53 protein-coding genes and 1 pseudogene (1 of these 54 cut by a window edge) are annotated in these 56006 nt (G+C 71.4%); 30 read left to right on the forward strand and 24 right to left on the reverse strand.

Going from position 1 to position 56006, the window contains the following annotated elements:
* The 4 genes from DEJ51_RS21285 to DEJ51_RS21300 form a co-directional block, all read left to right on the forward strand.
* Positions 1 to 848, forward strand: the 3' portion of a protein-coding gene (locus DEJ51_RS21285) for a PhoH family protein (protein WP_150259002.1). 469 nt of this gene lie to the left of the window's left edge; 848 of the gene's 1317 nt are visible here — the last part of the coding sequence; the start codon falls outside the window, past its left edge; the stop codon is at positions 846 to 848.
* Between the two features lie 414 nt (positions 849 to 1262).
* Positions 1263 to 1967, forward strand: a complete 705-nt coding sequence (locus DEJ51_RS21290) for a transglycosylase SLT domain-containing protein (protein WP_150259003.1) — start codon at positions 1263 to 1265, stop codon at positions 1965 to 1967.
* A gap of 126 nt (positions 1968 to 2093) precedes the next feature.
* Positions 2094 to 3497 carry an AI-2E family transporter gene (locus DEJ51_RS21295; protein ID WP_150259004.1) on the forward strand — a complete coding sequence of 468 codons (1404 nt, stop codon included), beginning with the start codon at positions 2094 to 2096 and terminating at the stop codon, positions 3495 to 3497.
* A gap of 102 nt (positions 3498 to 3599) precedes the next feature.
* The gene (locus DEJ51_RS21300; protein WP_150259005.1) at positions 3600 to 4301 is read left to right on the forward strand and encodes a hypothetical protein; all 702 of its coding nucleotides are present in this window, start codon (positions 3600 to 3602) and stop codon (positions 4299 to 4301) included.
* 61 nt (positions 4302 to 4362) lie between these two features.
* On the opposite strand, the gene DEJ51_RS21305 is transcribed toward DEJ51_RS21300, so the two are convergent.
* Together DEJ51_RS21305 and DEJ51_RS21310 are read right to left on the reverse strand one after the other, a co-directional pair.
* A complete protein-coding gene (locus DEJ51_RS21305) occupies positions 4363 to 4899 on the reverse strand; it encodes an alkyl hydroperoxide reductase (RefSeq protein ID WP_150259007.1) in 537 nt (178 codons plus the stop codon).
* Between the two features lie 3 nt (positions 4900 to 4902).
* Positions 4903 to 5457: a peroxiredoxin gene (locus tag DEJ51_RS21310; protein WP_150259008.1), complete on the reverse strand. Its 555-nt coding sequence runs from the start codon at positions 5455 to 5457 to the stop codon at positions 4903 to 4905.
* A gap of 135 nt (positions 5458 to 5592) precedes the next feature.
* Here DEJ51_RS21310 and DEJ51_RS21315 point away from each other — a divergent pair, with 135 nt between their 5' ends.
* Entirely contained in the window at positions 5593 to 6540 is a 948-nt protein-coding gene (locus tag DEJ51_RS21315) for a hydrogen peroxide-inducible genes activator (protein ID WP_150259009.1), read from the forward strand.
* Between the two features lie 112 nt (positions 6541 to 6652).
* Here DEJ51_RS21315 and DEJ51_RS21320 read toward each other — a convergent pair whose 3' ends face one another.
* The 5 genes from DEJ51_RS21320 to DEJ51_RS21340 form a co-directional block, all read right to left on the reverse strand.
* The gene (locus DEJ51_RS21320; RefSeq protein WP_150259011.1) at positions 6653 to 9022 is read right to left on the reverse strand and encodes an ABC transporter permease; all 2370 of its coding nucleotides are present in this window, start codon (positions 9020 to 9022) and stop codon (positions 6653 to 6655) included.
* Positions 9019 to 9708, reverse strand: a complete 690-nt coding sequence (locus DEJ51_RS21325) for an ABC transporter ATP-binding protein (protein ID WP_150259012.1) — start codon at positions 9706 to 9708, stop codon at positions 9019 to 9021. The genes DEJ51_RS21320 and DEJ51_RS21325 overlap by 4 nt, the downstream gene beginning before the upstream one ends.
* Entirely contained in the window at positions 9705 to 10229 is a 525-nt protein-coding gene (locus DEJ51_RS21330; protein WP_150259013.1) for a PadR family transcriptional regulator, read from the reverse strand. Before DEJ51_RS21330 ends, DEJ51_RS21325 begins: the two co-directional genes overlap by 4 nt.
* 130 nt (positions 10230 to 10359) lie before the next feature.
* Positions 10360 to 10593, reverse strand: coding sequence for a hypothetical protein (locus DEJ51_RS21335; RefSeq protein WP_030010967.1), 234 nt, complete (start codon positions 10591 to 10593; stop codon positions 10360 to 10362).
* Positions 10590 to 11498 (reverse strand): SPFH domain-containing protein, encoded by a 909-nt coding sequence (locus DEJ51_RS21340; RefSeq protein WP_150259015.1) that lies wholly within the window; start codon positions 11496 to 11498, stop codon positions 10590 to 10592. Before DEJ51_RS21340 ends, DEJ51_RS21335 begins: the two co-directional genes overlap by 4 nt.
* Before the next feature lie 232 nt (positions 11499 to 11730).
* On the opposite strand from DEJ51_RS21340, the gene DEJ51_RS21345 reads away from it, so the two are divergent.
* Entirely contained in the window at positions 11731 to 14004 is a 2274-nt protein-coding gene (locus DEJ51_RS21345) for a transglycosylase domain-containing protein (RefSeq protein WP_150259017.1), read from the forward strand.
* Between the two features lie 78 nt (positions 14005 to 14082).
* On the opposite strand, the gene DEJ51_RS21350 is transcribed toward DEJ51_RS21345, so the two are convergent.
* From DEJ51_RS21350 to DEJ51_RS21360, 3 genes are all read right to left on the reverse strand, one after another.
* Positions 14083 to 16383, reverse strand: a complete 2301-nt coding sequence (locus tag DEJ51_RS21350; protein WP_150259018.1) for a SpoIIE family protein phosphatase — start codon at positions 16381 to 16383, stop codon at positions 14083 to 14085.
* Positions 16384 to 16693: 310 nt separating this feature from the next.
* The gene (locus DEJ51_RS21355) at positions 16694 to 17413 is read right to left on the reverse strand and encodes a DUF402 domain-containing protein (protein ID WP_150259020.1); all 720 of its coding nucleotides are present in this window, start codon (positions 17411 to 17413) and stop codon (positions 16694 to 16696) included.
* 110 nt (positions 17414 to 17523) lie between these two features.
* Entirely contained in the window at positions 17524 to 18927 is a 1404-nt protein-coding gene (locus tag DEJ51_RS21360) for a class II fumarate hydratase (RefSeq protein ID WP_150259021.1), read from the reverse strand.
* Positions 18928 to 19060: 133 nt separating this feature from the next.
* Here DEJ51_RS21360 and DEJ51_RS21365 point away from each other — a divergent pair, with 133 nt between their 5' ends.
* Positions 19061 to 20566 carry a ricin-type beta-trefoil lectin domain protein gene (locus DEJ51_RS21365; RefSeq protein ID WP_411757332.1) on the forward strand — a complete coding sequence of 502 codons (1506 nt, stop codon included), beginning with the start codon at positions 19061 to 19063 and terminating at the stop codon, positions 20564 to 20566.
* A 101-nt stretch (positions 20567 to 20667) separates the two neighbouring features.
* Here the strand turns inward: DEJ51_RS21365 and DEJ51_RS21370 are convergent, their stop codons facing one another.
* Entirely contained in the window at positions 20668 to 21435 is a 768-nt protein-coding gene (locus DEJ51_RS21370) for a glycerophosphodiester phosphodiesterase (RefSeq protein WP_150259024.1), read from the reverse strand.
* 52 nt (positions 21436 to 21487) lie between these two features.
* On the opposite strand from DEJ51_RS21370, the gene DEJ51_RS21375 reads away from it, so the two are divergent.
* Positions 21488 to 21844, forward strand: coding sequence for a hypothetical protein (locus DEJ51_RS21375; RefSeq protein ID WP_150259025.1), 357 nt, complete (start codon positions 21488 to 21490; stop codon positions 21842 to 21844).
* Here the strand turns inward: DEJ51_RS21375 and DEJ51_RS21380 are convergent, their stop codons facing one another.
* Together DEJ51_RS21380 and DEJ51_RS21385 are read right to left on the reverse strand one after the other, a co-directional pair.
* Entirely contained in the window at positions 21845 to 22477 is a 633-nt protein-coding gene (locus tag DEJ51_RS21380) for a hypothetical protein (RefSeq protein WP_150259026.1), read from the reverse strand. It abuts the gene before it with no gap.
* Between the two features lie 139 nt (positions 22478 to 22616).
* The gene (locus DEJ51_RS21385) at positions 22617 to 24281 is read right to left on the reverse strand and encodes a fumarate hydratase (RefSeq protein ID WP_150259027.1); all 1665 of its coding nucleotides are present in this window, start codon (positions 24279 to 24281) and stop codon (positions 22617 to 22619) included.
* A gap of 150 nt (positions 24282 to 24431) precedes the next feature.
* Here DEJ51_RS21385 and DEJ51_RS21390 point away from each other — a divergent pair, with 150 nt between their 5' ends.
* From DEJ51_RS21390 to DEJ51_RS21400, 3 genes are all read left to right on the forward strand, one after another.
* The gene (locus DEJ51_RS21390; protein WP_223835914.1) at positions 24432 to 25118 is read left to right on the forward strand and encodes a DUF1707 domain-containing protein; all 687 of its coding nucleotides are present in this window, start codon (positions 24432 to 24434) and stop codon (positions 25116 to 25118) included.
* Positions 25119 to 25208: 90 nt separating this feature from the next.
* Positions 25209 to 25808 (forward strand): TIGR03086 family metal-binding protein, encoded by a 600-nt coding sequence (locus DEJ51_RS21395; RefSeq protein ID WP_150259029.1) that lies wholly within the window; start codon positions 25209 to 25211, stop codon positions 25806 to 25808.
* A 132-nt stretch (positions 25809 to 25940) separates the two neighbouring features.
* Positions 25941 to 26339 (forward strand): WhiB family transcriptional regulator, encoded by a 399-nt coding sequence (locus DEJ51_RS21400; protein WP_373297353.1) that lies wholly within the window; start codon positions 25941 to 25943, stop codon positions 26337 to 26339.
* 154 nt (positions 26340 to 26493) lie between these two features.
* On the opposite strand, the gene glpX is transcribed toward DEJ51_RS21400, so the two are convergent.
* Positions 26494 to 27525 carry a class II fructose-bisphosphatase gene (gene glpX / locus DEJ51_RS21405; protein ID WP_030011229.1) on the reverse strand — a complete coding sequence of 344 codons (1032 nt, stop codon included), beginning with the start codon at positions 27523 to 27525 and terminating at the stop codon, positions 26494 to 26496.
* Between the two features lie 224 nt (positions 27526 to 27749).
* Between glpX and DEJ51_RS21410 the strand changes: the two genes are divergently transcribed.
* Entirely contained in the window at positions 27750 to 28268 is a 519-nt protein-coding gene (locus tag DEJ51_RS21410) for a DUF4245 domain-containing protein (protein ID WP_190620967.1), read from the forward strand.
* A 165-nt stretch (positions 28269 to 28433) separates the two neighbouring features.
* Here the strand turns inward: DEJ51_RS21410 and DEJ51_RS21415 are convergent, their stop codons facing one another.
* The 4 genes from DEJ51_RS21415 to DEJ51_RS21430 all read right to left on the reverse strand — a co-directional run bounded on the left by DEJ51_RS21415 (position 28434) and on the right by DEJ51_RS21430 (position 32198).
* Positions 28434 to 29027, reverse strand: a complete 594-nt coding sequence (locus DEJ51_RS21415; RefSeq protein WP_030712043.1) for a malonic semialdehyde reductase — start codon at positions 29025 to 29027, stop codon at positions 28434 to 28436.
* 144 nt (positions 29028 to 29171) lie between these two features.
* Positions 29172 to 29390, reverse strand: a complete 219-nt coding sequence (locus DEJ51_RS21420; protein ID WP_190620536.1) for an exodeoxyribonuclease VII small subunit — start codon at positions 29388 to 29390, stop codon at positions 29172 to 29174.
* A 54-nt stretch (positions 29391 to 29444) separates the two neighbouring features.
* Positions 29445 to 30785 carry an exodeoxyribonuclease VII large subunit gene (xseA, locus tag DEJ51_RS21425; RefSeq protein WP_150259032.1) on the reverse strand — a complete coding sequence of 447 codons (1341 nt, stop codon included), beginning with the start codon at positions 30783 to 30785 and terminating at the stop codon, positions 29445 to 29447.
* Positions 30786 to 30818: 33 nt separating this feature from the next.
* The gene (locus tag DEJ51_RS21430; protein WP_150259033.1) at positions 30819 to 32198 is read right to left on the reverse strand and encodes an APC family permease; all 1380 of its coding nucleotides are present in this window, start codon (positions 32196 to 32198) and stop codon (positions 30819 to 30821) included.
* Positions 32199 to 32384: 186 nt separating this feature from the next.
* On the opposite strand from DEJ51_RS21430, the gene DEJ51_RS21435 reads away from it, so the two are divergent.
* The gene (locus DEJ51_RS21435; protein ID WP_190620538.1) at positions 32385 to 33389 is read left to right on the forward strand and encodes a 4-hydroxy-3-methylbut-2-enyl diphosphate reductase; all 1005 of its coding nucleotides are present in this window, start codon (positions 32385 to 32387) and stop codon (positions 33387 to 33389) included.
* Between the two features lie 21 nt (positions 33390 to 33410).
* The gene (gene ppgK / locus DEJ51_RS21440) at positions 33411 to 34178 is read left to right on the forward strand and encodes a polyphosphate--glucose phosphotransferase (protein WP_150259035.1); all 768 of its coding nucleotides are present in this window, start codon (positions 33411 to 33413) and stop codon (positions 34176 to 34178) included.
* A 9-nt stretch (positions 34179 to 34187) separates the two neighbouring features.
* On the opposite strand, the gene DEJ51_RS21445 is transcribed toward ppgK, so the two are convergent.
* Complete coding sequence (locus DEJ51_RS21445) at positions 34188 to 34631, reverse strand: DUF6542 domain-containing protein (RefSeq protein WP_411757333.1); 444 nt, start codon at positions 34629 to 34631, stop codon at positions 34188 to 34190.
* Positions 34632 to 34844: 213 nt separating this feature from the next.
* Between DEJ51_RS21445 and ychF the strand changes: the two genes are divergently transcribed.
* The 7 genes from ychF to DEJ51_RS21475 all read left to right on the forward strand — a co-directional run bounded on the left by ychF (position 34845) and on the right by DEJ51_RS21475 (position 40894).
* The gene (gene ychF / locus DEJ51_RS21450; protein ID WP_150259036.1) at positions 34845 to 35933 is read left to right on the forward strand and encodes a redox-regulated ATPase YchF; all 1089 of its coding nucleotides are present in this window, start codon (positions 34845 to 34847) and stop codon (positions 35931 to 35933) included.
* A 400-nt stretch (positions 35934 to 36333) separates the two neighbouring features.
* Positions 36334 to 37470, forward strand: coding sequence for a Fic family protein (locus DEJ51_RS21455; RefSeq protein WP_150259037.1), 1137 nt, complete (start codon positions 36334 to 36336; stop codon positions 37468 to 37470).
* 60 nt (positions 37471 to 37530) lie between these two features.
* Positions 37531 to 37674 (forward strand): hypothetical protein, encoded by a 144-nt coding sequence (locus tag DEJ51_RS34615; RefSeq protein ID WP_190620541.1) that lies wholly within the window; start codon positions 37531 to 37533, stop codon positions 37672 to 37674.
* Between the two features lie 411 nt (positions 37675 to 38085).
* A complete protein-coding gene (locus tag DEJ51_RS21460) occupies positions 38086 to 39726 on the forward strand; it encodes a restriction endonuclease fold toxin-2 domain-containing protein (RefSeq protein ID WP_150259038.1) in 1641 nt (546 codons plus the stop codon).
* A 14-nt stretch (positions 39727 to 39740) separates the two neighbouring features.
* Positions 39741 to 40196, forward strand: coding sequence for a hypothetical protein (locus DEJ51_RS21465; protein ID WP_150259039.1), 456 nt, complete (start codon positions 39741 to 39743; stop codon positions 40194 to 40196).
* 159 nt (positions 40197 to 40355) lie between these two features.
* Positions 40356 to 40643, forward strand: a complete 288-nt coding sequence (locus DEJ51_RS21470) for a type II toxin-antitoxin system Phd/YefM family antitoxin (RefSeq protein ID WP_150259040.1) — start codon at positions 40356 to 40358, stop codon at positions 40641 to 40643.
* Complete coding sequence (locus DEJ51_RS21475; RefSeq protein ID WP_150259041.1) at positions 40640 to 40894, forward strand: Txe/YoeB family addiction module toxin; 255 nt, start codon at positions 40640 to 40642, stop codon at positions 40892 to 40894. Before DEJ51_RS21470 ends, DEJ51_RS21475 begins: the two co-directional genes overlap by 4 nt.
* Before the next feature lie 152 nt (positions 40895 to 41046).
* Here the strand turns inward: DEJ51_RS21475 and DEJ51_RS21480 are convergent, their stop codons facing one another.
* Positions 41047 to 41235, reverse strand: a complete 189-nt coding sequence (locus tag DEJ51_RS21480; RefSeq protein WP_150259042.1) for a hypothetical protein — start codon at positions 41233 to 41235, stop codon at positions 41047 to 41049.
* 547 nt (positions 41236 to 41782) lie between these two features.
* On the reverse strand, positions 41783 to 43207 hold the full coding sequence (locus DEJ51_RS21485) for a hypothetical protein (RefSeq protein ID WP_150259043.1): 1425 nt from the start codon (positions 43205 to 43207) through the stop codon (positions 41783 to 41785).
* 542 nt (positions 43208 to 43749) lie between these two features.
* Here DEJ51_RS21485 and DEJ51_RS21490 point away from each other — a divergent pair.
* The 7 genes and pseudogenes from DEJ51_RS21490 to DEJ51_RS21520 all read left to right on the forward strand — a co-directional run.
* A pseudogene (locus tag DEJ51_RS21490) lies at positions 43750 to 44517 on the forward strand (ATP-dependent helicase); the annotation flags it as partial.
* Positions 44518 to 44681: 164 nt separating this feature from the next.
* Positions 44682 to 45917, forward strand: a complete 1236-nt coding sequence (locus DEJ51_RS21495) for an MFS transporter (RefSeq protein ID WP_223835916.1) — start codon at positions 44682 to 44684, stop codon at positions 45915 to 45917.
* A gap of 42 nt (positions 45918 to 45959) precedes the next feature.
* Positions 45960 to 46352 (forward strand): PadR family transcriptional regulator, encoded by a 393-nt coding sequence (locus DEJ51_RS21500; protein ID WP_150259044.1) that lies wholly within the window; start codon positions 45960 to 45962, stop codon positions 46350 to 46352.
* Positions 46349 to 46924 (forward strand): hypothetical protein, encoded by a 576-nt coding sequence (locus tag DEJ51_RS21505; RefSeq protein WP_150259045.1) that lies wholly within the window; start codon positions 46349 to 46351, stop codon positions 46922 to 46924. Before DEJ51_RS21500 ends, DEJ51_RS21505 begins: the two co-directional genes overlap by 4 nt.
* A gap of 119 nt (positions 46925 to 47043) precedes the next feature.
* Positions 47044 to 48276 carry an alpha/beta hydrolase gene (locus DEJ51_RS21510; protein ID WP_411757334.1) on the forward strand — a complete coding sequence of 411 codons (1233 nt, stop codon included), beginning with the start codon at positions 47044 to 47046 and terminating at the stop codon, positions 48274 to 48276.
* A gap of 257 nt (positions 48277 to 48533) precedes the next feature.
* Entirely contained in the window at positions 48534 to 49547 is a 1014-nt protein-coding gene (locus tag DEJ51_RS21515; RefSeq protein WP_190620543.1) for an alpha/beta hydrolase, read from the forward strand.
* 5 nt (positions 49548 to 49552) lie between these two features.
* Positions 49553 to 50335 (forward strand): trypsin-like serine peptidase, encoded by a 783-nt coding sequence (locus DEJ51_RS21520; protein WP_223836198.1) that lies wholly within the window; start codon positions 49553 to 49555, stop codon positions 50333 to 50335.
* Positions 50336 to 50438: 103 nt separating this feature from the next.
* Here the strand turns inward: DEJ51_RS21520 and DEJ51_RS21525 are convergent, their stop codons facing one another.
* The 3 genes from DEJ51_RS21525 to DEJ51_RS21535 form a co-directional block, all read right to left on the reverse strand.
* The gene (locus DEJ51_RS21525) at positions 50439 to 51383 is read right to left on the reverse strand and encodes an EamA family transporter (RefSeq protein WP_150259047.1); all 945 of its coding nucleotides are present in this window, start codon (positions 51381 to 51383) and stop codon (positions 50439 to 50441) included.
* Between the two features lie 44 nt (positions 51384 to 51427).
* Positions 51428 to 52246, reverse strand: coding sequence for an isocitrate lyase/phosphoenolpyruvate mutase family protein (locus DEJ51_RS21530; protein WP_150259048.1), 819 nt, complete (start codon positions 52244 to 52246; stop codon positions 51428 to 51430).
* A 208-nt stretch (positions 52247 to 52454) separates the two neighbouring features.
* A complete protein-coding gene (locus DEJ51_RS21535) occupies positions 52455 to 53549 on the reverse strand; it encodes a pyridoxal-phosphate dependent enzyme (RefSeq protein ID WP_150259049.1) in 1095 nt (364 codons plus the stop codon).
* A 256-nt stretch (positions 53550 to 53805) separates the two neighbouring features.
* Between DEJ51_RS21535 and DEJ51_RS21540 the strand changes: the two genes are divergently transcribed.
* Positions 53806 to 55002 carry a DUF4190 domain-containing protein gene (locus tag DEJ51_RS21540; protein ID WP_190620545.1) on the forward strand — a complete coding sequence of 399 codons (1197 nt, stop codon included), beginning with the start codon at positions 53806 to 53808 and terminating at the stop codon, positions 55000 to 55002.
* A 137-nt stretch (positions 55003 to 55139) separates the two neighbouring features.
* Complete coding sequence (locus tag DEJ51_RS21545) at positions 55140 to 55892, forward strand: GntR family transcriptional regulator (RefSeq protein ID WP_150259051.1); 753 nt, start codon at positions 55140 to 55142, stop codon at positions 55890 to 55892.
* Positions 55893 to 56006 lie beyond the last annotated feature (114 nt).

Here is a 56006-nt window from a genome sequence, read left to right on the forward strand (position 1 = left end):
CGATCACCGACGCCGGCTGGACGGGCATGAGCGAGATCGCCCTCTCCGGGGAACAGGTGGACCTCCTCTACTCGGAGGACCGCCTCTACGTGCCGGAAGCCGCGGAACTGCCCGTGCACACCGGACTGGTCCTGCAGTCCGAGCGCGGCAAGGCCCTCGGCCGGGTCACGGCCGACGGCAACGTGAAGCTCGTACGCGGCGACCGCGAGGCCTTCGGGCTGCACGGCCGCAGCGCCGAGCAGCGCATCGCCCTCGACCTCCTCCTCGACCCCGAGATCGGGATCATCTCGATGGGCGGCCGGGCCGGCACCGGAAAGTCGGCGCTGGCGCTCTGCGCGGGCCTGGAAGCGGTGCTGGAGCGCAGGCAGCACCAGAAGGTGATGGTCTTCCGGCCGCTGTACGCGGTGGGCGGCCAGGACCTCGGCTACCTGCCCGGGGACGCCAGCGAGAAGATGAGCCCCTGGGCGCAGGCGGTCTTCGACACCCTCTCGGCGGTCGCCGGACGCGAGGTCATCGAGGAGGTGCTGAACCGCGGGATGCTGGAGGTCCTGCCGCTCACGCACATCCGCGGCCGCTCGCTGCACGACGCCTTCGTGATCGTGGACGAGGCCCAGTCGCTGGAGCGCAACGTCCTGCTGACCGTTCTGTCCCGAATTGGCGCCAATTCGCGGGTCGTTCTGACCCATGACGTGGCCCAGCGGGACAACCTCAGGGTCGGCCGGTACGACGGAGTGGTCGCCGTGGTCGAGAAGTTGAAGGGGCATCCGCTCTTCGCCCACATCACGCTGACGCGTTCGGAGCGCTCCCCGATCGCCGCGCTGGTCACCGAGATGCTGGAGAACCTCTGACGGTCGAATCGGTCAAAAACCCCATAGCGGGAAGGTGAGTTGGCGCCGCCCGGCAAAGGCACGAGAGCCTAGCCGGGCGGCGCCGTGCTGCACAGGTCTTTTCGCGAATCGGTGGCGACATGCCAGGTGTGACCTTTCACACGCAACGGAGAATTGCCTTGCGGTGCGGCGTTCCGGCAGAGTCTGGTTTCCGTCAGGCCCCGCATACGGCACACCTGTATCTCCCGTGAGGTACGCGCAGCACCACAACTCCACATCCGATCGCCGTATGCCGCCCGGAGTTTCACGCGGCAGCCTCCGCAAGGGGGTTGCCCACGGGCCCGCGCCTCCAGTGACCGTAGAACCACGGAGGCCAGAGTCGAGGGCACTTTTGCGCCCGCGCGGTCACTGCGGATGCTGCTGGAAGGACACCGTGTGAGCCGGATCTCGGTCCGGGGGTTCGCAGTGGCTTCGGCCACCGCGGTCACCACCGTCGGCGCAGTCGTAGGCGTTGCCACCGGCGACCCCACGAACGATCTCGAGACGACCGCGTCCGGCGCGACTCTCCTCGCCGAAATCCCGGTCGGCGACCAGGCAGAGGTCCAGACCGCGTCCCTGACGCAGCAGGCCGACGCCATCGCCCACGCCGCGGACGCCGACAACAAGCGTTCCGTCGAGGAGGCCGCGCGCGTCCAGGCCGCCGAGGACGCCAAGGCCAAGAAGGCGGAGGCCGAGAAGGAGAAGGCCGAGGCCGAGGCCAAGCAGAAGAAGGAACGCGAGGAGAAGGAGCAGGTCGCCAGCCGCTCCGCCGCCCGCGACGCCGGGGACTTCGCCCCGCAGAGCTCCTACACGGTCGCGCAGGTCAAGGCCATCGCCCAGCAGATGGTCCCGGCCGGCCAGTTCCAGTGCTTCTCGAACATCATCAACCAGGAATCCACCTGGAACTACAAGGCCGTCAACTCGTCCTCGGGCGCCTACGGTCTGGTCCAGGCCCTCCCGGGCTCGAAGATGGCCTCGGCCGGCGCCGACTGGCGCACCAACCCCGCCACGCAGATCAAGTGGGGCCTGAACTACATGGAAGACCGCTACGGCAGCCCCTGCAGCGCGTGGAGCTTCCACCAGGCCAACGGCTGGTACTAGGCGGCCCGCGCCGCCCGGGCGCCGCACAACCCCGGGGAGCCCCGCACCGTCCTACGGTGCGGGGCTCCTCGCGTGTACGGTCTTCGAGGTGAGCCCGTAGACCGGGGGCGGGGGAAGGAAAGCGACATGGCGAAGAGGGAAGGCTGGCTCGGCCGGCTCGGGAACAAGCTGAACCGGATGGAGGCGCGGCTCAACGAGCGGCGCGCCGAGGTCGAAGCCGAGACGAGCGGAGACCTGCCGCTCTCCGGCGGGCCCGGGCGGGCACCGGATGCGGGGGCCGCCGGGGCGCCCGCATCCGCGGCGGTCGCGACCGTTCCCGCGCCGCCCTCCTACCCGCCCGTGGTCCCGGCGCCCCACCTCACGGCCCCGGCCGTGCCCGTGCGCCCCGACCCGGCGAGCGTCGTCCCCTGGGGGATGCGCGTCGCCGCCGAGGCCAGCTGGCGGCTGCTGCTGCTCGCCGGGATGCTCTGGGTGCTGATGAAGGTGATCAGCGAAGTCCGGCTGGTCGTCCTCGCCTTCGCCGCCGCCATGCTGGTCACCGCGATGCTCCAGCCCTTCGTGGTCCGGCTGCGCAGACTGGGACTGCCGCGCGGTCTGGCCACGGCCGTCACGGCGATCCTCGGCTTCGTGGTCATCGGCCTCGTCGGCTGGTTCGTGGTCTGGCAGGTCATGGAGAACCTCGACGACCTCTCCGACCGGGTCCGCGACGGCATCAACGAGCTCAAGCTCTGGGCACTGGACAGTCCGTTCCACGTGACCGAGAAGCAGATCAACGACATCGCGAAGAACCTCAGCGAGACCATCGGCACGAACACCGAGCAGATCACCTCCGCCGGACTGCAGGGCGTCACCGTGCTCGTGGAGGTCCTGACGGGCATCCTGCTCGCGATGTTCTCCACGCTCTTCCTGCTCTACGACGGCAAGCGCATCTGGAACTGGGCGCTGGGCCTGGTCCCGAACGCCGCCCGGGCCGGTGTCGCCGGCGCCGGCCCGCGCGCCTGGCGCACGCTGACCGCGTACGTGCGCGGCACGGTCATCGTCGCCCTCATCGACGCCATCTTCATCGGCCTCGGCATCTACTTCCTGGACGTGCCGATGGCGGTGCCGCTGGCCGTCTTCATCTTCCTGTTCGCCTTCATCCCGCTGGTCGGCGCCGTGGTGTCGGGAGCCCTCGCGGTGGTCGTGGCACTCGTTACCCAGGGCGTGTTCACCGCCCTGATGGTGCTGCTGGTGGTGCTGGCGGTGCAGCAGATCGAGGGCCACGTCCTGCAGCCCTTCATCCTCGGCCGGGCCGTACGGGTCCACCCGCTCGCGGTGGTGCTCTCCGTGGCCGCCGGCGGCATGATCGCGGGCATCGGCGGAGCGGTCGTCGCGGTGCCGCTGGTGGCCGTCACCAACACGGTGGTGGGCTACCTGAAGGCGTACTCGCGCGAGCAGCACCACCCCGCATCGGGAGTGATCGGCCCGGCCCCGCACGGTTCCACGGCCCTGAGCGTGCTTCCCGAGGACGAGGAGCACGACAGGCCCTGACCGCCCCCGTGGAAGGGTGCGTTCCGGCGACCGTGGCTGCGATGATCGAATTCGTTCGCGGGCCGAAGGCGTCGCGGGGGACAGGGACACGGGGGGACACGCATGATCAGCGATCCGGAGCTCGGCGAGGAGTGGAAGACCGAGGCCCTGGAGCCGGACCGTCCGGGGGACCGGCCCGCTCCGGGTGAGCGGGCGGCCGGCGGTCCGGGCCCGCGGCCGTGGCTGTGGGCGCTGGGCGGCGCCCTGGTCGCCTCGGCGGTCTGGGCGGGCGGGCTCTACGCGTACGGGACGGCCCAACCGGAAATCCGGTACCGGGAGTCGGCGAACCTGTGCCAGGACTTCCGGGCCACGGCGCTGAGCGGGATCACCGGGGACATGCACACGAAGAAGCCGCTGAACCTCCAGAGCGACCACCCGGCCGTGTACGCGGCCCGGTGCGGCCTGGAGAACGCCGGGAAGGACGGGGTGGCCACGGACTTCGCGGTGGTGGCCCAGGTCGGCCTGCACAAGAAGACCGATCCCTCGGCCGAGTTCGACGCACCGGACCTCCGTGTCCTCGCCTACACGGGCGACGCGCGCACGGTCGCGGTGCCGGACCTCGGAGAGCGTGCCGAGATGACCGTGACGTCCGGCGAGAGGTGGCTGATCCTCAAGGTGCTGGACGGCGGAGTGGTGTTCACCCTCGAAGCAGGCGCCACCACCTTCGCCGAGACGAACGGCCGCCCCGCCACCGACGTCGACGCGGTCCAGGCGGCGATGATCGAGGACATGCGCGCGCTGATGGCCGCGCTGCGTACGGACTGAAAGCACGGGGCCCCGCGGCCGTTTCCGGTCGCGGGGCCCTGTGGCGTCGTACGGGGTGCCGTTACTCGCCGGCGAGGGCGGCCTCGGCGTCGAGGGTGACGGCGACGGCCTGGATCACCGAGGCGATCTTGAAGGCCTCCTGGACCGTCTCGCGGTCGACACCCGCCTTGCGCAGGACCTGCTCGTGCGAGTCCAGGCACTGACCGCAGCCGTTGACCGCGGAGACCGCGAGCGACCACAGCTCGAAGTCGACCTTCTCCACGCCCGGGTTGCCGATGACGTTCATCCGCAGGCCCGCGCGCAGCGTGCCGTACTCCGGGTCGGAGAGCAGGTGCCGGGTGCGGTAGAAGACGTTGTTCATCGCCATGATCGCGGCGGCGGACTTGGCGGCGGTGTACGCCTCCGGCGAGAGGTTCGCCTTCGCCTCGGGCTCCAGCTCACGCAGGACGATGGCCGAGCGGGAGGCGATCGCGCAGGACAGGACGGTGCCCCACAGCTGCTGCTGCGGGAGGTCGCTGTTGCCGATGACCGAACCGAGGTTCAGCTTCAGGTCCTTGGCGAAGTCCGGTATGGCGGACTTCAGGGAGTCGAGGGACATCCGTCACTCACCGGCCAGCAGGGCGCCGGCGTCGATGGTGGCCTCGCCCTTGTTCCAGTTGCACGGGCACAGCTCGTCGGTCTGCAGGGCGTCGAGGACCCGCAGGACCTCCTTGGGGTTACGGCCCACGGAACCGGCGGTCACCATCGAGAACTGGATCTCGTTGTTCGGGTCCACGATGAAGACGGCGCGCATCGGGAGGCCGTCCTCGCCCAGGATGCCCAGCTCGGCCGACAGCTCGCGCTTGATGTCGGACATCATCGGGAAGGGCAGGTCACGCAGGTCGGCGTGGTCCTTGCGCCAGGCGTGGTGCACGTACTCGGAGTCGAGCGAGAAGCCGAGGACCTGCGCGTCGCGGTCGGCGAACTCCTCGTTCAGCTTGCCGAAGGCGGCGATCTCGGTCGGGCACACGAAGGTGAAGTCCAGCGGCCACGCGAAGACGACCTTCCACTTGCCCTCGTAGGTCTTGTGGTCGATCTGCGCGAACTCGGAACCGGCTTCGAGCGAGACGCAGGCGGTCAGGTCGAAGGCGGGGAACTTGTCACCAACAGTGAGCACGCGCTCTCCTTAGGCAGTGGAAAATAACCCTTTTGGGGGTTTTCCGATGGGGTTGGACGTATCTCACATGCTGACACACCTGCATTGATTACAGAAATAGCTACTCTTGTTCTGGGTGATCGGAGGTACCTATCAGTGGCTGTCAGTAGTAGGGGAGCGAGGCAACCGACGCTCGCGCAGCTGCGCGCCTTCGCGGCGGTCGCCGAGCACCTGCACTTCCGGGACGCCGCCGCTGCCATCGGCATGAGCCAGCCCGCGCTCTCCGGCGCCGTCTCCGCCCTGGAGGAGGCCCTCGGGGTGCAGTTGCTGGAGCGCACCACCCGCAAGGTGCTGCTCTCCCCGGCGGGCGAGCGGATCGCGGCGCGGGCGCAGGTCGTCCTCGACGCCATGGGCGGGCTGCTGGAGGAGGCCGAGGCGGTGCGGGCGCCCTTCACCGGGGTGCTGCGGCTCGGGGTGATCCCCACGGTGGCGCCGTACCTGCTGCCGACCGTGCTCGGGCTGTTCCACCGGCGCTACCCGCGGATGGACCTCCAGGTGCACGAGGAGCAGACCGCCTCGCTGCTGGAGGGCCTCGGCGGCGGGCGCCTGGACCTGCTCCTGCTCGCGGTGCCGCTCGGGGTTCCCGGAGTGAGTGAACTGCCCGTCTTCGACGAGGACTTCGTCTTGCTGGCACCCCGGGAGCATGCGCTGGCAGGCCGCCGGGACATCCCGCTGGAGGAACTGCGCGGCCTGCAGCTGCTGCTGCTCGACGAGGGGCACTGTCTGCGGGACCAAGCCCTCGACATCTGCCGGGAAGCGGGCCGGACGACCGGTGCGGACGTCACGACGACCGCCGCCGGACTGTCCACGCTCGTACAACTGGTCGCCGGGGGACTGGGCGTGACGCTGTTGCCGCGCACCGCGCTGCGGCTGGAGACCGCCCGCAACGAGTACCTGTCCACCGGGTACTTCGCCGAACCCGCGCCCTCCCGGCGGATCGCCCTGGCCATGCGGACCGGGACCGCCCGGCAGGTGGAGTTCGAGGCGATCGCCGCCGCCCTGCGCGAAGCCGTGCGCCCGCTTCCGGTCTGGCCCACCGACTGAGGAGGGCGTCGCCGGGAGCGGGCGCACGGGAACGGCCTACGGGAACGGCCTACGGGAACGGGCGTACGGGTCCGGGACCCGTGGTCAGGGGTCCGGGGTCACGCCGCGGAGGTCACTCCGTGCGCAGGCCGTCCGGGCGCATCAGCCGCAGCAGCGGAGGCAGGCTGAGCAGGGTCACCACGACCACCACGCCTGCGCCGGCCGCCGTCATCCCGAGCACCGACGCCCAGTCGACCCGGATCGGCTGGGCGGCCATGCCCATCAGGACCGCGCCCAGCCCCACGCCGACCCCGGCCGCCAGCACCAGGCCGAGCACGATCGGCACGGCCGTCTGCCACAGCACCGACAGGCTCAGCGTCGAACGCCTGGTACCGAAGGCGACCAGCGAGGAGAGCAGCCGCCGGCGCTCGCGCAGCTGCTCCAGCTGGGAGACGAGCAGGCTCCCGCCGATCAGGACCAGTACGGCGGTGGCGCCGAAGAACAGCCCCGTGCGGATCGAGGAGTAGCCGGCGGCCTGCCTGGTGTCCCGCAGCGTCATCGCCGTGACGAACGGGTCCGCCTTGAAGACGGCGTTGCGCGCCCGGTCCAGGGCGTCCGGACGGGACTCGTCGACCTGGACGTAGATCCGCGCGTTCGGGAAGTCGCCGATCTCCTTCGGCGCCGCCGACGGGGTGACCAGCAGGCCGCCGCGCAGCTGCCCGGTGGGGTCCGGACGGCTGGGGACCGTGCGGGCGGCCGCCGGGACCTGCCACTTCACCGGAGCGGGCCGGTCGGCGCCCTCGGTCTCGTACCCCCTGACGTCGCCGACGAACAGCTCGTCACCGGGCTTCGCCGTGGCCCCGTAGATGCCCGGCGAGCCCTGCGGGAGCGGTTCGGCGGAGCCGGTCAGCACGAAGGCGTCGCCGTCCTCGCAGGAGTCGAGCGTCGCGACCTCGCCGAGCGCGTCGCAGGTGCCGATGGTCAGCTCGACCGTCTCCTCCGTCGCGGGCACCTGGCGGGAGGCCTGCGTGGAGGTGAGCGGAACGGTGCGGGTGACGTCCGGCACGGCGGCGATCCGCTGCGCAATGTCGTCCATGCGCGTCTGCGCCTCGCTGGTCACCATGACCGCGACGGCCGCCCTGGCGGGATCCTGGCCGGTCGACCGGGTGTAGTCGCCCTCGACGCCCGCGAAGAGCATCTGGAGGGCGATGGCACCCGCGACGGCCACGGCGATGCCGTTGACCAGGCGGGCGGCGGCGCCGCTGTTGACCTGGAGACGGCGTACGGCCAGCTGCCAGGAGACCGGACCGCCGGACACCTTCGCGACGAATCGTTCCAGCAGCCAGGGCAGCAGCACGGTGATCCCGACCAGCAGGAGCACCACCCCTCCGCTGACCTGCCACTGGTTGAACCGTCCGTGGTCGTTGCCCCGGCCGCCCAGGGGCACGAGCAGGCCGAGCCCGATCAGCGGGAGCAGCAGCCGCCACCAGACGCGGCGCCGCGTGGGCTTGGCGGTGCGGACGACTCCCAGCGGTTCGATGACCACACCGCGCAGCGCGAACAGGGTGACGGCCACCGCCGCCGCGGGCACCGCGAGGGCGACCAGGACGGCCAGCCAGGGCGCCGGGTCGAGGTCGGCGGGGAAGACGCTGCGCTGCCGGAGGCTGACGCTGCCGACCAGCGAGCGCCCGACGGCGAAGAAGCCGGCCCCCAGCACCAGTCCGACCAGGGAGCCGGCCAGCGCCTCGCCGGCCGCGATCCGGCGGACCGTCCGGCTGTCGGCGCCGACCAGCCGCAGCGCGGCGAGCCGCCGGTCGCGCCGGTCCCCGCCGAAGCGGACCGCGGTGGCGATGAACACGGCGACGGGCATCAGCAGGGCGACGAACGTCAGGACGACCATCAGCATGAGCACGGGGTCCAGGCCCTCGCGGTCCGCGTCGTAGCCGAAGCTGGTGACGCGCTCGACGCGGTAGTCCTCGGGGCCGTTCTTCCGCAGGGTGTCGCTGCCCAGGTAGAAGAGCAGTTCGCCGGGGCCGACCAGCCCCGGGTCGCCGACGATCCCACTGACCCGGGCGTCGAGCCGCTCGCGCAGCAGGGCGCCGTCGGAGGACTTCAGCAACGCGTCGAGCGCCGGGGAGAGCGCCATCTCGCCCGGACCGGGGATCCGGTCCAGACCGGGCGGCAGCGGGGCGTCCGGGCCCTCGGCCCGGACCACGTGCCCCTCGATGTCCTTGTCGCGGTACGTCTGGCCGAGGCGGGCGATCAGCAGCGTGTCGGGGCCGGGCGCGTCGGCCCGGTCGGAGCTCATCGTGGACCGCGCGTCGCCGCGCTCGTACCGCGCGGCGAGGGCGCCGGGGATGGCGGTGCTGATCAGCAGCAGTGCGACGCCGAGACCGACGCCGACGCCGGTGAGCAGGGTGCGGATCCACCCTTCGCGGCCGCCGCCGAAGGCGAAGCGGGCGCCCATGCCGAGGTCGCGGGTCCAGACGCGGAGCCGGCTCATACGATCCGCTCCATGTCGCGGGACTTGCCGTCGCGCACGACGATCTCGCGGTCGGAGTAGGCGGCCACGCGCGTCTCGTGCGTCACGAGGACGACGGCGGCGTTCGCGGACCGGGCGGCTTCCGTGAGCAGCTGCATGACGAGTTCGCCGTTGAGGGAGTCCAGGGCTCCGGTGGGCTCGTCGGCGAAGATCACCCGGGGGCCGGTGACGAGGGCGCGGGCCACGGCCACGCGCTGCCCCTGGCCGCCGGATATCTCGCCGGGCCGCTTGGCGCCGAGGTCCTCCACCTGGAGCTGTTCCATCCAGCGCAGGGCGGTGCGTTCGGCCTCCTTGCGCTTGACACCGGTCAGGCGCAACGGGAGGGCGACGTTCTCCACGCAGGTCAGCTCCGGTACGAGCTGGCCGAACTGGAAGACGAAGCCGAACTCGGTCCGGCGCAGCCTGCTGCGCTCGGCGTCGTTCAGGGCGGTGAGCTCGCGGCCGGCGTAGGTGATGGAGCCGGAGTCCGGCGGGACGATGCCCGCGAGGCAGTGCAGCAGGGTCGACTTGCCCGATCCGGAGGGGCCCATGACGGCGACGACCTCGCCGGCGTGGATGGAGAACTCGGCGCCGTCGAGGGCGTTGGTGGTGCCGTACGCCTTGCGCAGGTCCGTGGCCGCGAGCAGCGAGCCGGCCGGGGTCATCATCGCCGGACCTCCCGTGCGAGCTGGTCGAGGCGGGCCGCGGTGAGCTCCAGCCACCGCAGGTCCGCCTCCAAGTGGAAGAGGGCGTGGTCGCACACGAGCTGGTCGGCGATGTCCCCCTTGCGCTTGCGCTGGGTGAGGATGCGCATGAGGCGCAGGTGCTCGGCGCGCTGGGTGTCCAGCAGCTCGTCGGCGCGGCGGCCCGTGAGCAGGGCGAGGACGACCTTCGTGTAGAGGGTCGAGTGGAGGTAGGGCTCGGGCTTCTCGGGCTGTGAGAGCCAGGCCTCGACGTCGGTGATGCCGGCGTCGGTGATGGCGTACCGCTTGCGGTCGGGGCCGCCGCCGCTCTCTATCCCGTCGACCTCGACGAGGCCGTTCTTCAGGAGGCGGGACATGGTCGAGTAGACCTGCCCGTAGGCGAGGGGGCGGTCGTGGCCGAACTTCTCGTCGAACGTGCGCTTGAGGTCGTAGCCGTGGCGCGGGCCGGCCTCTAGGAGGCCCAGGAGCGTGTGACCGATGGACATGGCCGCGACTCTACACGGTGTGTATACGCGGAGTGTATAGAGGGCGGTCGGGGGTCGGTCGGGGGTCGGTCGGGGGTCGGTCGGAGGCCGGTCGGGGCCGGTCGGGGCCGGTCCCGACCGGGCGCGCGGGTCATTCCGTGGGCTTCGGGGGGCGTCCGCGGCGCGGGATGGGGCCGGGGGCCGAGGGGAGGCGTCCGGCCTCGGCGAGGGCCCGGCGGAGCAGGAACTCGATCTGTGCGTTGGCGCTGCGCAGTTCCTCGCCCGCCCAGCGGGCCAGCGCGTCGTACACCTGCGGGTCGAGCCGCAGCAGCACCTGCTTGCGCGCCTGCCGGCCCGCCGGTTTCTCCTCGCCGCCGGGGGTCACTGGTAGAGGGTTCCCGTGTTGACCACCGGCTGCGCGGCGCGGTCGCCGCACAGGACGACCATCAGGTTCGAGACCATGGCCGCCTTGCGCTCCGGATCCAGGTCCACGATGTCCTGCTCCGCCAGCCGGTTCAGTGCCAGTTCGACCATGCCCACCGCGCCCTCCACGATCTGCTTGCGGGCCGCCACGACCGCGCCCGCCTGCTGGCGCTGGAGCATCGCGGAGGCGATCTCCGGAGCGTACGCGAGGTGGGTGAAGCGGGACTCGATGATGTGCACCCCGGCCGCGTCGACACGGTCGCGCAGTTCGGCCGCCAGCTTCTCGGTGATCTCCTCGGCGTTGCCGCGCAGCGACAGGCCGCCCTCCTCGTGCGCGTCGTAGGGGTACTCGATGGCGATGTGCCGGACCGCCGCCTCGGTCTGGGTCTCGACGAACTCCGTGAAGTCCTCGACCTCGAAGGTGGCCCGGGCCGTGTCCTCGACCCGCCACACCGCGACCGCCGCCAGCTCGATCGGGTTGCCGTAGGCGTCGTTGACCTTCAGGACGGCCGTCTCGTGGTTGCGCACCCGGGTGGAGATCTTCTCGCGGGAGGTCAGCGGGTTGACCCAGCGCAGCCCGTCGGCCCGGATGGTGCCCTTGTAACGGCCGAACAGCTGGACGACGCGGGTCTCACCCGGGGCCACCGTGTTCAGCCCGCACAGCACCAACGTGGAGACGAGGCTCAGGAGTACGCCGAGGGATATCAGGACCGCCTTGGCCGCGACGGCCGCGGCCAGCGAGCCGGCCACGATCAGACCGGCACTCGCCGGCAGGCCCAGCAGTCCGAGCAGCAACGCCGGGCCGCCGCCGATGCTGTGCGCGGTGAACTCCCGTACTCCGTCAGGGGTGGCGTTTTCGTTCGTCATGTTTTGCCCCGTTTCTCAGTTCGCGGCCGGTCGGGCCGTCTAGCAAAGTGATATCACTTTTTTGCGCTACAGCAACCCATCGGCTTAGGTGAGCGTCGGTTCCCTTGAAGTGGGTGCTGATTCTCACGTCCGAAATGACCGCAATTGGTCATGGTTGGCCAACTTTTGTCACAGCCTGCGGTGTTAGCTTTCTGAGCTGACGTCGGGGGGGAAATCGAGCGGAGCGGGAGCGATGGGCCGAGCAGAAGTGCGTAAGGCGCAGCAGCAGCGCGGTGCGCGGCGTGCGCCGAGCGGACGCGCGCAGGGCACCGAAGGAAGCGGAAGTACCGGCAAACGCACGGGCATACGCCGCTTCTTCACCTGGAAGAAGATCCTGGGCACGTTCTTCGGGCTGGCCCTGCTCGGTATGGGCGCGCTGGTAGCCCTGTACTTCTACGTCGAAGAGCCGAACCCCAACACGCAGGCGCTCCAGCAGAGCAACGTCTACAAGTACGCAGACGGCACGGTCATGGCCAGCAAGGGCAAGGTCAACCGCGAGATCCTGCCGATCGACAAGATCCCCATGGACGTGCAGGAAGCGTTCATCGCGATCGAGAACAAGTCCTTCCGCAGCGACCAGGGCGTCGACTTCAAGGGCCTGGCCCGTGGTCTGTGGAACACCGCGACCGGACGCGGCAAGGCCGGTGGCTCCACGATCACCCAGCAGTACGTCAAGAACTACTACCTGACGCAGGAGCAGACGCCGACCCGCAAGCTCAAGGAGCTGGTGATCTCCCTCAAGGTCGACCAGCGCATGAAGAAGCCCGAGATCCTCGCGGGTTACCTCAACACGAGCTACTTCGGCCGCGGCGCCTACGGCATCCAGGCCGCCGCCCAGGCGTACTACGGCGTCGACGCCGAGAAGCTGACGCTGGAACAGGGCGCCTACCTGGCCACCCTCGTCCAGGCCCCCAGCCAGTACGACTGGTCGACCGCCAGCGACGACACCAAGAAGCGGATCAAGATCCGCTACGACGCGACGCTCGTCAACATGGTCGACATGAAGAAGCTGGACGAGACCAAGCGCCAGACGATGAAGTTCGCGGAGCCGATCCCGCCGCAGCCGCCGGCCGGCATGGACGGCCAGAAGGGCTACCTCGTCCAGGCGGCCGAGGCCGAGCTCAACGCCCAGGGCGTCGAGCGGAAGCTGATCGACGCCGGCGGCTGGACGTTCACGCTGAACATCGACCCCAAGAAGCAGGAAGCGCTGGAGAAGGCCGTCGAGGAGGAGCTGGAGTCCAAGCTCGACCGCAAGGACACCAAGGGCCGGCCCCAGGACCAGAGCGTGCAGGCCGGTGCCACCTCCGTCGACCCGAAGACCGGCGCGATCGTCGCGATGTACGGCGGCACGAGCCTGAAGGACCACTGGTCCAGCAACGCCCTGCGCAAGGACTACCAGCCGGGCTCCACCTTCAAGCCGGTCGTGCTCGCCAGCGCCCTGGAGAACGGCGCGAAGACCCAGGACGACAAGCCGATCACGCCGATGGCGCTCTACGACGGCACCAGCAAGCGCCCGGTCGTCGGCAGCGACATCCCGTTCGCCCCGCAGAACCAGGAGAACCGCAACTTCGGCGACCCGATGATGACGGTCCAGGACGCGACCAACTCCTCGGTGAACTCCGTCTACGCGCAGATGATCGTGGACGTCAAGCCGGCCAACGTGAAGAAGACCGCGCTCCAGGTCGGCATGAAGGACCGTGAGGGCTGGCCGGCGGACAAGCCGGCCATGGCCCTCGGCACCATGAGCGCCAACACCGTGGAGATGGCGGCCGTCTACGCCACCCTCGACAACCACGGCAAGAAGGTCACGCCGAGCATCGTCAAGAAGGCCGAGCACAAGGACCGCGAGGTCGAGCCGGTCCAGGCCGTGGGTTCCCAGGCCATCAGCCGCAAGACCGCCGACACCGTCACCAAGGTGCTCACGGGCGTCGTCAACGACGAGGGCGCCTCCGGCAACAAGGTCCGCAGCAGCGCCTACGAGGCCGCCGGCAAGACCGGTACCACCGAGAACAACTTCTCCGGCTGGTTCGCCGGTTACACCCCCGAGCTCGTCACCGTCGTCGCGATCTTCGGCGAGGAGCCCGGCACCGCCAAGCAGGTCACCCTGACCGGTACGGCCGGCCTCGGCCGACTGGGCGGTTCCAGCTTCCCCGCCTCGATCTGGAAGGCGTACACCCTGTCCGCGCTCAAGGGCGCGGACACCGGCAAGTTCCAGCTGACCGAGGCCGAGATGGGCGCCGTGCAGACGCCGTCCCGCAGCGCCTCGCCGACCCCGTCGCCGTCGCCGTCCTCCAGCGCGCCTGCGGCCAGCAGCAGCCCGCCGCAGTCCCCGACGCCGACCCCGACGCCCACGGCGACGAAGACGAACCCGGCGACGCCCACGCCGACCCCGACCCCGACGCCCACGGCGACCAAGACCAACGGTCCCAAGCCGCCGGACCCGCCGCTGCTCCTGCCCGAGCACTAGGCACCGTCGGCACACGACACACCGCCGCCCCGCAGCCTCGAAAGGCTGCGGGGCGGCGGTCTTCGTCTCGGCCCGCGATCAGCGCCGCCCGGGCCCCGGCAGCGACAGCTCGAACCAGACGACCTTCCCGCTGCTGAGCCGCGTGGCCCCCCAGCGGCGGGCCATCCGGTTGACCAGGAACAGGCCGCGCCCGCCCTCGTCGGTGTCCCGCGCCCGGCGCTGGCGCGGCAGCTGCGGCGAGTCGTCGCCGACCTCGCAGCGCAGTACGTCCGTACGCAGCAGACGCAGGGTCACCGGCCGCTCCGCGTACCGGACGGCATTGGTGACCACCTCGCTGACCAGCAGCTCCAGCGAGTCCTCCAGCTCCTCCAGGCCCCACCGGGTCAGCGCGCGGCGGGCGAACCGGCGGGCCCGGCCCGGAGCGGTCTCCTCCGGGTCCAGGAACCAGTACGCGACGTCGCTGGGCGCGATCCCGTCGAACCGGGCCGCGAGCAGCGCGATGTCGTCGTCCCGGTCACCCGGGCCGAGCATGTCCAGGACGTCGTCGCAGAGCGCCTCCAGCGGCGGCGGATGGTCCAGACCGGTCAGCTGGGCGGTGGTGGCCAGACGCTCGCGGAGCTGCTCGATGCCGGTCCACACGTCCCGCAGGCGCGACTCCACCAGGCCGTCGGTGTACAGCAGCAGGGTGCCCCCGGCGGGCGCGTCCAGCTCCACGGCCTCGAAGTCCACGCCGCCGACGCCGATGGGGGCGCCGGGGGGTACGCGGAGCACTTCGGCGCGGCCGCCCAGGTGCAGCAGCACCGGCGGCGGATGGCCCGCGTTGGCGATGGTGATCCGGTGCGCGACGGGATCGTAGACGGCGTACAGGCAGGTGGCCATGCGGTCGGAGCCGAGGCGCTGCGCCTGCTCGTCCAGGTGGTGCAGGACCTCGGCGGGCGGCAGGTCCAGCTGCGCGAGGGTCTGCGCGGTGGTGCGGAGCTGACCCATGATCGCGGCGGAGGTCATGGAGTGGCCCATGACGTCGCCGACGACGAGCGCGACCCGGCTGCCGGGCAGCGGTATGGCGTCGTACCAGTCGCCGCCGACCCGGGCCGTCTCGGCCGCGGGCAGGTAGCGGGAGGCGAGCCGCACCCCGGTGGGCTGCGGGAGGCTGTCGGGCAGCATGGTGCGCTGCAGCTCGTCGGCGATGTACGCCTCGCGGCCGTACAGGACCGCCTTGTCGATGCCGAGCGCGGTGTGGGTGGCCAGCTGGGCGGCGACCAGCAGGTCGTTCTGCTCGAAGGCGGGCCGCTCGGGGCTGCGCAGGAAGACGGCGGCGCCGATCACCCGGCGGCGGCCGCGCAGGGGCGCGAGGACGGCCCGGTCGCCGCCCGGCAGCGGGTGGTCGACGCCGAGCAGCTCGGGCAGTGCGGCCCGGGCGGCGGCGGAGGACCCGAAGACGGGCCGTACGCCGCGCAGCACCTCGGCGAGCGCGCCGCCGGGCCGGATCTCGCACAGTTCGGCCGCGGGCAGGTCACCCTGCGGGCCGACCAGCGGCAACTGGCTGAAGTCGAGCTCGCCGGTGGCCCCCGCGGCCCCGGCGAGGTCCATCCCCGCGCCGATGGTGCTGCTGATGTCGGTCAGATCGTCGATCGGCCGGAGCCGGTCGGTGCGCCGGAGCCTTAAAACGACCGGGCCGACGGGCCGCTCGTCACCGACCGGGAGCGGGTCGCGCAGATAGACGAGGATGGCGTCGGAGAAGGTCGGCACGGTGGCCCGGCACAGGCCCAGCACGATCTCGTCGAGGTCGATGCCGCGGGCGATCCGCCGGGTGGCGGCGCCGACGAAGCGCAGCCGGTCCCCCTCCCGGCGCGCGGCGGTCATCTCCCCGGAACCCCCGGCCGGTACGGAGCTCCCGCCGCTGCCGTGGCGTCCGGCTCCGCCGTCACCGCTCGCGACCGGGCCGGCCGCAAGGCCGTCGGCGTCGTCGTTCATGTCGTCGCTCCCGTCGCGCGGGCGCGGGGCCTCGGCGGGACCTCCGTGACCGGCGGCTCCGACCGCCGCGTCGCGGGCGCTCGCACCGGGCCGGGGGCGGGCCGCGCCCTGGCCGGGCTCCGCCGCGGCGGGTACCTCGCCGGGGGTGGCCGCGGACGCGTTGCGGCGGGGCCGGGGGAGCCCGGCGGAACCGCCCGCGCCCGCCGCGGAGCGGGCCGCGCGCACGTCGGAGGCCGCCGCGGCCTTGCCGCCCGGCTCCGCCGCCGGGCCCGCGTCGGCGCCCGGCGCATGCGTGCGCACGGCCTCGGTGGCGGCGATGGGCGCCTTGCCGTGGCCGGCCTCGTCCGTACCTCCGCCGGAGGCGACGGGCTGCGGGCCCTCCTGGGAGGTGGGGTACTCCGTCACGCGTGGATTTCCGTCCGTTTGCGCTCGATGTGCGCTGCACTCAACTCGGTCAGTCGCGGTATACCCGCTCAGCGGCCCGGGCACCATCACCCCGAGGTTCCTGCCCCAAACTTCTCTCCCAACCTCCGGCCGGGAGGCGCCCCCTGACGGACCCCCATCTCCTCGTCACCCTGCGTCGTGCGTCCGACCTCCGGTCACATCCCGTACGTGGAGCGACACTTGCACAGTGGTGCGGCCACCGCACCGTCCCGCGCGCGTGATCTCGTGGAGGACGATCCTACGTTTGAACCCTGGGGGCGCATCAAGGGTCTCATGACGTCATATGCGCCGGGGTGCGGTCCCAGTCCTCCGGAAGGGCCGGAATCCTCCAGGCCGGATCCGGCCGCCAGTCCTCCCAGCCGTCGGAGAACGGGGCACCCCAGTCGCTGATCACCCCGACCGCCGTGCGGCCGGCCTCCCGTACGCGGTCGGCCTGCTCACGGTCCATCAGGCCGCACCGCTGCGCCTGCGCGAACTCGTCCTCGTCCAGCCACTTCCAGCTGCGGTCCGGGTAGACGGCGATGTCCAGGAAGTGGTCCACCGAGTCCACCCCGCCCGCCCAGCGCGAGCGCGGCTCCTCCAGGTTCACGTACCAGTTCTTGAACTGCCAGCCGGGGCCCCAGAACAGCCACACCGACCAGGGGTCCCCGGGCCGGGCCAGCTTCAGGACACCGCCGCCGAACCAGCGCGACCGTGCGGTCGTCCGCGGAGCCGTGTAGCGGGTGGCGAGCGGTTCCTCGTGGACGGAGGTGCCGTCGGCCAGGACCGGCTTGACGCACTCGGTGCCGGGGGCCATCCACACCGCCAGCAGCTCGTCCGTGTCCTGGACCACGGTCACCGGGCGGCAGATGTGGACCGGGCCCTTCAGTCCCGGGGCGTGATCGCGGTAGCGCCAGAGGACCTGCTCCCCGGGCGTCCAGCGCGGGCCCTGCGCGGGGCTCCGCGGCGCGCTCCGCGCCGCGGAGCCCCCGGGCTTGGAAGTACCTGTCATGCGCAGATCTTAGGGCGGAGGTCCCCGCGCCCGCTGCGGTGCAGGTCACCGGGGGGTCCGGCGATCGGAATCGACCGGATCCGGCCCCCGCCCGAGGGGGGCTGCAGGGGTCAGGGGTGTGTCATGCGCAGTACGTCCAGGGCCTCGTCGAGCTGCTCCAGGGTGAGGGCGCCGCGCTCGATGTAACCGGATTCCAGGACCACCTCCCTGATGGTCCTGCGCTCGGCGAGGGACCGCTTGGCGACCTTGGCGGCCTCCTCGTAGCCGATGTAGCGGTTGAGCGGGGTGACCACGGAGGGCGAGGACTCGGCGTATTCCCTGGCCCGGTCCTCGTTGGCGGTGATTCCGTCGACCGTGCGGTCGGCCAGCAGGCGGCTCGCGCTGCCGAGCAGCCGGATCGATTCGAGGAGGTTCCTGGCCATCACCGGCAGCATCACGTTGAGCTCGAAGTTGCCGGCCGCGCCCGCCACGGCGACGGCCGCGTCGTTCCCCATGACCTGGGCGGCGACCATCAGGACGGCCTCCGGGACCACCGGATTGACCTTCCCCGGCATGATCGAGGAGCCCGGCTGGAGATCCGGGAGATTGATTTCGGCCAAACCGGTGCGCGGTCCGGAAGCCATCCAGCGAAGGTCGTTGGAGATCTTCGTGAGGGAGACGGCGATCGTGCGGAGCATTCCGGAGGTCTCCACGAGGGCGTCCCGGGCCCCCTGGGCCTCGAAGTGGTCGCGGGCCTCGGTCAGCGGCAGGCCGGTCGTGGCGGCGACCTCGGCGATCACCGCGGCGGAGAACCCGGGCGGGGTGTTGATGCCGGTGCCCACCGCGGTGCCGCCCAGCGGCAGCTCGGCCAGCCGGGGCAGGGCCGCCCGCAGCCGCTCGACGCCGTAGCGGATCTGGGCGGCGTACCCGCCGAACTCCTGGCCGAGGGTGACCGGGGTGGCGTCCATCAGGTGGGTCCGCCCGGCCTTGACGACCTGCGCGAACGCGGACGCCTTGCGCTCCAGCGCGGCGGCCAGGTGCTCCAGGGCCGGGATCAGCTCGCCGGTGACGGCGGCGGTGGCGGCGATGTGGATGGACGACGGGAACACGTCGTTGGAGCTCTGCGAGGCGTTGACGTGGTCGTTGGGGTGGACCTCGCGGCCCAGGCGCTCGGTGGCGAGGGTGGCGATCACCTCGTTGGTGTTCATGTTGGACGAGGTTCCGGAGCCGGTCTGGAAGACGTCCACGGGGAAGTGGTCGTCCCAGCGCCCGTCCGCGACCTCGGCGGCGGCGGAGCGGATGGCGTCGGCGACGTCCTCGTCCACGACACCGAGCTTCGCGTTCACCACCGCGGCCGCGGCCTTGATCCGGGCGAGTGCCTCGATGTGGGCGCGTTCCAACCGCTGCCCCGAGACGGGGAAGTTCTCGACCGCGCGCTGGGTCTGGGCACGCCATTTGGCGTGCCGGGGCACCCGTACGTCACCCATGGAGTCGTGCTCGGTCCGGAACGCGTCGGCCTGCTGGTCATCCGTCATTTCTGTGACCTCCTCAAAAAGTTGAGCAATTGTCTTGTTCGAACTGTTCCCAACTCCCCTACCGGCCAGTAAATACCGGGGGTAACACCCATATCCGGGGAGGCGTTCCATGGCACGTGCCCGTACGAGACCCATGCTCAGATCTACCTTCGCCGCCGCCGCGGCGATCGCGGCCGCCCTCGGGGGTGTCACCGCCGTCACCCCCATGGCCCAGGCGGCACCGGCCTCCGGGGCCGTCGCCGTGCCGCTGTCGCCCGAGCTGGAGGCCATCCGGGCCGCGGAGGCCACCAAGATCTACGGCGACCCCGCCGTGCGCCCGCTGAACGAGCGGAAAACAGGCCTGATCTCGCTGGGCGACAGCGAGATTTCGGGCGAAGGCGTCGGCAACTACGACCCCGCGACCAACACGCCGAACAACCAGTGCCACCGCTCGCCGGACTCGGCGATCCACCGCACCGGCATCCCGGCCGACCTGACCTTCAACGTCGCCTGCTCCGGCGGCTACACCGGCAACATCAGGATCGGCGGCACCAAGCAGTACGCCGACGAGCTGGTGCAGAGCGACAACCTGGCCGTCAAGGCGCGCAACGCGAAGATCAAGATGGTCCTGCTGGTCGCCGGGGCCAACGACGACCTCCAGTTCGGCCCGGTCATGACCGACTGCGTGACCCGCTGGGTGCTCATCCAGGGCACCTGCGAGCCCAAGTACGGGCCCGGCTGGCAGGCACGCGTCGACGGCCTGAAGCCCAAGGTGGAGGCCACCGTCGCGGACCTCAGGACCGTCATGCGCGACGCCGGCTACGCCGACTCCGACTACAAGCTCGTCGTGATGGGCTACCCCAGCCCCATCGGCCCCGACTTCTACGACAACCCGAACTTCCCCGGCAAGCTGCCCGGCGGCTGCGCCGGCTACGACTCCGACGCCGCCTGGGGCCGCAACTACGCCGTGCCCGCCTTCGAGAAGGGCATGCGCGCCGCGGCCCTCGCCTCCGGCGCGATCTACCTCGACAACTCGCGGCTCTTCCACGGCCACGAGGTCTGCATGGAGGACACCTGGGCCCGCGGCCTCTACCTGGACCTCGGGGACCACTTCCCGTGGGACGAGAACACCGCCCGCCAGTCCTTCCACCCCAACTACCGCGGCCACGGCGCCTTCGCGTCCTGCCTGACCCAGCTCTACGCGTCGGGCCTGCGCGAGGCCTCCTGTGCCGACCCCGCGAGCACCGGGACGCCCGTCCTGCAGGCCGGAGCCTGGGACGACAAGTTCAAGCCCCTCAAGAACGAGGCCACCGGCAACTGCCTCGACGCCTTCGGCGGCTCCAGCGCCGACGAAACCAAGATCGTCGGCTGGGACTGCCACGGCGGCCGCAACCAGGGCTGGTGGTACGACACCGCCCGCAAGTCCCTCCACATCGAACTGACCCAGGACCGCTGCCTCGACGCCCCCGGTGCCAACTACGGCTCCGGCACCGGCCTGATCATCTGGAACTGCCACGGCGGCGCCAACCAGCAGTTCGTCCGCGACGGCGCCACCTACCGCCCCGCCGCCGCCCCGGGCATGTGCCTGACGGTGGCCGCCGCCCACGAACCGCTGCGCCTGCAGACCTGCAACGGATCCGCGAACCAGCGCTTCGCATAACCGCCCCGCACCCGCAGACCCCCCACGCCCGGCCGGCGCACCCCGGCCGGGTGTTCCCGTACCCGTACCCGTACCCGTACCGCTTCCGGCCCCGGCCCCCGTCACAGCGAGCCCAGGTACTCCCGCACCTCGCGCGGCCGGTTGGTGATCAGGGTGTCCACGCCGAGCCGCACGCACAGCTCCACGTCCTCCGGCTCGTCCACCGTCCACACCCGCACCCGCAGCCCCTTGGCCTTCAGCCGCCCCACCAGCCCCGGATCCTTGCGCACCAGGTCGATGCCCGGCCCCGCGTGCCCCGCGAAGGGCGGCCGGACCGGCCGCAGCCGACGCTCGATCAGATAGACGGCGGGCAGCCCGGGCGCCAGCCGGTTCAGCCGGACCAGGGCGTTGCGCGAGAAGCTCATCAACTCGACCAGCCCCGAGGAGCCGTCCGCCAGCCCGTGCTCCTTCAGCACCCGTACGAGCTCGGCCTCCAGCCGGCCGCCGGTGCGGGTGGGGTGCTTGGTCTCCACGGCCAGCCCGACGGGCCGGTCGGCGGCCAGCGCCTCCTTCAGCAGGTCCTCGAAGAGCAGCACCTGCGCCCCCCGGTGCTCCTCGCCCTTCCAGCCGCCGAAGTCGAGCGCGCACAGCTCCTCGTAGGTCATGGCGGACACCACCCCGCGCCCGTCGGAGGTCCGCTCCACCCGCCGGTCGTGCACGCAGACCAGCCGGTGGTCGGCGGTCAGCCGTACGTCGCATTCGAGGGCGTCGGCACCGTCCGCGACGGCCTGCCGGTAGGCGGCCAGGGTGTGCTCGGGGTGCTCGTGGGAGGCCCCGCGATGGGCGACGACCCGGACGGCGCGGTCGGTACGGAGGTGCGTGTGCGTCATGCCCCGACGTTATCCGCACGCGCCCGACGCCCCGGTACCGCATGCTGCCCGGATGGCGGAACGGCAGATGTACAGGGTCCTGCACTGCGAGCCCTGCGAGGAGTGCGTCCGGGAGGACTGGCAGTTCATCCGGGACGGCGAGCTGCGCTGGGAGGGCTTCGACCACTGCCCCGCATACGAGATCTACGCCTGCGAACGCGGCCGGGGCGTCCCACCGCCCCCGGTCCGGGAGCGCATCCTCGCCCGGGAGGGCGCCGTCCGGCTGTCCGTCGGAGGGCCCTGCGGGGTGCCGGTCGCGCTGCTGCGCCGGGTGTACGGGCTGACCGTCGCGGAGCTCGCGGCGGCGCGCCGGACGGGGTACCGGGCCACCCCCGTTGAGGCCCGGTACCTGTCGGCTCCGACGCCGTGACTACGGCTTCGGCAGGGGGGCCAGGGGCGCCGGGGCGACCTTGAAGGCGCCCCTGGTGACCTCGGTGAAGGGGGCCGGGGCCATGCACGTGCCCACGGTGCCCTCGGCCACCGTGCCGTCCGGCTTCACGTCCACGTTGGCGACGGCCCAGGAGAACCCGACCCGGTCCGGCTCGCCGCGCTGGCCGTCCTGCACGCTGATGCCGATCCGCTTGCCCTCCCAGCCGACGTTCGAGGTCTTGACCACGGCGGTGAGGGTGGCGGTCCGGCCACCCGTGACCAGGCAGTCCACCTCCGCCTCGGCGGTGGCGGTGAAACCGGACTCCGCGTAGTGGTGGGAGATGGTCACCCGGCCCCGCGCGTCCGTCGGCAGGCCCTTCTCGCCGCCCGGGGCCGGAAGCGGCCTCGTCCACGGGGTCGAATCGGCGTCGACCGTGAAACGGATGTCGTCCTTGGCCGAGTAGGGGAAGAAGATCGTGCCGCCCCCGTGCACGGAGGCGGGCTTCGAGGCGGCCGACGAGGCCGGCGCGGCGGGGTCGGCGGGCGCGGCCGGTGCGGGGGCCGCCGCGATCAGGGTGGCGGCGAGAGCGGCGCCGGTTCCGGCGAGGACGAGGGCGCGCCTGCGGTTCTTCATGGTGAACTCCCGTGTTCCAAGGGCTGTTTGGTTACGGAAGAAGCCTCGCCGGGAGCCCGCCCCACTGCCATCTGCCGATGGGCGGATACGCCGGTGGGTCCCTCCCCCGAACGGGGGAGGGACCCACCGGCGTATGCCGCTACAGACCCGGGCCGCGCACCGGGATGTGGGTGAACGTCGGCTCCGGGGCCGGGTTCTGGAAGAAGTCGTTGCCCTTGTCGTCTACGACGATGAAGGCCGGGAAGTCCTCGACCTCGATCTTCCAGACCGCCTCCATGCCGAGCTCCTCGTACTCCAGGACCTCGACCTTCTTGATGCAGTCCTGGGCCAGGCGCGCCGCCGGGCCGCCGATCGAGCCCAGGTAGAAGCCGCCGTGCGTACCGCACGCGTCCGTCACCTGCTGGGAGCGGTTGCCCTTGGCCAGCATGACCTTCGAGCCGCCCGCCGCCTGGAACTGCTCGACGTAGGAGTCCATGCGGCCGGCCGTGGTCGGGCCGAAGGAGCCCGACGCGTAGCCTTCGGGGGTCTTCGCGGGACCGGCGTAGTAGACCGGGTGGTCCTTCAGGTACTGCGGCATCGGCGCACCCGAGTCCAGCAGCTCCTTGATCTTGGCGTGTGCGATGTCGCGCGCCACGACCAGCGGGCCGGTCAGCGACAGGCGGGTCTTCACCGGGTGCTTGGTCAGGGTCGCGAGGATGTCGTCCATCGGCTGGTTCAGGTCGATGGAGACGACGTCCGAGGCCTCGTTCAGGTGCTCGTCCGTGGTGTCCGGCAGGAAGCGCGCCGGGTCCGTCTCCAGCTGCTCCAGGAAGACGCCCTCGGCGGTGATCTTCGCGGTGGCCTGGCGGTCCGCCGAGCAGGACACGGCGATCGCGACCGGCAGCGAGGCGCCGTGCCGGGGCAGGCGCACGACGCGGACGTCGTGGCAGAAGTACTTGCCGCCGAACTGCGCGCCGATGCCGATCTTCTGGGTCAGCTCGAAGACCTGCTGCTCCAGGGCCTCGTCACGGAAGCCGTGGCCCAGCGGGGAGCCCTCGCGGGGCAGCTCGTCCAGGTAGTGCGCCGAGGCGTACTTGGCGGTCTTCAGCGCGTGCTCGGCCGAGGTGCCGCCGACCACGATCGCCAGGTGGTAGGGCGGGCAGGCCGCCGTACCGAGCGAGCGGATCTTCTCCTCCAGGAACTTCATCATGGAGGCCTCGTTGAGGACCGCCTTGGTCTCCTGGTAGAGGAAGGACTTGTTGGCCGAGCCGCCGCCCTTGGCCATGAAGAGGAACTTGTACGCGCCGCCGTCGGTCGCGTACAGCTCGATCTGCGCGGGCAGGTTCGAGCCGGTGTTCTTCTCCTCCCACATGGTGATCGGGGCCATCTGCGAGTAGCGCAGGTTCAGGCGCGTGTACGCGTCGTAGATGCCGCGCGACAGCGCCGCCTCGTCCCCGCCCTCGGTCAGCACGTTCTGGCCGCGCTTGCCCATGACGATCGCCGTGCCCGTGTCCTGGCACATCGGCAGGACGCCGGCCGCCGCGATGTTCGCGTTCTTGAGCAGGTCGAGCGCCACGAACTTGTCGTTCGAGGAGGCCTCGGGGTCGTCGATGATGCGGCGCAGCTGCGCGAGGTGCGCGGGGCGCAGGAAGTGCTGGATGTCGTGGATGGCCTCTTCGGCGAGCTTGCGCAGCGCCTCCGGCTCGACCTTGAGGAACGTACGGCCGTCCGCCTCGAAGGTGGACACGCCCTCGGCGGTCACCAGCCGGTACGGGGTGGTGTCCTCGCCCAGGGGCAGCAGGTCGGTGTACGCAAACTCTGGCATGACGGCAGTCATTCCTCACTCGGCAGACGGCGCTGGCGACCAATTGGCAGCGCGGTTAACCAGCGTAGGACCTCTCTCCGGGCGCGTGTCTGTGAGGTAAGGCTCACTCGGCAGTATCGCGATCTATCGTGTCTGGCTATGCTGGGCGTCGTGGACCTGGAAAAGCACCCCGCCGCCCCCGCACCCGCATCCGCTTCCGCTCCCGCGCCGGCCGCCCCCGCCGAGCTGCGCGCCTCCGACGCGGACCGGGACCGGATCGCGCAGATCCTCGGCGACGCCCTCGCCGAAGGCCGGCTGACGGCCGAGGAGCATTCCGACCGGCTGGACACGCTCTACGCGGTCAAGACCGTGGGCGAACTGGAAGTGCTCGTACGGGACCTGCCCGCGCCCGGCGGCGTCCATGCCGCACCCGCCCACGCGGCCCCCTCCACCACCCCGGGCGGCCCCGCCGAGACCATAGTGGCCGTGTGCAGCAGTTCCGCGCGCAAGGGCCGCTGGCGGCCGGGCGCGCACACCCGCGCGGTCTCGGTCATGGGCGACATCACCATCGACCTCACCGAGGCGGTCTTCGAGCAGCAGGTCACCGAGATCAACGTGACCTGCGTCCTCGGTAACGTCGAGGTCCTGGTCCCGGAGAACGTCACCCTGCGCGGCTACGGCAGCGGGGTCCTCGGCAACTTCGAGGTGCGCGGCGAGGGCCGCGGCGAGACCGACCCGCAGGCGCCGGTGGTGATCGTCCGGGGCTTCGCGCTGCTGGGCAACATCGAGGCGCGGCCCAAGTTGGGCGCCCGCCTGGTGGACCTGGCCCACAAGCTGCGCAAGCGCCTGGACGGCTGACCCGGAGGGGTCCGGCGGGCCGCGGATCCCACAGGATCCGGCCGACGCGCGACGGCCGACGGGCGACGGGACCGGTCTAGGGTCCGGGTCATGACGACAACCCGATGGGAACTGCTCGACCAGGCGTACGAGGCGCTGCGCGAGGCCGTCGCGGGGGTGCCCGCCGACCGCTGGGACCGCCCGACCCCCTGCGCGCAGTGGAACGTCACCCAGGTCCTGCGGCACGCCGCGGGCGACCAGCTCGCCTACGCCGCCCGCCTGACCGGCGGGCCCGGGCCCGCCGAAGACCCCTTCGCGCCCTCCGCCACCCTGGCGGGCCCGCCCGAGGCCCTGCTGGACCCGGCGCTCGCGGCCGCAGCCGCGGCCTTCGCAGGGGTCACCCCCGGCGAAGGCGAGGTGGCCGTGCCGCTGCCGCCGTTCTCCGTACCGGCCGGGACGGCCGTCGGCGCCGCCGCCCTGGACGCCGCCGTGCACGCCTGGGACATCGCCGTCGCCACGGGCCGGCCGCACGCCCTGACCGATGCGCTGGCCGCGTCCCTGCGCCCGGCCGCCGACGCCCTCGCCGAGCCCCTGCGCGGCTTCGCCTACGGCCCGGTGTTCACGCTCCCGCCCGGCGCGGACGACGGCGCCGCGGCGCGCCTGCTGGCCTTCCTCGGACGGGATCCCGGATGGTCCGCGCCCGCGGTGTGACCGCCCGCCCGCAGGGGTCTCGTTTCGGACGAACCCCCGGCGGGCGGTGGCGCGTGGTGCATAGGGGCGCGTACAGCGGGTAGGGACAGGTGCGTCGTCTCTCGCTCACGTATACGTCGTCAGGAGTAGACCGTGCCGCATCCGCCGCATCAGTCCTTGCAGGTAGCCGCCGTCCAGAGTCTTCCGGGGCGTGCGGCGGCCGTGCCGAAGCCGCGGGTGCCGGCGAGGGCGGAGGACGGCCCATGGCATGCGGAGGCGGTGTGCCGCCGCGACGAGGCGGGGCTCTTCTTCGCGCCCTCCAAGGAGCCGACCGCGGCCCGGCTCTCCCGCGAGGAGGCCGCCAAGCGGGTCTGCGCCCGCTGCCCGGTGATGGTCGCGTGCCGGGAGCACGCACTGCTCCAGCCCGAGCCGTACGGGGTGTGGGGCGGGCTCACCGCGGCCGAGCGACGGGTGGTGCTGGCGCGGATGCGGCGCCGGGCCGCCGAACTGCGCCAGGCCCCGGGGGCCGGGCCGATCGCCGCGGCGGGCTGAACCGGTCGCGGGGCCGCCGGGCCGCTGGTGGCGCCGGTGCGCCGACCGTGGCCGGCCGCCGGACCGCCGGACCGCCAGGCCGCGGGCGCGGATGTGCGTGAGGGGCGGTCCCGCCGCACGCGGTGACCGCCCCCCTCGCTTCCTCACTCCGTGACTAGTGCGCGCGGTCGAAGTCGATCGCGCTGTACGCGCGCAGCTTCGACAGGCGGTGCGTGGAGTCGATCCGGCGGATCGTGCCGGACTTCGAGCGCATGACCAGCGAGGACGTCGTCGCGGTCTCGGAGCGGTAGTGGACGCCGCGCAGCAGCTCGCCGTCGGTGATGCCGGTGGCGACGAAGAAGACGTTCTCGCCGGACACCAGGTCGTTCGTGGTCAGGACGCGGTCGAGGTCGTGACCGGCGTCGAGCGCGCGCTGGCGCTCGGCCTCGTCCTTGGGCCAGAGCTTGCCCTGGATGGTGCCGCCGAGGCACTTTATGGCGCACGCCGAGATGATGCCCTCGGGGGTGCCGCCGATGCCGAGGAGCAGGTCGACGCCGGTGCCCTCGCGCACGGCCATGACCGAGCCGGCGACGTCGCCGTCGGAGATGAACTTGATCCGGGCGCCGGTCTCGCGGATCTCCTTGACGATGCCCTCGTGGCGGGGGCGGTCCAGGATGACGACGGTGACGTCCTCGACGGCCATGTTCTTGGCCTTGGCGACCCGGCGGATGTTCACCGAGACGGGCGCGTTGATGTCGACGAAGTCGGCGGCCTCGGGGCCGGTGACCAGCTTCTCCATGTAGAACACCGCGGACGGGTCGAACATGGTGCCCCGGTCGGCGGCCGCCAGGACGGCGATGGCGTTCGGCATGCCCTTGGCGTTCAGGGTGGTGCCGTCGATCGGGTCCACGGCGATGTCGACCTCGGCGCCCGTGCCGTCGCCGACCCGCTCGCCGTTGAAGAGCATGGGGGCCTCGTCCTTCTCCCCCTCGCCGATGACGACGACGCCGTTCATCGAGACGGTGGAGATCAGGGTGCGCATCGCGTTGACCGCGGCACCGTCCGCGCCGATCTTGTCACCGCGTCCGACCCACCGGCCCGCGGCCATGGCGGCGGCCTCGGTGACCCGTACGAGTTCGAGTGCGAGGTTGCGGTCGGGGGCCTCCGGGGAGACTTCGAGCTGGGGCGGCAGGTTGTGCTCGGTCATCGGAGCGCACCTTTCTGTACGGCGACGGCCGGGAAGTGAGGGTGCTGGAACTCTATCGGTACGTCGACATATTGAGCAGGGCGGGTCACGTATGAGCGGCATATCGGTCAGCCGATTGTCCTGAGCGGACGTCTTGCGCTCCAGGGTCCGCCGACGCGCGCCGCACCGCGACCCCGGCGGTGATCGCCGTCCCGCGATGCGGGACGATGGGTCCCGTGGCAGGTATGAAAGGCAAGCAGACGGTCTGGGACATGGTCCGGTCGCTGGGGGTGATCGGCATCGTCGTCGCCGGGATCTACCTCTTCGTCCCGCATGACGAGAAGGCCGATCCGACGCGCACGGTCGACTACCGGGTGGAAACCCTGACGGCCCGGCGTGCGGCCCCGTATCCCGTGGCGGCCCCCGTGGGGCTCCAGGAGCAGTGGCGGGCGACCTCGGTGACGTACGAGCGCAAGAACGCCAACGCCTGGCACCTGGGCTTCCTCGACCCGGAGGAGCAGTACGCGGCGGTGGAGCAGTCCACGGACACCTCGGCGAAGTACCTCGCCAAGGTCACCCAGCACGCGACGGCCACCGGACAGACGCAGCAGGTCGGGGACCTGACCTGGGAGCGCTGGGACGGCGAGAAGTACGACGCGCTCGTGCGGCAGGAGCAGGGCCACGTCACGGTGGTGACCGGCACGGCCTCCTTCGAGCAGCTGGGTGTGCTGGCGGCGGCGCTGGAGTTCAAGCAGGGCAAGTAAGCCAGAGCAGCGCGAGCCGAGCGGGCCGCGCAAGCCGAGCGAGCTGCGCAAGTCGAGCGAGTCGCGCAAGCCGAGCGAGCCGCGCACCGCGTACGCGAGAAGGGCCGTGCCCCCGGAGTCCCGGGGGCACGGCCCTTCTCACGTGTGCTGCTGCGGCGGAGCCGGTCAGACGGTCGTGATGACCTCGTCGAAGCCCAGACGCGGGGAGCGGTCGAACCAGGCGCCCTCGGCGGCCGGCTTGCCGATGTTGATGACCATGATCGGGGTGTGGTCGGCGTCCAGGAACTCCTTCTGGATGCCGGCGAAGTCGGCGCCGGTCATCGGGCCCGCGGCCAGGCCGGCGGCGCGGATGCCGATGATGAAGTACGCGGCCTGCAGCGCGGAGTTCAGCAGCGCGGACTGCTCGCGGACCGGGCGCTCGGAGAAGAACGCGTCCTTGGCCTGCGGGAAGTGCGGGAGCAGCTGCGGGAGCTCCTCGTGGAACTCGTTGTCCGCGGAGAGGATCGCGACCAGCGGCGCGGTGGCGGTCTTGGCGTCGTTGCCCTTGGCCATGTGCTGCACGAGGCGCTCGCGGGCCTCGGGGGAGCGGACCAGGGTGATGCGCAGCGGGGTCTGGTTGAAGGCGGTCGGGCCGAACTTCACCAGGTCGTATATCGCCTGGACCTGCTCCTCGGTGACCGGCTCGTCGGTGAACGAGTTGGCCGTGCGGGCCTCGCGGAACAGCAGGTCCTGCGCGGCGGAGTCAAGAACGAGAGACATCGGGAAAGCCTTCTTCCATACGGAGGTGAAGCGATGTCCCAGACTCTACGGCGAAGTTAGATGAATTTTCAACTAAATCGGCCTGCTGGTGATCGGGATCACTTGCCGGGCCCGCGTCCCGGGCCCTCCGGGGTCACCCCCGGGTCACTCCTCCTCGGCGCCCTCGCGTGCCGCGAGCGCCGAGTCCAGCCGGGCCCGAGCCCCCTCCAGCCAGTGCCGGCACACCTTCGCCAGCTCCTCACCGCGCTCCCAGAGCGCCAGGGAGTCCTCCAGCGACGTGCCGCCGGCCTCCAGCTTGCGGACGACCTCGATGAGCTCGTCGCGGGCCTGCTCGTACCCCAGCGCCGTTTTGGCCTCTGTCATTCCCGTATCCATCCTCTGTGTGTCGTGCGACCACGTGATTGCGGCCGTGTGTCGCTACTGCGAAGCGGCCTCGGGGTCGGCCGGGCCGGCCGGGTCCGCCGCGTCCGCCGCGCCGGCCGAGTCCGCCGCGCCGGCCGGGTCCGCCGCGCCGGCCGCGTCCGCGGCGTCCGCCGGGCCGACCGCGTCCGCGGGGGAGACCGTCACGGAGAACGTGCCATCCGCCACCCGCGCGCGCAGCACGTCGTGCGGCGCGACCTCCTCCGGCGAGCGCACCACATGGCCGTCGGCCCGCTGCAGCACGGCGTACCCGCGCTCCAGGGTCGCCGCCGGGGACAGCGCCACCACCCGGGCGAGGGTGTGCGCCAGTTCCGAGTCGGCCCGGTCCAGCAAGTGCCCCAGCGTGCGCCGGGCGCGGCCCAGCAGGGCCTCCAGCTCGTCCTCGCGGATCTCCACCATCCGCTGGGGGTGGACGAAGACCGGCCGGGCCAGGGCGTGCGCGAGGCCGCGTTCCTCCCGGTCGAGCAGCCCGCTCACCGCGCGCAGCCCCCGGGCCTGCAGCTGGCGTACACGCTCCAGCTCCTCACCGACGTCCGGCACCACCTTCTTCGCCGCGTCCGTGGGCGTGGAGGCCCGGACGTCCGCGACCAGGTCCAGCAGCGGGGAGTCCGGCTCGTGGCCGATCGCCGAGACCACCGGGGTACGGGCCGCGGCGACGGTCCGGACGACCTCCTCGTCGGAGAACGGCAGCAGGTCCTCCACGCTGCCACCGCCGCGCGCCACGATGATCACGTCCACCTCGTCCAGCGCGTCGAGCTCCTTCACCGCCTGGACCACCTGGGGCACCGCGTGCACCCCCTGGACGGCGACGTTGCGCACCTCGAAGCGGACCGCCGGCCAGCGGCGCCGGGCGTTCTCCAGGACGTCGCGCTCGGCCGCCGAGGCCCGCCCCACCACCAGCCCGATCAGCTGCGGCAGGAAGGGAAGCGGCTGCTTGCGGTCCAGTGCGAAGAGCCCCTCGGAGGCCAGGGACCGCTTGAGGCGCTCCAGCCGGGCGAGGAGCTCCCCGATGCCGACCGGCCGTATCTCCGTGGCCCGCAGGGACAGCTGCCCGCGCGGGGCGTACCACTCGGGCTTGGCCAGCAGGACGACCCTGGCGCCCTCGGACACCACGTCGGCGACCTCGTCGAAGACCTGGCGGAAGCACGTCACGCTGACCGAGATGTCGTGGGAGGGGTCGCGCAGCGTCAGGAAGACCACCCCCGCTCCCGGCCGCCGCGAGAGCTGCGTGATCTGCCCCTCCACCCACACCTGGCCGAGCCGGTCGATCCAGCCCCCGATGAGCCGGGACACCTGACCTACCGGCAGCGGCGCCTCGGCCGACGTATTCAGACCCATGCACGCAGGCTATCCGGCGCCGCCGACAGTGCGTCAGGCCCCGGCACCGGTGTCGCCGGGGAGGCCCCGGCGGCCGCGCTGGACGAGCAGCACGGCCAGGCCCACCGCCAGCCACACCGCCCCCACCAGCTGCGCCGTCCAGGAGGCCTCGAAGATCACCGCGACGGTCACCGCCGCACCCAGGACCGGCATCACCAGGTGCTTCCACCAGTTCGGCGGGCCCTCGCGACGCTTGACCACGAACCAGCCCACCACCGAGGCGTGCAGCAGGGTGAAGGCCACCAGCGCCCCGACGTCCACCACCGACACCAGCTGGTCGAGCCCGTCGTCGCGCCGGGCCGCCCACACGGCCGCGACCAGCGTGATCGCGGCCGCCACCAGCAGCGCGGGCCGCGGAGTGCCGTCCGAGGTCCGGGCCAGTACCCGGGGGAGCCGGCGCTCCCGGGCCATCGCGAACACCAGCCGGCCGGCTGCCGCCTGCCCGGCCAGCGCCGCGAAGGCCGCCCCGATCGCCTTGCTGACCGCGACCAGGTCGTGCAGCCAGGAGCCGGCGGCGGACTCCACCGCGTCGTAGAAGGCCGGCCCCTGCAACGCCGGCTCGGCCGCCAGCTCCGCCGCGGACACCGGCGTGAGCAGCGCCGCCAGATAGCTCTGGGCGACGAACAGCACCCCGGCCAGCGCCAGACAGAACAGCACCGCCCGCGCCACCCGCTCCGATCCGCCCGTCACCTCCTCGGCGAAGGAGGCGATGGCGTCGAAGCCGAGGTAGGACAGGACCGCCACCGACACCGCCCCCAGCACCGCGGCCGTGCTGAAGCCGAGCGAACCGTCGCCGGTCAGCGGGGACAGCCAGCCGCGCCGCGCCCCGCCCCGGGCCAGTACGGTCACCGCGGCCACCACGAAGACGAGCAGGACCAGGATCTCCATGGCCAGCACGGCGAAGCCCACGCGCGCGGCCGCCCGTACGCCCCACAGGTTCAGCAGGGTGGTGATCACGACCGCCAGGGCCGTCCACACCCACCGCGAGACCTCCGGCACCAGCGCGTTCATCGCGATCCCCGAGAAGAGGTACGCGACCGCCGGGATCAGGAGGTAGTCGAGCATCGCCATCCATCCGGCGATCAGCCCCGGGCCCTCGCCGAGACCCTTTCGGGCATAGGTGAAGACCGACCCGGCCTGCGGGGCGACCCGCACCATCTGCGCGTAGGAGAAGGCCGTGAAGGCCATCGCCACGGTCGCGCAGAGGTAGACGAGGGCGACGGCGCCGTGCGACTTGGCGTCGAGCGTGCCGAAGACGCCGACCGGGGCCATGGGGGCGATGAAGAGCAGCCCGTAGACGACCAGATCCCGGAAACCGAGGCTCCGCCGCAGCGCCGTGGGCGCCGCGGCACTGGAATCCGTAACGGAAGCCATCCGTCCTCCGGGGTGTGGGCGGTGAGGGGCGAGCAGGCGGGGCGGTCGGGGTCGGCGCGGGGCCGTACGGGGTCGGTACGGGCGGCAGTGGCGGGGGCGGTACGGGGGCGGTACGGGGGTGGCGCGGGCTTTCGGGCAAGTGTGTGCAGGACGGGGGACGCCCGGCCTCCTGGAGACCCCCGTACGATGGAGCACATGACTGCTCCCGCCTCCGCTGCCGCTTCCCGCCGTGTCCTGCTCGCCGCGCCCCGCGGCTACTGCGCGGGCGTGGACCGAGCGGTGATCGCCGTCGAGAAAGCCCTTGAGCAGTACGGGGCGCCGGTGTACGTCCGGCACGAGATCGTGCACAACAAGTACGTCGTCCAGACCCTGGAGAAGAAGGGCGCCATCTTCGTCGAGCGGACGGAGGAGGTGCCCGAGGGCTCCATCGTGATGTTCTCCGCGCACGGCGTGGCGCCGGTGGTGCACGAGGAGGCGGCGCGCGGCAAGCTCGCGACGATCGACGCGACCTGCCCGCTGGTCACCAAGGTCCACAAGGAAGCCATCCGGTACGCGAACGAGGACTTCGACATCCTCCTCATCGGTCACGAGGGCCACGAGGAGGTCATCGGCACCTCCGGCGAGGCCCCGGACCACATCACGATCGTCGACGGCCCGCACGACGTGGAGAAGGTGACCGTCCGCGACGAGTCCAAGGTCGTCTGGCTGTCCCAGACCACCCTGTCGGTCGACGAGACCATGGAGACGGTCGACGCGCTGAAGACGAAGTTCCCGCTGCTCGTCTCGCCGCCGAGCGACGACATCTGCTACGCCACCTCGAACCGGCAGGCCGCCGTCAAGGTGATGGGCGCCGACTCCGACCTGGTCATCGTGGTCGGCTCGAAGAACTCCTCGAACTCGATCCGGCTGGTCGAGGTCGCCAAGGACGCCGGCGCCAAGGCCGCGTACCTGGTCGACTTCGCGAGCGAGATCGACGAGGCCTGGCTGGAGGGCGTCACCACGGTCGGCCTCACCTCGGGCGCCTCGGTTCCGGAGGTCCTGGTCGAGGAGGTCCTGGAGTGGCTGGCCGCGCGCGGCTACGCGGACGTGGAGATCGTCAAGACCGCCGAGGAGTCGATCGTCTTCTCGCTGCCGAAGGAACTCCGCCGCGACCTGCGCGCCGAGGCCGCCGAACTGGTCGCCGACAAGTAACTCGTTTCGTACGGTATGTCCATGCAGATCTTCGGCGTGGACATCGGCGGAACCGGGATCAAGGGCGCTCCCGTGGACCTGGAGCGCGGCGACCTGGCTCAGGAACGCCACAAAGTACTGACACCGCACCCGGCCACCCCCGAGGGGGTGGCCGGGTGCGTCGGCGAGGTGGTACGCCACTTCGAGTGGGACGGGCCGCTGGGGGTCACCTTCCCGGGCGTGGTCACCGGCGGCGTCATCCGTTCGGCGGCCAACATGGACAAGTCCTGGATCGGCGTCGACGCGGCGGCGCTGATCGCACGCGAGCTGGGCGGCGGCATGCCGGTCACCGTGCTGAACGACGCGGACGCGGCGGGCGTCGCCGAGATGACGTACGGGGCCGGGCGCGGGCGGGGCGGCACCGTCCTCCTGCTCACCCTGGGGACGGGCATCGGGAGCGCCCTGTTCACGGACGGGCGGCTGGTCCCGAACTCGGAGCTGGGACATCTGGAGCTGAAGGGCCACGACGCGGAGACACGGGCGTCAGTGAAGGCCAAGGAGGACCACGACCTCACGTGGGAGCGCTGGGCGCACCGCGTGCAGAGGTACCTCCAGCACGTGGAGATGCTGTTCTCCCCGGACCTCTTCATCATCGGGGGCGGGGTCAGCCGCAAGCCGGAGAAGTTCCTGCCGCTGATCGAAGGCGTACGGGCCGAGATCGTCCCGGCGAAGCTGCAGAACAACGCGGGCATCGTCGGCGCGGCGATGGCGGCGAAGGCAACGAAGGCGGCTACGACGGGGAAGAAGTAGCCGGCCGGTTCACCGGGCCATGCGCCGGGGCATCCGCCGCCTGCCGATCAGCACGGCCTTGCGGACGACGGCGATCAGCGCGGCGACCAGCGTCCCGGCGTACAGCCAGCCGGCGTGCAGGGACAGCGCCGACACCAGCCCCATCAGCTGCCCGCCGATGCCGCCGGAGCCGCCCGAGATGGGCCACACCCCGGCGGCGAAGGCGATGGGCACGCCGATCGGCGCGGTGATCAGGTCGGCGGGCCGCACCCAGAGCGCGGTGGCGGCCGCCACGGGCAGGAAGAGCAGCCCGTAGACGAAGAGCGAGGAACCGAACAGCAGCCAGCAGATCCCGCCCGCCAGCACCATGGCGGCGCACGCGAACAGCCCGCCGCCGAGCCCGGTCAGCCGGGGCCGGGGCATCCGCCGCGCGAGCGCGGACCGCCGCGGACCGCTGCCGGCCTGGGCGGGCACCGCGGCGGACCGTGGTGCCTGGCGCTGGGCCGGCGGTCGCTGCTGGTGAGGGGCCGATCGCGTCCTGTGTTGCTCCACGCCACCAAAGTAGGCGGGGAGCGGGCCGGATCGGGCCGCGGACACGCGTACATCCACCGCCACTCATCGGAAAGTAAACTGTCCGGTGGCCCACTCCCGGGCCGCCGCCCCCTCCAGCTACGGGAAGTCGCCAACGTGTCGCTCACGATCGGAATCGTCGGCCTGCCGAATGTCGGCAAGTCGACCCTGTTCAACGCCCTGACCAAGAACGACGTGCTGGCGGCCAACTACCCGTTCGCCACCATCGAGCCGAACGTCGGCGTCGTCGGTGTCCCGGACCAGCGTCTGGCCGTCCTCGCGGGCATCTTCGGATCGCAGCGCGTCCTGCCGGCGACGGTCGACTTCGTCGACATCGCGGGCATCGTGCGCGGCGCCTCGGAGGGTGAGGGCCTGGGCAACAAGTTCCTGGCGAACATCCGCGAGTCGGACGCCATCTGCCAGGTCATCCGCGCCTTCAAGGACGAGAACGTCGTCCACGTCGACGGCAAGGTCTCGCCGAAGGACGACATCGAGACGATCAACACCGAGCTGATCCTCGCCGACCTCCAGTCCATCGAGAAGGCCGAGCCGCGCCTGACGAAGGAGTCCCGCCTCCAGAAGGAGAAGGTCGCGGTCCTCGCGGCCGTCGTCGAGGCGAAGAAGATCCTCGAAGCGGGCGACACCCTCTTCTCCAAGGGCATCACCAAGGGCACGGAGCAGGGCGACCTCCTCCACGAGCTCCACCTGCTCACCACGAAGCCCTTCCTCTACGTCTTCAACGTGGACGAGGACGAGCTGACGGACGACGCCTTCAAGGCCGAGCAGTCGGCCCTCGTCGCCCCGGCCGAGGCGATCTTCCTGAACGCCAAGCTGGAGCAGGACCTCTCCGAGCTGGACGACGAGGAAGCCCTTGAGCTCCTGCAGTCGGTCGGCCAGGACGAGCCCGGCCTCGCCACCCTCGGCCGCGTCGGCTTCGACACCCTGGGCCTGCAGACCTACCTGACGGCCGGCCCGAAGGAAACCCGCGCCTGGACCATCAAGAAGGGCGCCACCGCCCCCGAGGCGGCCGGCGTGATCCACACCGACTTCCAGCGCGGCTTCATCAAGGCCGAGGTCATCTCCTTCGCGGACCTGGTGGAGTGCGGCTCGGTCGCCGAGGCCCGCGCCAAGGGCAAGGCCCGCATGGAGGGCAAGGAGTACGTCATGCAGGACGGCGACGTGGTGGAGTTCCGCTTCAACGTCTGATCGCACACCTGAAAGCGGCCTGACCTGCGAGAACGCGGGTCGGGCCGTTGTGCTGTCCGCAACAGTCCGCAGAACGGCTCGACCTGGCCCGGCTGCATCGTGCATTCGGACCGCCGACGGCAGCGAACCCGGACTCAACCGGCACTCGTAGCACTGGGGTCCTGGTCGTTGGTAGATGTTTGTTCGGTCTCCTCGACCTTCGCAAGGTGCGCGGCGCGCAGGGACGCTATGACCGCGGTACGGCCCCGTCTCGCGTTCACGCCGCCATCGAGGCGCACGCTGCCGCCCCTGACCTTCTCGTGGGCTCGACCTCTTCGTCCTTCCCATGAAGGCTCGGCGTCGAGTCGTCGCGGATGCTGACGCATTGACGTAATGTTTGCGTCAGTCTATGGTGAGGGGCATGCTCTTCCCCACGCCTGCTCTCAAAGCCGAGGATCAGCGTGTTCTCGGTGAGATCGAAGATCTTCGCCGCTCGTTGCGGCTCCAGGTCCGGTCCACTCCGGCGAAGTGGACCGAAGGGCTGCGCAAGTTTTTGACCGCGGATGCGGTGGCGGCCTCCAACTCGATCGAGGGCTTCAAAGTGTCCACGGTCGACGTCGAGGACCTCCTGGAGGGCGAGCGGGATGTCGACGTCTCCGAGGAGGACCGCGAGGAGACGCTCGCCTATCAGCGGATGATGACCTATATCCAGACGCTGCACGATGTCGCGGACTTCCGATATGGCAAGGAGTTGCTCAACGCGCTCCACTGGATGCTGCAGGGACACCGGCACACCCCGCGGAAGCCGGCCGGGCAGTGGCGCCGCGGACCGGTGTACGTGACGGACGTCCGCGACCCCAGCATCGCGGCATATACGGCACCGGACGCGGCCGAGGTGCCTGCGTTGACGGGTGAACTGGTCGAGTGGCTGAACACGGACGATGGCACCCACCCGCTGGTGCGGGCCGCCATGGCGCATTTGCACCTTGTTGCCATCCACCCGTGGGCGGATGGCAACGGCCGCATGTCCCGGTCCCTCCAAACACTCATGATCGCGAGACAGGGAGAACTGGCTCCCGAGTTCTCCTCGATCGAGGCTTGGCTGGGGCGCCCCGGCAATACCTGGGAGTACTACCGCGAGTTGCAGCGCCGGGGGTCCACCTACCGCCCCGACCAGGACGTCTCCGATTGGGTCCGTTTCAACCTCACCGCGTACCACCAGCAGGCGCAGACCGTGCGCAACCGCCTGGAGCGTTCGAGTCGGGTGTGGCTTCTGCTAGGTGAGTTCGCGGAGGTCCGGGGACTGGAAGAGAGGGTGGTTTCCGCTCTGCACGACGTGGCGATGTCCGGGCGGGTGCGTCGTACGCGCTACGAGCGAGCGGAGGACCTGAGTCTGCAGCGGGCCCAACGCGACCTGCGGGACCTGGTCGCGGGCGAGGTTCTGACACCGGTCGGCCGTACCCGTGCCCGCTTCTACACCGCCGGACCCGCCTTTCCGGGGGAGGCCCTGGAGGCGGCTCGGACGCCACTGTCGCTGGCTGATCCATACACGCGCTGAGAGCATCCCGCGAACTGCCGAGCAGCCAAGATGGCGGTGTGGAATGCGTGCACTCACAGCATGCCCAACTCGTTGCTTGCTCCGCCGCCCATGGCCGGCCAGGGGAACTGGACCCCGTCGTCCTCCCGGAAGCAGTTCGGTCAGATCTCGTACGAGCTGGGCGTGGCGCCCAGAACGAGGCGCCCGCAGCAGGAGCACGGGTAGGAGTCGCTCACCTGTGCAGTCTCGTTGCAGGTTCCGCGGGTGCGCCCTGGCATTCTCTGCCTCGGGACCCCGACCAGTCCGCAGCCAGTCCGCAGGACACCCGTAAATGGCTGTCGGGAGCCAACGGGCGTCAACGAGGAAATCCCAGTTCAGAGCCCTGGAGGGGCTCCGCCGCAGGTCAGGATCGGTCCGCAGGCATACCGCTTCAACGTCTGATCGCACACCTGAAGACGGCCTGACCTGCGAGAATGCGGGTCAGGCCGTTGTGCTGTCCGCAACGTTCCGCAGAACGCTTTGACCCCGGGGAGACCTCCTCGACGATCATTCGAACGGTAGGCGCAATCTCGCGCAGACGTTGCTGCATTCGTGCGTTAGCTTGATCGTTCACTTCTGCAGTGGGGGAGGCGCGCCATGAGCGGGCTTGCGCCTGAATTGGAGTTCATCGCGGAGGGCATGATCCGCGGATCCATGGGGCTGATCGAGTCGATGCGTGGGGCTCGGGACACCGCCATCGCGCTCGGCCACGAGCTGGCGCGGCAGCACGGGATGGCCGGTGATGACGATGCGGGCCGCTCGTTCGCGAAGGTTTACATGTCCGCGGCGTCCACGGCACTGGACAAGATGGGGTTCAGCTCGTACGTCTTCGGGGCCACGAGTCGCGGTCTGATGCGCAATGCCCGTGAATTCATGGCTGCGGAGAGCCGGCAGGTGTCGGCGTTCCTGGGCAAGCAGGTCGACCTCACCGTGGGCATGGGTGACCCGGGTGCCGACTGCACGGAGACCTATCTCGGCCTCGGGCAGGGGCTCCCCGAAGTGGTCGGCGAAACCGCTTGGTACGACCAGTACGCGCCGGTGGGGCGTAGTGACCGGTTCCGCGGCTCACCGGAGAAGATCCGCGACGTTGCCAAGTCCTGGCAGCACGCGGGCTCCCTCCTGCAGCGCTTCCTGGAAGACGCCCAGACCTATGCATCGACCGCCGGCAAAGCGCACTCCGGGGAGGCGGCAGATGCCTTCCAGTCGTACTTCAAGCACTCTGTCGGTCTCACCTGCCCGCCGGCGAAGGCGCAGCAAGACGAACCCCTGGTGACGAACCTGGTCGCCGCCTGCTCCCAGCTGGCAAAGGCGTGCCATCGGTACGCCGATCACGTGGAAGCCGCCAAGGCGAAGATCCAGGAACACAAGAGCGACCTGTTCGAAGTGGACATGCCCTGGGACACTCCCATGTTCGGAGCCAACGGCTACGACGGTGGGCTGCACGATGCCGTTCTCGGCGACTCCTGGATTCGCGATCTGGGCGACGTCGCCCACGCGCTCGACTCCTCTGCCGCGCGAGTCGCTCTCCCCGATGCAGAAGGTCCTGGAGCCCCCGGACTCCCCGGGGTGCCGTTCCTGCCTCCGCTCATCCGCGTGCCCGTCCCCTTGCCGATCAGGCTCGCGTCGTATGCGGGGGCCCCTGCCCTCCTCCCGATGGTCAACTCTGTCGACCCCGGCATCCCGTTCGCCGATCCCATCGCCCCGGTCCCCGGTACCACGAAGCTGCTCACGGCCTCTGAGCAGCAGCAATTTCGCACGTGGATGAACTCGCTCACGCCTGGCGGCTTCGCAGGCGGCGGAGGTTCGAGCGATCCGGACAACGCCTACCAGTTGCGCACTTCCGGGTACCCGGAGCGGGAGGTGCCGCTGGCCGGCAAGAACCGTGGACTGATGGTGGACGGCATACGGCCGGTCGACGGGTACCTCGTCGAGGCGAAGCATGTGCGGGATCCCGACTGCAAGAAGAAGAGCTTCCGATCGCTTGACCGCCTGGAAGAGACTTTGACCAAACCGGTCAAGGTGGACTCGCAGGGAAAGATCGCTTGGGATCCCGTCATCGACTCCATGTACGCCGGTGACGAGAAGGAGCTCGTTCGGTACAAGCAAGCTATGGAGAACCCCGCGAACAGCGGGATACGGGGACTGGAGATCGTCACGAACGGCAAGGACAACGCTGCCTACTGGCAGTCCATGATGGCAATGTCGGGTACGCAGGGCTTGACGCGATACGTGCCGTGAGACAGAGGAAGACCGTGCCCACTGAACGGAATATCCGCACCAATTTCGCTTTCTACCCGCCCCAGGGTGACGGCGGAGCATGGCGTGCCACTGCCGAGTCGCTGGAGAGGGCTCTGAGGGAGGCATTCCCCGAGCCCACCGTGGAGTATCGGATCTCGGGGATCCACAGCGTCCCCGTACTCGACTTTGAAATCGAGCTGGCACCGGACGTGTGGATCGATGGGACGGCGTCGATGCCGAAGCCCGACTATGCCTATATCACCCTGACCGACGTGACCGCCGGTGAGGCTGCTGTCTTCGCCCGGTGGCTCCGAGACTCCTTCGCTCCCGCACCGCACCTCGTCTGGTTCGCGAGCAGCCTCGCCGTGGCGAACGGCGAGCAGGACCCATGGCCGCTGCCGGCCCAGGGCGGAGACGAAGACATCACTGCGGAGCTCCGCAGGCACCTCGACTCCATCGAGGGCCTGTAGGCCAGTCCGCAAGGCACCCGTAAATGACTGTCTGGTGCCAACGCACACAACCACGGGGAAATCCCAGGTCAGGGCGCTGTGCGGGGCTCCGCCGCAGGTCAGGATCGGGCTTCAGGCATTCCGCTTCATTAGGTACCACTTCGGGGAGGAGGTCAGGCCATGTCCATAACCGCCAGCGAAGCTCGCAGGGGACTCTTTTCGCTGATCAAGAAGGTCAACGAGAACCACGAGGCCATCGAGATCGTCTCGAAGCACGGCAACGCCGTACTCGTCTCAGCCGAGGACTACGCAGCCCTGCGCGAAGGGTCGTACCTGCTGCGCTCTCCGGTGAACGCGCGCCGGCTGCTCAAGGCGTACGAGAACGCCCTGGCGAACATCAACGTGTTGGAGCGCGAGCTGATCGATCCGGACTCGGCGGACGAGGGTGAGGGTGCGGGTGCCGCGTGAGGCTTGTCTTTGAGGATCAGGGCGGGGAGGACTACACGTCCTGGCTCAAGGACGACCGCAAGATGCTCGCCCGGATCGACAAGTTCATCGAGGACGTCAGACGTGACCCGTTCTCAGGGATCGGCAAGCCCGAACCTCTGAAGTACCACCTGCCCGGCGCGTGGTCGCGGCGGATCGACGACGAGCACCGCCTCGTCTACCTGGTCACGGACAAGGAGATCATCGTCCTTGCGGCTCGGTATCACTACTGACCGCCCGTGCTGGGATGGTGCTGGGAGAGGCCCTTCCGAAACAACGTTTCCGCACGTTCCAGCTCTACGCTCGACGTTCCGATGTCGCGCGCAGGTGTATGCGGCCAGGGCCGCGCCAGGCCGTCATGGCCTGGCGCGGCCCTTCGGCCCGATCAAGATGCCGGCAGAAGGTAGCTCAGGATCAGCATCCCGAGGCCGCTGACACCGATGAAGGCGCCGCCGCCGCTACCGATCGCCGTGAGCTTCGTCGCCCCGAGAACGAGGAGCACGTTCCCGCAGATCACGGCGGCAAGGGAGGCAAGCAGTAGAACGACGGCCACGCAGAGAATCTTGACGGTCAAGGAGTCCGTTTCCCTTCCATAGGAAGGGGTGGCCAGTCCGATGCCATCTGAGGCAGCCGAGCCCGACCACCCCTGTTGGCATGACAACAGCAGTGATCAACTCGGGTGCGGCCGACTCGCACCCGAAAGACGCTGGCTGCCTGCTGTCGTCGCTCCGCACGGACATGTACGGCTGCCTCGGACCCACAGGAAAACGCTTGCCTGACTCTCCCTTTGTCGGCGGAGAACCAGGACAAGAGTAGTACGTCCGCCGTCAAGGGGCTGGGGTATTTTCCGCGCGTGGAGGGGGCGTTGGGCTTCCGTGCCAGCGGCTCCCCGACGGCACCGCGAGGGACGAGCCGAAGTACGCCTCGGCGAAGGGCGATTCAGCTGGCGCCACGGCCCGATGTCCCCTCCACGCGTCGTGGCGGAGGCATCCGGTCCGTTCCTCGGCCGCCTGCTTGCCGGCCACAAAGCTGCTCGCGTTGATTCCCCATCCGCTCCAGTGGGCAGGTGTGTTGCTCCGGTCACCCGCGCACTCGGGTGGGGCCGGCAGGCGGACCACGGTTCAGGAGCAGTTCCACTCTGCGCTGGGCAGGGAGTGCCATAGGTCGAGCCAGGCGTGGAGCAGGAAGAGGGGGCGGGTCAGGACGACGTCGCCGGCCCGCTGGGAGCGGATCGCCAGGCCGAGGTCGGCGAAGACCGGATCGCCGGCGACGCTGTACGCCAGGCTTCCGGGCCGTGTCGTGCGGTGGACGAGCCAGTCCTCCACGTGGGAAGGTGCGCAGCCGGTCAGCGGGGCTGCGTCCAGCCTCACCTGGGGGCCCGTGAGGGCGTCTGCGGCGACGCACCCCAGCCGGCCGTCGTGGAAGAGGGCCCTGATCCCGCTCTCAGTGAAGTCGGCGTAGTCGAGCTGCTGGTCTTCGCCGTGGTGGGAGTAGGACGAGAAGGCCGGTCCTTCGCCGAGGACGCGGGTGATCTCCTCCAAGGTCATCCCGAAGTGCAGGGGGCCGACTCCTACATACGGCGTGAACGTCCACTCGGCGCGCTCCTCCTTCCGGGCGATCCGCCACGGGCCGCGGTATCCAGTCTCACTCCCCAGGGCGGCCACGGGCGGCTCGGGTGCCGGCTCGTGCGGGGTGGCCGGTACGGGCGCGGCCCGGTCCTCACGCCGGCGGCCGAGCTGTTCCGGAGCTGCAGTGTCCTCGGGTTGCTCTTCCAGCCAGCGGATCGCCTGTGCCTGATCCTGGCCGAACGGGTCCTCCGCCAACTCGCCCGCCCGGTCCAGGGCCGCCCGGCGCTCCTCCTCCGCAGTGACGAGACCGGTGACGTCCTCACCCCAGACAGCCAGCCGCTCCCGGGCGATCCACCGGTAGTACGAGTCCGCGCTCACGGCCAGGACCTCGCGAACGGCGGGCGCGTACCGGGGTACGGACGAGGTGAGGGCGGGGTCGGCCAGGAGCAGGGCGCTGGCCGCGAGCGCGGCCTCCCTCACCAGTGGATCGTCGTCGTCACAGAAATCCGCGATGCGGTCGTGGAGCATCGGCCGTGCCGCACGGGCGGCGGCCAGATCCCGCGCCGTGCCGACGCCGTCCTCGACGTCCAGGCGGGCGAGGTCGGCGAACGAGGCCAGCCAGTTCAGCAGTTCGGCGCGAAGCGACCGGACACCGGCCCTGCGCTCCCACCGGTCTTCGGCGAGGGTGCGCGGATCGTCGAGAAGACAGGCGAGGACCAAGGCCGCCGGAGCGGTCGCTGCAAAGACCTGTTCCTGGTGGAGGAGCAGCCGATACAGATCGCCCACCGCCCGTACGCGGCGGGCCGGGTCGGCGGCGAGCACGGCACCGAGGACGTCCGGTGTGTCGGGCACACCGTGCAGGCCCGCACAGACGTGCGGCAGCTTCTCCCAGGCGGTGCCTGAGAGCTCTGCCCGTGCTCCGTGTGGCAGGCAGCCGCCGGGAGCATCAGGAAGGTCCGGGGTCATCTCGTTGATCACGACCGCAGTGTTCCAGCCGACTCCGACATCAGGGGTGCGCCGATGCCTGCCATAGGCCACGGACAGCTCACGCTGCACTCTGATGTCCTCGCTGCTCGTGGCAGCGAGGACATCGGTCGTCAGGGGGCGCGGGCTGCGGGCAACTGCGAGACCCACGTCGTGAGCTCGGCCAGATGCCCGGGTTGCAGCCCGTGGTGTGCTCATCGACGAGGTGCCGGACCTGAGGGACGCCGATGGCGCCTCCGCTGCGGTCGCCCCTTCCCGCTGCGATCGCCGAACGGCGTCGGGCAGCCGGCCGCGGTCCTGTGCTGCGGCGGCGAGTTCGGCTTGGTCGCTCCGGGTGGGGCGTGGAGGCCGGCGCCGCAGGCCCTCGCCGGTAACCCGCCCGGGCGTGTCCCGGATCGGGCCGCGCGGGGCGCCGGGAGGCGGCCGTGCGCAGGTCGGAGTGGGGGTGGCGCGGGCGGGGGGTGCGGGCTTGCGGCGTCGTGGGATCGCGGCGGTGGCAGGATGCGGGGGGACGCGAGGAGAAGGGCCGGGGCCGGATGGGGCGCAGGGAGCGGCAGGCGGTCGCCGGGGGAGAGCGGCTGTACGAGGCCGCCCTGGCGGTGGTCGGCGACCACCGGCGGGCCGTCGACGCGGTCCGGGAGGCCCTGGAGCCGATCCACGACGCGGCGGCCGAGCGGACCCTGGAGGCCCTGGAGGTCATCCCCGTGGCCCGGCTGAAGGAGGTCGCCGAGGGCCGGCCGAGGCTCGGCGAGGTCGAGCGGAGCGGGCTGCGCTCGGTCCGGCAGGTGCTCGACGCCGGGTCGTACCGGCTGCGGCAGATCCCCGGGGTGGGGCAGCGGACCGCCGATCAGGTCGTCGCGGCGGCGCGCCGGGTCTCCGACGCCGTCCGCGAGGCCGTCGCCGTCCCCATCGACGCCGACCGTCCGGAGCCCCGGAGCACCGCGCTCGTCATGGCGCTGCACGTACTGGTGGGGGCGGGCCCCGACGCGCGGCGCGCGCTCGACGTGGCCGTGGTGCTCGCGGAGCGGCTCGGTCCGCTGCTCGCCGAAGCCAGGCCGGCGGCCGGGCGGTTGTGGATGCTCCGGATGCTGCCGGCGGGGCGGGCCGGACGGGACCGGGTGCTCGTCGCCGTCGCCGAGGTCCGCGGCCTGACCGAGGACGCGGAGCGGGGCGCGGTGCCCGAGCTGCTCGCGCAGGCCTCGGTGGATCTGCTGCGCGGTCCCCCGACCGAGGTGGCGGCCTGGGTCGACTTCGAGCTGCGGTCAGCCGAGTACCACGACGTCCTCGCGGAGATCTCCGGTCGCGGTCACGGTCGCGGCCCGGCCGCCGAGCGGACGCGTCGCCCACGGCCGAGGAGCAGGAGCCGGCTGTCCGACCCGTACGCGGTCGGCGGGCCGGCCGTCGTGGCGGCCCGCCGGATCGCCGAAGAGGAGCGGACACGTCCAGGAACGGTCAGGGGGCCGTCCTAGTGGAGGCGGCGGACACCCGGTGCGACGGCGAGCGCCGAGTGCGCGGGCTCGGGCCGCGGTTCGGGCGGCTGTGGGCCTCGTACGCCGTCAGCGCGTTCGGCACCTCGCTCGCCTTCGGCGCGTTCCCGCTGATGGCGGTCCTCGTGCTGGAATCCGGGCCGGCCCAGGTGGCGGCGCTGTCCGCGGCGGGGCGGGTCCTGGGGGCCGTCGTCGCGGTGCCGCTCGGTCCGTGGGTGGAGCTGCGCCGCAAACGGCCGGTCATGGTGGCGATGGACCTGACCCGGTTCGCGGCGCTGATCAGCGTCCCCCTCGCGTTTGCGCTCGGACGGCTCGGGTTCGCCCAGCTCCTGCTCGTGTCGGTCGTGGTCGCGGCGGCCGACATCGCCTTCAAGGCGGCCTCCGGCGCGTATCTGAAGGCGCTCGTGCCGAAGGCGGACCTGCTCGTCGCGAACAGCCGGTTCGAGTCCACCGCGTGGACCACGACCATGGTCGGACCGCCGGTCGGAGGTGCCCTGATCGGGATGTTCGGCCCGGTGGTGACCGTGGTCGCCGACGCGGTCAGCTACCTGTTCTCGGCGCTCGGCATCCGGTCCGTCGGCGGGACGGAGCCGCGGCCCGGGCGGGCGGCCGGTGTGCCGCGGCTGAGAGCGGGCGATCTGCTCGAAGGGTGGCGCCACATCCTCGGCCACCCCGTGCTGCGCCCGCTGTTCCTCAACGCGATCGCCGTCAACGGCCTGATCATGGCCTCCGAACCGCTGCTCGCCCTGCTCCTGCTGCGCGGTCTCGGCTTCGCGCCCTGGCAGTACGGTCTCGTCTTCGCGGTCCCGTGCATCGGAGGTCTCGCCGGCTCCCGCCTCGCGCCCCGGCTCGTGGCACGGTACGGGCGGCTCCGGGTGCTCCGCACCGCCGGGGCGCTGCGCGCGTGCTGGCCGCTCGGGCTGGCGTTCGTCCCGCCCGGTGTCCCGGGGATGGCGCTCGTCATCACCGTCCAACTCGGCCTGGTGGCCTGCTGCGGCCTGTTCAACCCCGTGCTCGCCACCTGTCGGCTCGACCATGTCGACCCCGGCCGGCTCGCCCGGACCCTGGCCGCCTGGGCGGTCAGCAGCAGCCTCACGATCGCGGCCCTGACCGCCGCGTGGGGCGTGCTGGCCGTCTTCACCGGCCCCCGTACGGCGCTCGCGGCCGCCGGAGTCCTCCTGCTGGCCACCCCGCTGCTGCTGCCGCGCGACGCCTGACTGTCTTGCGGCGCAAGGGAGTCGATGACTATCTTGTACCGCATGACAAAGAAGCCGGCCGCGTCCGCCGACCAACGGCGCAGCCAGCTCCTGCGCGGGGTGCTCGACCTCTGCCTGCTGTCCCTCATCGCCGAACGGCCCCGGTACGGATTCGAGTTCGCCCAGGCCCTCGCCGACGCCGGGCTCGACCTCGTCAGCGACGGCAGCATCTATCCGCTGCTCGCACGGATGGAGCGGGCGGGGCTCATCTCCTCGTACCGTGCCCCGTCCCCCAGCGGCGGCGCCCCGCGCAAGTACTACCGACCGACCGACGCCGGGCACGCCGAGCTGGCCGCCGGGCGGGCCGACTGGCAGGCCTTCGCCGCGCCCGTCGGCCGGATCCTGGGCGCCGGCACACCATCCACGGGGGAAGACACGCCATGCCGAACGGGATGACGAACGAGCAGGTACTCGCGGCCTGCCGCAGCAACTGGGCGTACCGCGGCGTCCCCGAAGCGGCCATGCGGGAGATGCTGGACGAGCTCTCCGCGCACCTGGAGGACGCGGAGGCCGCCGGGCGCACCGCGCAGGACGTCGTCGGCCCGGACGTACGGGCCTTCGCCGCGGCCTGGGCGCGCGAGCGCACCCCGTTCGCCCAGCGGGTCCTGCGCACGGCGGGCATGGCCTGCTTCGTCCTCGGCTGCCTGCCGCTCCTCTCGTGCCTGATCCGGTGGACCACCCGGCTGGAGGTGCGTGCGGACCACGTCGCCTTCTGGGCGGCGATCGGTGCGGCCACGATCGCCTGGGAGCTGCGGCGGGGCACCCTGCGCATGTACCAGGGGTGGCTGCTGGCCGTCGTCGTCGGTCTGCCCGTGATGTTCCTCGCCAGGTGGCTGACCGGCGAGGGGGTGCTGTTCACGTTCCCGCTGTGGCTCGCGCCGCTCCTGATGCTGCCCGCGGCGCCGTACGTACTCGCCGACTCACGGGCCCGCCGGAACGCCGGGAAGGGCGTGCCCCAAGCCTCGTGAGCGCTGACGGCATGATTTTGCTCTGTTTTGGAACTGTGCGGGGGTTTCGCACATCAGAACAAGGGGATGCCCAGCCGTTCTGCCCTCGGGGGCAGCCATGACCGTTCGGAGCGAAGTTCGTGCACCAGTACCCGCAGCGCCCGCGGCCTGATGAGCAGCAGTCGTCGTACCAGGAGTACCCGCCCCAGCAGCAGTACCAGGGACACCAGGACTTCCCGGGCTACCCGGGCCCGCCGCAGCTGCACCAGCCGTACGGCGAGCAGCCCGCCTCCGCCCGGCCACCGGAGCCGAAGCGCTCCCGGCGCCGAATATGGATCGGCGCGACGGTCGCCCTCGCGCTCGTGCTCGGCGGCGGCGGGTTCGCCGCCTGGAAGCTCGACTGGTTCTCCGGCAACGGCGAGGACGTGAGCTTCGGGAAGAACACCCCGCCCCCGGTCAGCGGCAAGGCGGACCCGAGCGCCCCGGCGACAGCCGCCACGCCCTCCGGCGACCCGGACGTGCTGATGCCGACCGGCCCCAAGTCCGGCTTCAAGCAGACCTCCAAGCTCGACGACGGCACGATCATCGCCAAGACCCGCCTCGCCGGCGCGAAGTCCGGATTCGAGGGTGACGTCTGGGTGTGGGCGCCCAAGGAGTACGACGACCCGAAGTACGCCAAGAGCGGCTTCCCGGTCCTCATCGCACTCCCCGGCGGCAACGGCTTCCCGGACAACTACTGGGCCGACCGCAGCCTCGGCCTCCAGAAGGCCATCGGCGAGGGCGTCAAGGCCGGTACCAGCCTCCCGTTCATCGTGATCATGCCGGTGCTCAACCCGGACGCCAAGTACTACTACGACGGCTCCGACATCCCCGGCCAGGCCAAGATGGGCACGTGGATCGCCGAGGACGTCCCGGACTTCGCCAAGGCCAACTTCCGTACGTACAAGTCCCGTGACGGCTGGGCCTTCATGGGCTCCTCCTCCGGCGCCTTCGTCGGGATGAAGACCGTCCTGCAGCACCCGGACCGGTTCAAGGCCGTGATCGCGAGCGGCGGCGAGATCGTCCCTGACTCCCCGCTCTGGAAGGGCCACCAGGCCGAGATGGACGCGAACAACCCGGAGAAGCTCGCCCAGAAGCTGATCGACACCAAGGGTCCCGAGGTCTACATCAACTTCCAGATCGGCACCAAGGAGAGCGGGAAGGAGCGGATGACGAAATTCACGCAGCAGTACGGCAAGGGACCGGTCAAGACGACCATCCGCGACATCCAGAACGGTGAGCACAACGGCTGGCACTACGTCCGGGGCATGAAGGAAGGCTCCCTGGAGTGGGTCAGCAAGGTCCTGAAGGGGCCGAAGCCCGAAGCCGGCTGACCAGGGCCGACGGCACTCCCGGCCACCGTCCCGGTCGCCGTCCCGGCCGGGCGCGTGGCGCTCGCCACGTCACCCCCGTCCCAGGCAACCCATCCCGTCGTTCATACCTCTGTAAAGGGTGTAAGGGGGACCGATCGGTCCGGCCCGCGCTCCTGACCGGGCGCCGGAGAAGGAACGGGACAACAACCGTGCAGCAAGACCAGCAAGGCGACGGCAGCCCTGTGACCGAGGGCGGCCGTCGCCCCCATCGCCTGCGCATGATCCTCATCAGCGGCGGGCTCGCCCTCACCCTCGCCGGGGGCGGAGCGGCGGCGTACAAGTACGGCCTCTTCTCGGACATAGGGGATCCGGTCTCCTTCGGCAAGGTCCAGGAGAAGGCCGGCGCGACCGCCGAGCTGCCGCCCGAGGTGCAGATGCCGACCGGGCCGAAGGCCTCGTTCGTGCGCACCTCCCGGCTGCCCGACGGCACCCAGATCGGCCGCACCACCCTCACCGGCAAAAAATCCGGCTTCACGGGTGACGTGTGGGTGTGGGTGCCCAAGGAGTACGACGACCCGAGGTACGCCAAGAGCGGCTTCCCGGTCCTGATCTCCCTGCCCGGCGGCCGCGGCTACCCCACCAACTACTGGGGTACGGGTCCCGGCCTCGGCCTCCAGCAGGCCGTGAGCGACGGGGCCAAGGCCGGTACCAGCCTGCCCTTCATCCTGATCATGCCGGTGCACAACGCGGACACCAAGCACCACTTCGACGCCTCGGACATCCCCGGCCAGCCCAAGATGGGCACCTGGATGGTCGAAGACATCCCGGATTTCACGAGGGCCAATTTCCGGACCTTCACCTCCCGCGACGGCTGGGCCTTCATGGGCTCCTCCGCGGGCGGATTCGGTGCCTTCAAGCACGTCCTCAAGTACCCCGACCGGTTCAAGGCGGCCATCGCGAGCGGGGTCGACATCGTCCCCGACTCCCCGCTGTGGCAGGGAAACACGCAGGCCATGGACGCCGACAACCCGGAGAAGCTCGCCGCGAAGCTGATCGCGGCGGGCGGTCCGGACGTCTACGTCAACTTCCAGATCGGCACCAAGGAGAGCGGCCGCGACAAGGCCGAGAAGTTCATGAACGACTTCGGGAAGGGCCCCGTGCACACCTCGCTCCAGGTGATCCAGGATGGTGAGCACAACGGAAAGTCGTACGTGCGGGGTATGAGGGAGGGCGCTCTGGCGTGGATCAGCAAGGTGATGAAGGCACCGACACCCGATCCCGGCGTGCGTTGAGCACGGTGGTGAAGGGGGCGTCGGCGGCCGCCGCGGCGGTGTTCGCCGCGGTGTTCGCCGTCGCGTTCATCGAAGCGCCCGGCGAGCGCCCGGTGCTCCCCTTCCCCACCGTCGGAGTACTCATGGCGGGCGGCGAGCACTGGTGCACGGCGAGCGTCGTCGACAGCCCCGGGGGCAATGTCGTCGCCACCGCCGCGCACTGCGTGGCCCCCGCGGGCGAGGACGGGCAGCCGGGCGAGGTGGCTCACGACGGGCTGGCCATCGGCGAGCTCTCCTTCGCCCCGGCCTTCTCCGGCGAGGGCGCCGGCACCCAGCCGCTGGGCGTGTGGAAGGTCAAGTCGATCCACGTGGACGAACGCTGGACGAAATGGGGCGAGGACACCGCCGACTTCGCCTTCCTCACCATCGAGCGGGACGAGGACGGGCGAAGCATCCAGGACGCGGTCGGCGGCGGCGCCGAGGCCCCCAAGCCCGAGTGGACCTCCGGGTACGAGCGGGACGTGACCGTCGTCGGCTACCCGGAGTCCGAGCACAACCCGCAGAACAAGCCCGTCTCCTGCACCACCCAGACCCGGCACGACGAGGACGACCCCGACATGCTCTACATGAGCTGCGCCGGCTTCTGGACGGGGACCAGCGGCAGCCCCTGGATCGCCGACCGGGGCGGGGTGGACCGGGCCGGGCGGCTGATCGGGGTGCTGAGCGGCGGGGACACGGACGTGGACTCCACGGCCGCGCTCTTCGACGAGCACGCGAAGGCCCTGTACGAGCAGGCCACGCGGGGCTGAACGCCCCCGCACCCCCGCACCCCTGCAACCCCGCACCCCTGCACCCCCGCTGCCGTGCGCGCCGTGCCGTGCTGCTTGCGCCGTTGCCGCCGCCGCTGGGCCGCTACTTCTTTCGCTCGGTGCTGACGATCACGCCGACCGCCGCCACGACGATCGCACCGCCGACCAGGATCGGCCAGGTCAGGGCCTCGTCGAGGATCAGCGCGCCCAGCGCCACCGCGACGACCGGATTGACGTACGCGTACGTGGACACCAGCGACAGCGGCGCGGCCTGGAGCAGCCACACGTACGCCGTGAAACCGACCAGCGAGCCGACGACCGTCAGATAGCCGAGGGCCAGCCAGGACGCTGTGGAGATCGCCGCCGGGTCCAGACCGCGCTGCTCGCCCCGCAGCAGGCCGACCGCCACGGCGCCGATTCCGCCCGCGAACATCTGGTAGGCACTGCCCGTGAAGGGGTTGGCCGGCAGTTTCAGCCGCGGAGCCGAGAACGAGCCCACCGACCACAGGACCGAGGCCGCCACGACCAGCAGCACCCCCGACAGCCGCACCTCGCCGCTGAGCCCCGGGCTGGTCAGCACCGCGAGGCCGGTGAGGCCCACCAGCACCCCGGCCAGGGTGCGCAGCGGGGGCCGGTCCCCGCTGCCCGCCCGCAGCACCACCACCCACATCGGCACGGCCGCCACCAGCAGGGCCGCAAGGCCCGACGGAACCGAGGTCTCGGCGAGGACCACCAGGCCGTTCCCGCCGAGGACCAGCAGCAGCCCGACGAGGGCCGCCGAGCCGAGCTGTGCGCGGGTGGCCCGCAGCGCGGCCGGACCGTACCGCAAGGCGACGACGGCGGACAGCAGCAGGCCGGCGGTGATGAACCGGGCTCCGGCGGAGAGGAAGGGCGGCATGGTCTCGACGACGATCCGGATGCCGAGGTAGGTCGAGCCCCAGACGACGTAGACGACGGCGAGGGCGGCCCAGACCGCGCCCGTGATCCGGGCGCGCGCGGTGGCGGCGGGTCCGGCGGCCCTGCCGTCGACCGGTGTTGAGGTGCTCATGCTCGGATCCTAAGGTCGTTGGCCCCTGCAGGCTTTCCGGTATCTCAGCCCTTGAGCAGGTCGTTCAGCTCGCCGTAGGGCAGGGAGTGCGCGAGTGCTCCGTAGGTGCCCTCGGAGAACAGCTCCTCGGCGGCCCGGCGGACCACGGCGTACGCGGCTTCGGCCACCCAGGAGCCGAGGCTGACGCGGGAGACGCCGAGGGCGCCGAAGGCGGAGACGGCCGGGGCGCCCGGACCCAGCAGGATGTTGAGGGGCGCGTCGATGCCCTTGGCGAGCTCGGCCACGGTGGCCGGATCGAGGACACCCGGCACGAACACGCCGCTCGCTCCCGCCCGCAGGTACGCGGCGGCGCGGGCGAGGGTGTCGTCCAGGCGGGTGGCGTCCTCGCCGAAGCCCCGGAGGTAGGTGTCGACGCGGGCGTTGATGTAGAGCGCGACCCCGGCGGCGTCGGCCGCCGCGCGGGCCGCGGCCAGGCGTTCGACCTGCTCGGCGCGGTCGCGGTGACCGTCCTCGATGTTGACGCCGACCGCGCCGGCGGCGATGACCCCGGTCACGGTCTCGCCCACGGCGGCCGGGTCGGCGCCGAAGCCGCCCTCGATGTCGGCGGTGACGGGCACGGACACGGCGTCGACCACGCGGGCGACGAGGTCGAGGGCCCGGTCCCGGGCGAGCGCGTCGCCGTCGGGGGACCCGAGGGACCAGGCGACCCCGGCGCTGGTGGTGGCGACGGCGGGGGCGCCGGCCGCGGCGACGATGCGGGCGCTTGCCACGTCCCAGGCGTTGGCGAGGGCGAGCGGGGCGGCGGGGGTGTGCAGAGCCGCGAACGCCGCGGCCTTGGCGGCGAGATCAACATGGGTGGTCATGGGGTCAGTTCACCAGACCCGGGTGCGTCCGGTCTCGCGGAATTCCGACATGGAGCCCGGGGCGGGCGGGCGGACGGGGCGGGCCTGCGTCGTAGTGCGGGCGCGGGGCCCGCGTCGTGGTGCGGGCGCGGGTACGGGTGCGGGTGCGGGGCGCGGGTCCGGGGCCGGGCCGCCGTCCCCGGACCCGCGCCTCGACCGCCGGCGTCGCCTATCCGCCCGCGCCGCACAGGGGGATCACGGCGGTGCGGCCCTGCAGGGGATCCCCGGGGGCCGACGGGCCCACCGCGGCCCAGCAGGCCGCCGCCGTCGGCTCCACGGAGAGGCCGCGCCGGGCCAGGTCCCGCTGGGCCTCCCGGAGCCGGTCGTCGGGGACGGTCAGGACGGTTCCGCCGGACTTGCGGACCGCTGCCAGGATCTGGCGGGCGCGGGGCGGCGCCGGGATCGCGATCCCTTCGGCCAGGGTCGGCCGCTGTTCCACCGGATCGGCTTCCTCGGCCCCCGCCGCGAAGGCCCGCGCCAGCGGGGACACCGCCTCCGCCTGGACCGCGACCAGGGCCGGCGGCCGGACACCGCGCCGGGCCAGTTCCTCCACGGCCAGGGCGGCCCCGAGCAGCAGGGTGCCGTTGCCCACGGGAACCACCAGGGCCTCGGGGAGCCGGCCGCCCAGTTCCTCCCACACCTCGTACACGTACGTCTTGGTCCCGTGCAGGAAGTACGGGTTGAACACGTGGCTCGCGTAGAAGACCCCCGGAGCGTCCGCCGCCGCCCGGGCCGCCTCCGAGGCTGCCTCGCGGCCACCGGGGACCACCTGGACGGCCGCGCCGTGCGACCGGATCCGCGCCGTCTTCTTCTCCGAGGTGCCCTCGGGTACGTAGATCTCGCAGGCGAGTCCGGCCCGCGCGCAGTAGGCGGCCACCGCCGTCCCGGCGTTGCCGCTGCTGTCCGCCACGACCCGCTGCGGTGCGAGCCGCCGGGCGAGCTCCGCGAGCATCACGGCACCCCGGTCCTTGAAGGAGCGCGTGGGCATCAGGAAGTCGAGCTTGGCGTGGATCCGCTCCGCCAGCGGGACGAGCGGAGTGTGCCCCTCGGCCAGCGACACGGAGAACGCCCCGGGCAGCGGCAGCACGGACCCGTACCGCCACAGCGAGTTCGGTCCGCCGGCCGGTTCCAGTACCGCGGCCGGGTCGGGCGTGAAATCGAGGTCCCAGGGTCCGCCGCAGACCGGACACGCCCACGGCGCGGTCCGGACGTCCGCTCGGGTGCCGTCCTCGGAACAGACGTAGCCGGGGAGTGCGTGTGTCATGTGTGGAACACCTCTGCTCGGTCATGGCCGGTGTACGGCACGGATGTTACGTCGTTGATCACCAATGGGGTCGGTGTCACGCACCGGGGCGCACGAGCCGCGGGCGCGGGCCGGGCCGGGCCCTGCGGCGGGAGCGGGGGCGGCAGCGGGGGCGGGGGCGGCCGACCTGCGGGGCAGCCCGATGCGTACTATTTCGCGCATTCGTTCGCGCCCCCGCGGCGCGTCCCACGATGCCGCCTGCGATGGAGACCGTTCCGTGAGCACCCCGCCGAGTCCTCCTCCAGGACCGGGCCACTCCTGGCCCCCGCCGTCCGCGCCGTTCACGCAGTCCCCGCAGTCCCCACCGTCCCCGCAGTGGGGGTGGGGTCCGCCGCCCGGTTACGGACAGCAGCCGCCGGCGCTCAACGGCTTCGCACTCGCCTCGCTGTTGTCCGGACTGCTGTGCCTCCCGCCGCTCGGCATAGCCTTCGGCATCGCGGCCCTCGTGCAGATCACGAAGCGGGGCGACCGGGGCAGGGCACTGGCGATCGTGGGCCTGGTGGTGTCGGTGGTGATGACCGGCGCGCTGGTCTTCACCGCCGAGCGGGTCCTGAGCGCCGCCGACGACGCGTTCGATCCGCTGAGCGGGTACTCCGACGTCGAGGGCGAGCTCACGGACCTCGGCGAGCTGCGGGCGGGCGACTGCTTCAACGTTCCCGGCGGGGACCTGGTGGACGAGCGGCCCGTGACGTACCGGATCGACTGCGCGCAGGTGCACCACGGCGAGGTCACCGCCGCCAGGGAGCTCCAGGCACCGGTCGTCACCGGGTCACGGGAGGCCGACCGCGCGTCCGAGGACGCGTGCTGGAAGGCCCAGGACGAGTACGCGATGGACACGTGGGCACTGCCCGAGTACGCGGAGATGTTCTACTACGCGCCCTCCCGCCAGTCCTGGAGCCAGGGGGACCGGACGCTGCTCTGCGTGATCGGTACCACCGACGAGGATCGGCGCGGCAGTCTGCGCAAGGACGCCGCCATGCTGAAGCCGGAGCAGTCGGCCTTCCTGCGGGCCGCCAACAGCGCCGAGTTCGTCATGAGCCGGCCGCCCGACGGCGACGTGGAGGACGTGCTGCCGGAGTACCGGACGTGGGCGCGCGAGGTGCACGCGGTGCTGGGCGCCGAGGCGAAGCTCCTGCAGGCCGAAGCCACCCGGCCGGGGCTGGAGAAGGCCGCTCCGGCCCAGCTGGGGGAGATCGAGGCGGCGCGCGCACGGTGGGAGCGCGCCTCGCAGGCCGGCACGCCGGAGGAGTTCGACGGGCAGTGGGACCGGGCGCTGGCCGCGATGTCGCCGGAGACGGAGCGGACGCTGCGCGGCGCGTACGGGCTTTCGACGGTGATTCCGCAGTGGCTGCGGGACAGCCAGGAGGAGCCGGACGACCCGGACGGCGGGGGGCCCTCGTCCGAGTCGGCGTGACCGGTCCCGAGTAACGCAGGGTAACGGGTTTGAGTGACCTGGCTTCATCACTTCGAGTGAAACTCTGGCCCTTGCTTGCGGTCTTCAACCGTCGGTTGCCAGGGTGTAGCTGTCTGTCAACCTGATGGGAGTGGCCAGTGACTTTCGGTGAGCAGCCGGCCTATCTGCGCGTGGCCGGGGATCTGCGACGGAAGATCGTCGACGGTTCTCTGCCCCCGCACGCCCGGCTCCCCTCTCAGGCACGCATCCGCGAGGAATACGGCGTCTCCGACACCGTGGCCCTGGAGGCGCGCAAGGTCCTCATGGCGGAGGGGCTGGTCGAGGGCCGGTCCGGATCCGGCACGTACGTACGGGAACAGCCGGTCCCGCGGCGGGTCGCCCGCGCCGGCTACCGCACGGGCGGCGCATCGACGCCGTTCCGGCAGGAGCAGGCCGACGCCGGGGCGCGCGGCACGTGGGAGTCGAGCAGCGAACAGACGGCCGCCCCCGCGGAGATCGCGAAGCGGCTCGGCATCGATCCGGGCGAGCGCGTGATGCGCACGCGGTACGTCTTCCGCGACGCGGGGGAGGCGATGATGCTGTCGACCTCCTGGGAGCCGCTGGCCGTGACCGGCCGGACCCCGGTGATGCTGCCGGAGGAGGGCCCGCTGGGCGGCTCCGGGGTGGTCGACCGGATGGCCGCGATCGACGTCGTCGTGGACAACGTGGTCGAGGAGGTCGGCGCGCGCCCCGGTCTGGCGGAGGAGAACCTGCTCCTCGGGGGAGTGCCGGGTCACGTGGTGCTGGTGATCGGCCGCACCTACTACGCCTCCGGCCGTGCCGTGGAGACGGCCGACGTGGTGGTTCCGGCGGACCGCTACCGCCTGGCCTACCACCTCCCGGTCCGGTAGCGGCTTCCGCCGCGGTCTGAACCCCCGGGCGCGGGGCGGGGGTTCACGCGCGCCGGGGCGCGACTCACGCGCCCCGGCGGGTTCGGTGCGGCGCACGCGCCCCGACTCCGGCGC

It is taken from the genome of Streptomyces venezuelae (assembly GCF_008642275.1).
GTDB classification, from domain to species: Bacteria; Actinomycetota; Actinomycetes; order Streptomycetales; family Streptomycetaceae; genus Streptomyces; species Streptomyces venezuelae_E.

Coding starts and splice junctions, on each gene's coding strand:
- DEJ51_RS21430 (WP_150259033.1), bottom strand. CDS start 32,198: ATGGCTTCCGTTACGGATTCCAGTGCCGCGGCGCCCACGGCGCTGCGG.
- DEJ51_RS21360 (WP_150259021.1), bottom strand. CDS start 18,927: ATGACGGATGACCAGCAGGCCGACGCGTTCCGGACCGAGCACGACTCC.
- DEJ51_RS21385 (WP_150259027.1), bottom strand. CDS start 24,281: ATGCCAGAGTTTGCGTACACCGACCTGCTGCCCCTGGGCGAGGACACC.
- DEJ51_RS21375 (WP_150259025.1), top strand. CDS start 21,488: ATGGCGGAACGGCAGATGTACAGGGTCCTGCACTGCGAGCCCTGCGAG.
- DEJ51_RS21525 (WP_150259047.1), bottom strand. CDS start 51,383: ATGAGCACCTCAACACCGGTCGACGGCAGGGCCGCCGGACCCGCCGCC.
- ppgK (WP_150259035.1), top strand. CDS start 33,411: ATGCAGATCTTCGGCGTGGACATCGGCGGAACCGGGATCAAGGGCGCT.
- DEJ51_RS21410 (WP_190620967.1), top strand. CDS start 27,750: ATGAAAGGCAAGCAGACGGTCTGGGACATGGTCCGGTCGCTGGGGGTG.
- DEJ51_RS21320 (WP_150259011.1), bottom strand. CDS start 9,022: ATGAGCCGGCTCCGCGTCTGGACCCGCGACCTCGGCATGGGCGCCCGC.
- xseA (WP_150259032.1), bottom strand. CDS start 30,785: ATGGGTCTGAATACGTCGGCCGAGGCGCCGCTGCCGGTAGGTCAGGTG.
- DEJ51_RS21395 (WP_150259029.1), top strand. CDS start 25,209: ATGACGACAACCCGATGGGAACTGCTCGACCAGGCGTACGAGGCGCTG.
- DEJ51_RS21340 (WP_150259015.1), bottom strand. CDS start 11,498: ATGACGAACGAAAACGCCACCCCTGACGGAGTACGGGAGTTCACCGCG.
- DEJ51_RS21380 (WP_150259026.1), bottom strand. CDS start 22,477: ATGAAGAACCGCAGGCGCGCCCTCGTCCTCGCCGGAACCGGCGCCGCT.
- DEJ51_RS21330 (WP_150259013.1), bottom strand. CDS start 10,229: ATGTCCATCGGTCACACGCTCCTGGGCCTCCTAGAGGCCGGCCCGCGC.
- DEJ51_RS21365 (WP_411757332.1), top strand. CDS start 19,061: ATGCTCAGATCTACCTTCGCCGCCGCCGCGGCGATCGCGGCCGCCCTC.
- DEJ51_RS21530 (WP_150259048.1), bottom strand. CDS start 52,246: ATGACCACCCATGTTGATCTCGCCGCCAAGGCCGCGGCGTTCGCGGCT.
- DEJ51_RS21305 (WP_150259007.1), bottom strand. CDS start 4,899: ATGTCCCTCGACTCCCTGAAGTCCGCCATACCGGACTTCGCCAAGGAC.
- DEJ51_RS21455 (WP_150259037.1), top strand. CDS start 36,334: ATGCTCTTCCCCACGCCTGCTCTCAAAGCCGAGGATCAGCGTGTTCTC.
- DEJ51_RS34615 (WP_190620541.1), top strand. CDS start 37,531: ATGCCCAACTCGTTGCTTGCTCCGCCGCCCATGGCCGGCCAGGGGAAC.
- DEJ51_RS21355 (WP_150259020.1), bottom strand. CDS start 17,413: ATGACAGGTACTTCCAAGCCCGGGGGCTCCGCGGCGCGGAGCGCGCCG.
- DEJ51_RS21415 (WP_030712043.1), bottom strand. CDS start 29,027: ATGTCTCTCGTTCTTGACTCCGCCGCGCAGGACCTGCTGTTCCGCGAG.
- DEJ51_RS21300 (WP_150259005.1), top strand. CDS start 3,600: ATGATCAGCGATCCGGAGCTCGGCGAGGAGTGGAAGACCGAGGCCCTG.
- DEJ51_RS21295 (WP_150259004.1), top strand. CDS start 2,094: ATGGCGAAGAGGGAAGGCTGGCTCGGCCGGCTCGGGAACAAGCTGAAC.
- DEJ51_RS21345 (WP_150259017.1), top strand. CDS start 11,731: ATGGGCCGAGCAGAAGTGCGTAAGGCGCAGCAGCAGCGCGGTGCGCGG.
- DEJ51_RS21420 (WP_190620536.1), bottom strand. CDS start 29,390: ATGACAGAGGCCAAAACGGCGCTGGGGTACGAGCAGGCCCGCGACGAG.
- glpX (WP_030011229.1), bottom strand. CDS start 27,525: ATGACCGAGCACAACCTGCCGCCCCAGCTCGAAGTCTCCCCGGAGGCC.
- DEJ51_RS21460 (WP_150259038.1), top strand. CDS start 38,086: ATGAGCGGGCTTGCGCCTGAATTGGAGTTCATCGCGGAGGGCATGATC.
- DEJ51_RS21370 (WP_150259024.1), bottom strand. CDS start 21,435: ATGACGCACACGCACCTCCGTACCGACCGCGCCGTCCGGGTCGTCGCC.
- DEJ51_RS21325 (WP_150259012.1), bottom strand. CDS start 9,708: ATGATGACCCCGGCCGGCTCGCTGCTCGCGGCCACGGACCTGCGCAAG.
- DEJ51_RS21535 (WP_150259049.1), bottom strand. CDS start 53,549: ATGACACACGCACTCCCCGGCTACGTCTGTTCCGAGGACGGCACCCGA.
- DEJ51_RS21470 (WP_150259040.1), top strand. CDS start 40,356: ATGTCCATAACCGCCAGCGAAGCTCGCAGGGGACTCTTTTCGCTGATC.
- DEJ51_RS21435 (WP_190620538.1), top strand. CDS start 32,385: ATGGAGCACATGACTGCTCCCGCCTCCGCTGCCGCTTCCCGCCGTGTC.
- DEJ51_RS21515 (WP_190620543.1), top strand. CDS start 48,534: ATGATCCTCATCAGCGGCGGGCTCGCCCTCACCCTCGCCGGGGGCGGA.
- DEJ51_RS21500 (WP_150259044.1), top strand. CDS start 45,960: ATGACAAAGAAGCCGGCCGCGTCCGCCGACCAACGGCGCAGCCAGCTC.
- DEJ51_RS21505 (WP_150259045.1), top strand. CDS start 46,349: ATGACGAACGAGCAGGTACTCGCGGCCTGCCGCAGCAACTGGGCGTAC.